General features: G+C 68.6%; 50 protein-coding genes and 1 pseudogene (2 of these 51 cut by a window edge). 20 read left to right on the forward strand and 31 right to left on the reverse strand.

Annotation, left to right across the window (positions count from 1 at the left end; all coding sequences use genetic code 11):
* The 9 genes from HLH36_RS04210 to gloB all read right to left on the reverse strand — a co-directional run.
* On the reverse strand, nt 1–148 hold the 5' end (the start) of the coding sequence (locus tag HLH36_RS04210) for an acyl-CoA thioesterase (RefSeq protein ID WP_182985204.1). It extends 239 nt beyond the left edge of the window; 148 of the gene's 387 nt are visible here — the first part of the coding sequence; it begins with the start codon at nt 146–148; the stop codon falls past the left edge of the window.
* 49 nt (nt 149–197) lie between these two features.
* The gene (locus HLH36_RS04215; protein ID WP_182985376.1) at nt 198–1,712 is read right to left on the reverse strand and encodes a succinate CoA transferase; all 1,515 of its coding nucleotides are present in this window, start codon (nt 1,710–1,712) and stop codon (nt 198–200) included.
* 50 nt (nt 1,713–1,762) lie between these two features.
* A complete protein-coding gene (locus HLH36_RS04220) occupies nt 1,763–2,953 on the reverse strand; it encodes a thiolase family protein (RefSeq protein ID WP_182985205.1) in 1,191 nt (396 codons plus the stop codon).
* A gap of 33 nt (nt 2,954–2,986) precedes the next feature.
* Nucleotides 2,987–3,922: an electron transfer flavoprotein subunit alpha/FixB family protein gene (locus HLH36_RS04225; protein WP_182985206.1), complete on the reverse strand. Its 936-nt coding sequence runs from the start codon at nt 3,920–3,922 to the stop codon at nt 2,987–2,989.
* A 38-nt stretch (nt 3,923–3,960) separates the two neighbouring features.
* The gene (locus HLH36_RS04230; protein ID WP_182985207.1) at nt 3,961–4,710 is read right to left on the reverse strand and encodes an electron transfer flavoprotein subunit beta/FixA family protein; all 750 of its coding nucleotides are present in this window, start codon (nt 4,708–4,710) and stop codon (nt 3,961–3,963) included.
* Between the two features lie 39 nt (nt 4,711–4,749).
* On the reverse strand, nt 4,750–6,519 hold the full coding sequence (locus HLH36_RS04235; RefSeq protein WP_182985208.1) for an acyl-CoA dehydrogenase C-terminal domain-containing protein: 1,770 nt from the start codon (nt 6,517–6,519) through the stop codon (nt 4,750–4,752).
* Between the two features lie 48 nt (nt 6,520–6,567).
* Complete coding sequence (locus tag HLH36_RS04240; protein ID WP_338030388.1) at nt 6,568–8,835, reverse strand: 3-hydroxyacyl-CoA dehydrogenase/enoyl-CoA hydratase family protein; 2,268 nt, start codon at nt 8,833–8,835, stop codon at nt 6,568–6,570.
* Between the two features lie 9 nt (nt 8,836–8,844).
* On the reverse strand, nt 8,845–10,461 hold the full coding sequence (locus HLH36_RS04245; protein WP_182985210.1) for a 4Fe-4S dicluster domain-containing protein: 1,617 nt from the start codon (nt 10,459–10,461) through the stop codon (nt 8,845–8,847).
* A gap of 606 nt (nt 10,462–11,067) precedes the next feature.
* Nucleotides 11,068–11,796 carry a hydroxyacylglutathione hydrolase gene (gene gloB, locus HLH36_RS04250; protein ID WP_182985211.1) on the reverse strand — a complete coding sequence of 243 codons (729 nt, stop codon included), beginning with the start codon at nt 11,794–11,796 and terminating at the stop codon, nt 11,068–11,070.
* 72 nt (nt 11,797–11,868) lie between these two features.
* Between gloB and HLH36_RS04255 the strand changes: the two genes are divergently transcribed.
* The 3 genes from HLH36_RS04255 to HLH36_RS04265 all read left to right on the forward strand — a co-directional run bounded on the left by HLH36_RS04255 (nt 11,869) and on the right by HLH36_RS04265 (nt 14,336).
* Nucleotides 11,869–12,594, forward strand: coding sequence for a methyltransferase domain-containing protein (locus HLH36_RS04255; RefSeq protein WP_182985212.1), 726 nt, complete (start codon nt 11,869–11,871; stop codon nt 12,592–12,594).
* An 84-nt stretch (nt 12,595–12,678) separates the two neighbouring features.
* Nucleotides 12,679–13,356 (forward strand): phosphatidylserine decarboxylase, encoded by a 678-nt coding sequence (locus HLH36_RS04260; protein WP_246376415.1) that lies wholly within the window; start codon nt 12,679–12,681, stop codon nt 13,354–13,356.
* 5 nt (nt 13,357–13,361) lie between these two features.
* A complete protein-coding gene (locus HLH36_RS04265; RefSeq protein WP_246376416.1) occupies nt 13,362–14,336 on the forward strand; it encodes a CDP-alcohol phosphatidyltransferase family protein in 975 nt (324 codons plus the stop codon).
* Here HLH36_RS04265 and HLH36_RS04270 read toward each other — a convergent pair.
* From HLH36_RS04270 to HLH36_RS04310, 9 genes and pseudogenes are all read right to left on the reverse strand, one after another.
* Nucleotides 14,228–14,668: pseudogene (locus tag HLH36_RS04270) on the reverse strand (NADH-quinone oxidoreductase subunit B family protein); the annotation flags it as partial. The gene HLH36_RS04265 and the pseudogene HLH36_RS04270 sit on opposite strands and share 109 nt — an antisense overlap.
* An 11-nt stretch (nt 14,669–14,679) precedes the next feature.
* Nucleotides 14,680–16,188 (reverse strand): NADH-quinone oxidoreductase subunit D-related protein, encoded by a 1,509-nt coding sequence (locus HLH36_RS04275; protein ID WP_182985377.1) that lies wholly within the window; start codon nt 16,186–16,188, stop codon nt 14,680–14,682.
* Nucleotides 16,185–17,351: a hypothetical protein gene (locus HLH36_RS04280; RefSeq protein ID WP_338030389.1), complete on the reverse strand. Its 1,167-nt coding sequence runs from the start codon at nt 17,349–17,351 to the stop codon at nt 16,185–16,187. Before HLH36_RS04280 ends, HLH36_RS04275 begins: the two co-directional genes overlap by 4 nt.
* On the reverse strand, nt 17,348–17,902 hold the full coding sequence (locus HLH36_RS04285; RefSeq protein WP_182985214.1) for a hypothetical protein: 555 nt from the start codon (nt 17,900–17,902) through the stop codon (nt 17,348–17,350). The genes HLH36_RS04280 and HLH36_RS04285 overlap by 4 nt, the downstream gene beginning before the upstream one ends.
* Complete coding sequence (locus tag HLH36_RS04290) at nt 17,902–18,840, reverse strand: hypothetical protein (protein WP_182985215.1); 939 nt, start codon at nt 18,838–18,840, stop codon at nt 17,902–17,904. Before HLH36_RS04290 ends, HLH36_RS04285 begins: the two co-directional genes overlap by 1 nt.
* Nucleotides 18,841–18,854: 14 nt before the next feature.
* Nucleotides 18,855–20,624, reverse strand: a complete 1,770-nt coding sequence (locus HLH36_RS04295; RefSeq protein ID WP_182985216.1) for a hypothetical protein — start codon at nt 20,622–20,624, stop codon at nt 18,855–18,857.
* Nucleotides 20,625–20,694: 70 nt separating this feature from the next.
* Nucleotides 20,695–21,549, reverse strand: coding sequence for an aldo/keto reductase (locus HLH36_RS04300; protein ID WP_182985217.1), 855 nt, complete (start codon nt 21,547–21,549; stop codon nt 20,695–20,697).
* A 103-nt stretch (nt 21,550–21,652) separates the two neighbouring features.
* Nucleotides 21,653–22,102 (reverse strand): DNA polymerase III subunit chi, encoded by a 450-nt coding sequence (locus HLH36_RS04305; protein WP_182985218.1) that lies wholly within the window; start codon nt 22,100–22,102, stop codon nt 21,653–21,655.
* Nucleotides 22,103–22,121: 19 nt separating this feature from the next.
* The gene (locus HLH36_RS04310) at nt 22,122–23,591 is read right to left on the reverse strand and encodes a leucyl aminopeptidase (protein WP_182985219.1); all 1,470 of its coding nucleotides are present in this window, start codon (nt 23,589–23,591) and stop codon (nt 22,122–22,124) included.
* A gap of 172 nt (nt 23,592–23,763) precedes the next feature.
* On the opposite strand from HLH36_RS04310, the gene cysQ reads away from it, so the two are divergent.
* The 9 genes from cysQ (at nt 23,764) to rsmA (ending at nt 34,900) form a co-directional block, all read left to right on the forward strand.
* On the forward strand, nt 23,764–24,564 hold the full coding sequence (gene cysQ, locus HLH36_RS04315) for a 3'(2'),5'-bisphosphate nucleotidase CysQ (RefSeq protein ID WP_182985220.1): 801 nt from the start codon (nt 23,764–23,766) through the stop codon (nt 24,562–24,564).
* A 51-nt stretch (nt 24,565–24,615) separates the two neighbouring features.
* Entirely contained in the window at nt 24,616–25,587 is a 972-nt protein-coding gene (locus HLH36_RS04320; RefSeq protein ID WP_182985221.1) for an L-threonylcarbamoyladenylate synthase, read from the forward strand.
* Between the two features lie 49 nt (nt 25,588–25,636).
* Entirely contained in the window at nt 25,637–26,182 is a 546-nt protein-coding gene (locus HLH36_RS04325) for a hypothetical protein (protein WP_182985222.1), read from the forward strand.
* Between the two features lie 140 nt (nt 26,183–26,322).
* Nucleotides 26,323–27,771, forward strand: coding sequence for an FAD-binding oxidoreductase (locus HLH36_RS04330; RefSeq protein ID WP_182985223.1), 1,449 nt, complete (start codon nt 26,323–26,325; stop codon nt 27,769–27,771).
* Between the two features lie 279 nt (nt 27,772–28,050).
* Nucleotides 28,051–29,199, forward strand: coding sequence for an LPS export ABC transporter permease LptF (gene lptF, locus HLH36_RS04335; protein ID WP_246376417.1), 1,149 nt, complete (start codon nt 28,051–28,053; stop codon nt 29,197–29,199).
* Nucleotides 29,196–30,305, forward strand: coding sequence for an LPS export ABC transporter permease LptG (gene lptG, locus HLH36_RS04340; RefSeq protein ID WP_182985225.1), 1,110 nt, complete (start codon nt 29,196–29,198; stop codon nt 30,303–30,305). The genes lptF and lptG overlap by 4 nt, the downstream gene beginning before the upstream one ends.
* Nucleotides 30,302–32,653 (forward strand): LPS-assembly protein LptD, encoded by a 2,352-nt coding sequence (locus HLH36_RS04345; RefSeq protein WP_182985226.1) that lies wholly within the window; start codon nt 30,302–30,304, stop codon nt 32,651–32,653. The genes lptG and HLH36_RS04345 overlap by 4 nt, the downstream gene beginning before the upstream one ends.
* Nucleotides 32,654–32,681: 28 nt before the next feature.
* Nucleotides 32,682–34,043 carry a peptidylprolyl isomerase gene (locus HLH36_RS04350; protein ID WP_246376418.1) on the forward strand — a complete coding sequence of 454 codons (1,362 nt, stop codon included), beginning with the start codon at nt 32,682–32,684 and terminating at the stop codon, nt 34,041–34,043.
* Nucleotides 34,044–34,063: 20 nt separating this feature from the next.
* Nucleotides 34,064–34,900: a 16S rRNA (adenine(1518)-N(6)/adenine(1519)-N(6))-dimethyltransferase RsmA gene (gene rsmA, locus HLH36_RS04355; RefSeq protein ID WP_182985378.1), complete on the forward strand. Its 837-nt coding sequence runs from the start codon at nt 34,064–34,066 to the stop codon at nt 34,898–34,900.
* Between the two features lie 17 nt (nt 34,901–34,917).
* Here rsmA and HLH36_RS04360 read toward each other — a convergent pair whose 3' ends face one another.
* The 8 genes from HLH36_RS04360 to HLH36_RS04395 all read right to left on the reverse strand — a co-directional run bounded on the left by HLH36_RS04360 (nt 34,918) and on the right by HLH36_RS04395 (nt 42,859).
* On the reverse strand, nt 34,918–36,177 hold the full coding sequence (locus tag HLH36_RS04360; protein WP_182985379.1) for an SAM-dependent methyltransferase: 1,260 nt from the start codon (nt 36,175–36,177) through the stop codon (nt 34,918–34,920).
* Nucleotides 36,178–36,339: 162 nt separating this feature from the next.
* Nucleotides 36,340–36,906 carry a 50S ribosomal protein L9 gene (gene rplI / locus HLH36_RS04365; protein ID WP_182964374.1) on the reverse strand — a complete coding sequence of 189 codons (567 nt, stop codon included), beginning with the start codon at nt 36,904–36,906 and terminating at the stop codon, nt 36,340–36,342.
* Nucleotides 36,907–36,918: 12 nt separating this feature from the next.
* A complete protein-coding gene (gene rpsR, locus HLH36_RS04370; protein WP_114726487.1) occupies nt 36,919–37,194 on the reverse strand; it encodes a 30S ribosomal protein S18 in 276 nt (91 codons plus the stop codon).
* A 6-nt stretch (nt 37,195–37,200) separates the two neighbouring features.
* Nucleotides 37,201–37,671, reverse strand: coding sequence for a 30S ribosomal protein S6 (gene rpsF, locus HLH36_RS04375; RefSeq protein ID WP_182964373.1), 471 nt, complete (start codon nt 37,669–37,671; stop codon nt 37,201–37,203).
* 153 nt (nt 37,672–37,824) lie between these two features.
* Nucleotides 37,825–38,391, reverse strand: a complete 567-nt coding sequence (locus tag HLH36_RS04380) for a GNAT family N-acetyltransferase (protein ID WP_182985228.1) — start codon at nt 38,389–38,391, stop codon at nt 37,825–37,827.
* A 20-nt stretch (nt 38,392–38,411) separates the two neighbouring features.
* A complete protein-coding gene (gene rpoD, locus HLH36_RS04385; protein ID WP_182985229.1) occupies nt 38,412–40,349 on the reverse strand; it encodes an RNA polymerase sigma factor RpoD in 1,938 nt (645 codons plus the stop codon).
* A 217-nt stretch (nt 40,350–40,566) separates the two neighbouring features.
* Complete coding sequence (gene dnaG, locus HLH36_RS04390; RefSeq protein ID WP_182985230.1) at nt 40,567–42,399, reverse strand: DNA primase; 1,833 nt, start codon at nt 42,397–42,399, stop codon at nt 40,567–40,569.
* Nucleotides 42,400–42,403: 4 nt separating this feature from the next.
* Entirely contained in the window at nt 42,404–42,859 is a 456-nt protein-coding gene (locus tag HLH36_RS04395; protein ID WP_182985231.1) for a GatB/YqeY domain-containing protein, read from the reverse strand.
* A 159-nt stretch (nt 42,860–43,018) separates the two neighbouring features.
* Here HLH36_RS04395 and carA point away from each other — a divergent pair, with 159 nt between their 5' ends.
* The 4 genes from carA (at nt 43,019) to HLH36_RS04415 (ending at nt 49,524) form a co-directional block, all read left to right on the forward strand.
* Nucleotides 43,019–44,443: a glutamine-hydrolyzing carbamoyl-phosphate synthase small subunit gene (carA, locus tag HLH36_RS04400; RefSeq protein WP_182985232.1), complete on the forward strand. Its 1,425-nt coding sequence runs from the start codon at nt 43,019–43,021 to the stop codon at nt 44,441–44,443.
* A 13-nt stretch (nt 44,444–44,456) separates the two neighbouring features.
* Nucleotides 44,457–47,711 carry a carbamoyl-phosphate synthase large subunit gene (gene carB / locus HLH36_RS04405; protein WP_182985233.1) on the forward strand — a complete coding sequence of 1,085 codons (3,255 nt, stop codon included), beginning with the start codon at nt 44,457–44,459 and terminating at the stop codon, nt 47,709–47,711.
* Between the two features lie 132 nt (nt 47,712–47,843).
* Complete coding sequence (gene greA, locus HLH36_RS04410) at nt 47,844–48,317, forward strand: transcription elongation factor GreA (RefSeq protein WP_182947311.1); 474 nt, start codon at nt 47,844–47,846, stop codon at nt 48,315–48,317.
* A 10-nt stretch (nt 48,318–48,327) separates the two neighbouring features.
* Nucleotides 48,328–49,524, forward strand: a complete 1,197-nt coding sequence (locus tag HLH36_RS04415) for a threonine ammonia-lyase (protein WP_182985234.1) — start codon at nt 48,328–48,330, stop codon at nt 49,522–49,524.
* A 51-nt stretch (nt 49,525–49,575) separates the two neighbouring features.
* Here HLH36_RS04415 and HLH36_RS04420 read toward each other — a convergent pair whose 3' ends face one another.
* The 3 genes from HLH36_RS04420 to msrB all read right to left on the reverse strand — a co-directional run bounded on the left by HLH36_RS04420 (nt 49,576) and on the right by msrB (nt 50,971).
* Entirely contained in the window at nt 49,576–49,788 is a 213-nt protein-coding gene (locus HLH36_RS04420) for a dodecin (RefSeq protein WP_182978111.1), read from the reverse strand.
* A gap of 61 nt (nt 49,789–49,849) precedes the next feature.
* A complete protein-coding gene (upp, locus tag HLH36_RS04425; RefSeq protein ID WP_182964362.1) occupies nt 49,850–50,506 on the reverse strand; it encodes a uracil phosphoribosyltransferase in 657 nt (218 codons plus the stop codon).
* Between the two features lie 51 nt (nt 50,507–50,557).
* Entirely contained in the window at nt 50,558–50,971 is a 414-nt protein-coding gene (gene msrB / locus HLH36_RS04430; protein ID WP_182985235.1) for a peptide-methionine (R)-S-oxide reductase MsrB, read from the reverse strand.
* 116 nt (nt 50,972–51,087) lie between these two features.
* On the opposite strand from msrB, the gene gpmI reads away from it, so the two are divergent.
* From gpmI to HLH36_RS04450, 4 genes are all read left to right on the forward strand, one after another.
* The gene (gpmI, locus tag HLH36_RS04435; protein ID WP_182985236.1) at nt 51,088–52,638 is read left to right on the forward strand and encodes a 2,3-bisphosphoglycerate-independent phosphoglycerate mutase; all 1,551 of its coding nucleotides are present in this window, start codon (nt 51,088–51,090) and stop codon (nt 52,636–52,638) included.
* A gap of 205 nt (nt 52,639–52,843) precedes the next feature.
* Nucleotides 52,844–54,169: a murein hydrolase activator EnvC family protein gene (locus HLH36_RS04440; protein ID WP_182985237.1), complete on the forward strand. Its 1,326-nt coding sequence runs from the start codon at nt 52,844–52,846 to the stop codon at nt 54,167–54,169.
* Between the two features lie 300 nt (nt 54,170–54,469).
* Nucleotides 54,470–55,894 (forward strand): S41 family peptidase, encoded by a 1,425-nt coding sequence (locus HLH36_RS04445; protein WP_182985238.1) that lies wholly within the window; start codon nt 54,470–54,472, stop codon nt 55,892–55,894.
* Nucleotides 55,887–56,393, forward strand: coding sequence for an RNA pyrophosphohydrolase (locus HLH36_RS04450; RefSeq protein WP_182985239.1), 507 nt, complete (start codon nt 55,887–55,889; stop codon nt 56,391–56,393). The genes HLH36_RS04445 and HLH36_RS04450 overlap by 8 nt, the downstream gene beginning before the upstream one ends.
* A gap of 165 nt (nt 56,394–56,558) precedes the next feature.
* Here HLH36_RS04450 and HLH36_RS04455 read toward each other — a convergent pair whose 3' ends face one another.
* Together HLH36_RS04455 and HLH36_RS04460 are read right to left on the reverse strand one after the other, a co-directional pair.
* Nucleotides 56,559–56,978 carry an NUDIX hydrolase gene (locus HLH36_RS04455; RefSeq protein ID WP_182985240.1) on the reverse strand — a complete coding sequence of 140 codons (420 nt, stop codon included), beginning with the start codon at nt 56,976–56,978 and terminating at the stop codon, nt 56,559–56,561.
* Nucleotides 56,975–57,370, reverse strand: the end of a protein-coding gene (locus tag HLH36_RS04460) for a DHA2 family efflux MFS transporter permease subunit (protein ID WP_275943763.1). Its footprint extends 1,215 nt past the window's final position; the window shows 396 of its 1,611 coding nt (coding positions 1,216–1,611); its start codon lies off the right edge, out of view; the stop codon is at nt 56,975–56,977. The genes HLH36_RS04455 and HLH36_RS04460 overlap by 4 nt, the downstream gene beginning before the upstream one ends.

The raw sequence follows: 57,370 nt of genomic DNA on the forward strand, positions 1-57,370 counted from the left end.
CCGTCAGCGCGGCGGTCGTGCTGGCGGCAAGGTCCATCTGGGACATCAGCCAGCCACCGAAAATATCACCCGCGGGGTTCGTGTCGTTGGGCATCGCCACGACCCGGATTGTCAGATCCCCGCCATCTACCGCCCGTTCGTTATTCATATCCACCTCTCTTGCATCGACCGCCGGGCGCGGGCCGGATCCTGAACCGTCAGGCACGCATCGATCCGGTGTCGATAAAGCGCTGGTGCCAGGCCAGGGATTCCCGCAGCAGATGCGGCGTCTCGCCACCGAAGACGCCGTTCTCGGCGCGGCTCAGATAGTCCTTCAGCATTGGCCGGTATTCGGGATGGGCACACCGGTCGATGATCAGCCGCGCACGCTCGCGCGCCGACAATCCCCGCAGATCGGCCAGGCCCTGCTCGGTCACCAACACCTGCACGTCCTGATTGACGTGATCGACATGCGCCATCATCGGCACGATGGCAGAAATGCTGCCGCCCTTTGCCGTCGACGGCGCCATGAAGATCGAGACATGGGCGCTGCGCGCGAAATCCCCCGATCCGCCAATACCATTCTGCACGCGCGACCCCATCACGCGCGTGGAATTCACATTGCCGTAGATATCGGCCTCGATCATCGTGTTCATGGCAATGCAGCCCAGGCGCCGGACAATCTCCGGATTGTTGCTGACTTCCTGTTGCCTCAGCACGATCTTTCGACGAAACGACGCCATTTCACGATTCAGCAGGGCGGATGCCTCGGCGCTGACCGAAAAGGCCGCACCCGAAGCCGCCCGCATCTTGCCCGAATGGAGCATCGCCAGCATGCCGTCCTGAATCACCTCGGTAAATGCGACCAGATCGTCGAACGGACCATCCGCCAAACCCGCCATCACCGCATTGGCGACATTCCCGACCCCGGATTGAAGCGGAGGAAGAGACGGCGGCAGGCGCCCGCGCGCTACCTCGTGACGGAAGAATTCCATCAGATGGCCCGAGATCGCCCGCGCCGTATCGTCTGTTCCACGAAAGGCGGCGTTCAGATCGGGCTCGTTCGTCAGGACGATCGCCGCGACCCTGCTCGGATCGACATGCAGCACGGGCTCGCCAATCCGGTCTTCAGGACGGCGTAAGGGCAGTTCGCGGCGGTCGGCGGGCAGGGTATCGCCCGCCCAGATGTCATGCAATCCTTCGATGGCGGGATTATGCCATTCATTGACCTCGATGATGACCTTGTCGGCCAGGTCGAGCCACGTCTTGTTATTGCCGATCGACAGGGTCGGGACAATCGCGCCATCCTCCCGGATCGCCGCCGCCTCCACCACCGCCACGTCGATCTTGCCGAAGAAACCCGCCCGCACCCAGGGCGCCAGCCGGCTCAGATGGGTATCGACATAGGCCGTCTCCCCGGCATTGATCCGGCCCCGCATGTCGGGATCACCATTATAGGGAATACGGAAACTCACACCGTTCGCCCGCGCCAGCCCGCCATCGAGTTCCGGACTGGTCGAGGCCCCGGTAAACAGGCGTACGGCAAAGGGCATGCCAGCCCGCCGTGCCTCCTCCATCCGCCGCGCCAGTGCCCTGGGTACGGCCTTTGGCGTGCCGGACGGCGTAAAGCCGCCCGTGGCCAGCGTCATGCCATGATGGATATAACCCGCGGCGTCCTCGGCGCTGCATATCTTGCGCCGCATGCCGGCATGTCGAACACGATCCTCGCCCATATCGGTCATTCTTTCCGTTCTTCTTGCTTTCTTTCGGGGTGAGTGGCGGATCAGGCTGCGATCTCGACGGCAATCGCGGTGGCTTCTCCTCCTCCGATGCACAACGCCGCGACACCGCGCCGCGCACCACGCGCGCGCAGGGCATGGAGCAGGGTGACGATGATGCGCGCGCCCGTCGCGCCGATCGGATGGCCCAGCGCGCAGGCCCCGCCATGCACGTTCAACCGATCGGCCGGGATGTCCAGGTCACGCTGCGCCGACATGGCAACCACGGCGAATGCCTCGTTGATTTCGAACAGATCGACATCGCCGACCGACCAGCCAGCCCGATCCAGAACTTTGCGAATGGCCGGAACGGGCGCCGTGGTGAACCAGGCCGGTTCCTGCGCGTGGGTCGCGCAGGCCCGGATTTCGGCCAGAATCGGCAATCCCGCCTCCAGGGCGTATGATCGGCGCGCAAGCACCATCGCCGCCGCGCCATCGGCGATCGCCGACGAACTGGCGGCCGTGATCGTGCCATCCCGGCGAAAGGCCGCCTTCAAGGTGGGAATCTTCTCGGGCGAGACTTTCGGCGGATTCTCGTCGGTGGTGACGCGCACCTCTCCCTTGCGGGTCGCCAGCGTCACGGGCTCAATCTCCTGCGTGAACGCACCGTCCTTGATGGCCGCCTGCGCGCGCGTCAGGGTATGCCCGGCATAGAGGTCCTGATCCGCACGGCTGAACCCGTATGCTTCCGCGGTGGCCTCGCCGAAATCACCCATCGACCGGCCGCCTTCATAGGCGTCCTCCAGACCGTCCCGCAGCATATGGTCCACAACCGTTTCGTGTCCCATGCGGTAGCCCGTGCGCGCCCTCGGCAGCAGATACGGCGCGTTCGACATGGATTCCATTCCGCCCGCCACGGCAATCGTCGTCGATCCGGCCAGCAGCGCATCGCGCGCCATGAACACCGACATCATGCCCGAGCCGCAGACCTTGTTGACCGTCGCGGCCGTCGTACCCTGCGGCAGGCCGGCGCCCAGTGCCGCCTGCCGGGCCGGATTCTGCCCGATCCCAGCCCCCAAAACGCAGCCCATTGTCACCATGTCGATCCTGTCGGGCGCCAGGCCGGAACGGCCCAGCGCACCGCGTATGGCAGCCGCTCCCAGCATCGGCGCAGTAACGGCGGACAGATCGCCCAGGAACCGCCCCAGTGGCGTCCGCGCGGCCGCAACGATCACGGCAGGATCTTCATGTATCATGATGTCTTTTCCTTGTCGGGCTGGCACGAGCGGTCAGCCAAGCGCCTTTTCCAGTTCGGGAACGATCTCGAACAGATCGCCGACGATGCCGTAATCGGCCACCTGGAAGATCGGCGCATCTTCATCCTTGTTGATCGCAACGATAATCTTGGAATCCTTCATGCCGGCGAGGTGCTGGATGGCCCCGGAGATGCCGAGCGCGATATAAAGATCGGGCGCCACGACCTTACCAGTCTGCCCCACCTGCAGGTCATTGGGGGCGTACCCGGCATCGACCGCCGCGCGCGACGCGCCGATGGCGGCATGCAGCCGTTCCGCAAGAGGGCCGATAATCTCCTGGAATTTCTCGGCCGACCCCAGCGCCCGCCCCCCGGAAACGACGATCCGCGCCGATGCCAGATCCGGCCGGTCGCTGCTGCTCAGCGTCTCGCCCTCGAACCGTGCGAGCCACACCCCCTGAGGGGGCACTACCTCCTCGATCGGCACGGCAACCGCGATCGTCCCGGCGGCGGCGAAAGCGGACGTCCGGATCGTCAGCAGCTTTTTTTCGTCCGTGCTCTGCACCACGGCGATCGCGTTTCCGGCATAGATCGGCCGCTCGAACGTGTCCGGCGAGACGACCCGCACCACGTCGGAAATCTGCATGACGTCGAGCAGCGCCGCCACGCGCGGCAGCACATCCTTACCGCCTGAGGTCGCCGGCGCGGCAATCACCCGATAATCCGCGGCCAGCGACAGGATAAGCGCGGCGAGCGGCTCGGCCAGCCCATGCGCGAATGCCGCGTCGTCCACCAGGATCACCCGCCCCGTCCCATGGAGTTTCGCGACCTGTTCGGCTACCGGCCTGGCCTGGTGGCCGGCAACCAGGACATGCACCGCATCGTCGAGCGCGCACAGCGCGGTCAGGGCGCGGGCTGTGGCATCGGACAGCACGCGGTTATCATGGTCCGCGACAAGAAGTGTCGTCATGCTGATCTCCAGAATCTGGCGATTTTAAAAGAGAAAAGTCAGACAAGGCCCGCCGCGCGCAGGTCGCTGACCAGTTCGGATGCCGTCGCCACCCTGATGCCCGGCTTGCGCCCGGCGGGCGGCCGCACCGCCACGATCTTCAGACGCCGGCCGATATCGATGCCGTAATCGGCAGGCACGCAGACCGTCAGCGACTTCTTGCGGGCCTTCATGATATTGGGCAGCGCGCAATGCCGGGGCTCGTTCAGGCGCAGATCCGTGGTGACGACCGCCGGCAGCGGCAGCGACAGCGTCTGCAGCCCGGCATCGATTTCGCGTGTGACCAGCAGCCTATTTTCCGCGAACCGGACGGCGGAGGCGAACGTCGCCTGAGGCCAGCCCAGCAATGCCGCCAGCATCTGGCCGGTCTGGTTGCAATCATCGTCGATCGCCTGCTTGCCCAGGATGACCAGGTCCGGCACTTCCTCCCTGGCGACTGCACATAGCAGCTTGGCCACCGCAAGCGGCTCGACCGTCTCGTCGGTCTGGATCAGCATGGCCCGGTCGGCACCCATCGCCAGCGCCTGGCGCAGCGTATCCTGTGCCTTGGCCGGCCCGATGGAGACGACCACGACCTCCTCGGCCGCTCCCGCCTCCTTCAGACGCAGCGCCTCCTCCACCGCGATCTCGCAGAACGGATTGATCGACATCCGCATGCCGGCCACATCGATACCGGTCTCGTCCGTCCGGACCCGGGGCCGGGCATTGGAATCGAGAACCATCTTTACTGGAACAAGGATCTTCTTCATGGATTCTTTCCCTCCCAGGGACATATCCGGGGCCGCGCGTCAGAAATCCCCGGCAGCCAGCGCCATGACGGGCGCGCTCCCCGCGTCGATCTGCCGCGCCAACGCGCCCGCCTGCGGCAGGATACGGCCGGCAAAGAACCGGCCGAGCGCGATCTTGCGCCGCGCATGCGCGTCGGCGCCCTCCCCCTTCTTCAACACGACCAGGGTCATGCGCAGCCAAAGCCAGCCGAAGCTGACCAGCGCGAACAGGCGCAGGTAATCGGTGGCCGCCGCATTCCGCTCGTCCGATCCGGCGAGGTCGCCGTCGACAAGGCGCGCCGTAACCTGTTCCAGATGCGCCAGCGCCTCGCGCAGGGCCGCACATTGCGCGGCGGCTTCGGCACTCCCGTCCGCCTGTTCCAGCGTCTCCCTGATCAGCCCGAGAAACGTCCGGACAGGCCGGCCACCGTCCAACGGCAGTTTCCGCAGCACCAGATCCTGCGCCTGGATGCCGTTCGTCCCTTCGTAGATCATCGCGATCCGCGCATCGCGGACGAACTGCTCCTGCCCCCATTCGCGGATATAGCCATGGCCACCCAGCACCTGCTGTCCCAGCACGGCGGCCTCGAACCCGAAATCGGTCAAGGCGGCCTTGATGACCGGCGTCAGCAGCGCCACCAGTCCGCCGGACACGCGCCGGATGTCCGGATCGGGATGAAATTTCTCCTTGTCCATCTCCAGCGCCGTAAACAGGCTCAAGGCACGCCCGGCCTCGATGAAGGACAGCATTGACAGGAGCATCCGCCGGACGTCCGGGTGGGCGATGATCGGCGCGGTGCCGGCAATATCCGTCGCCCGTCCCTGCAACCGTTCGCGCGCATAGGTCGCGGCGGTCTGGTAGGACGCATCGGCCACGCCCAGCCCCTGCATGCCCACGAACAGGCGCTCGGCATTCATCATGGTGAACATCGCCGCCAGACCGCGATGCTCCTCTCCCACCAGCCAGCCCTGGCAGCCGTCATAATTCATGACGCAGGTGGGCTGGGCATGGATGCCCATCTTGTGTTCCAGCGCCCCGACCGAAATGGCATTGCGCGCACCCGGCGTCCCGTCACGATCGACCAGATATTTCGGACACAGGAACAGGCTGATGCCCCTGGTTCCCGCCGGCGCATCCGGCAGCCGCGCCAGCACCAGGTGAATGACGTTTTCCGCCATGTCGTGATCGCCGGAGGAAATGAAGATCTTCGATCCGGTGACCGTGTACGAACCGTCGCCACGCGGCACGGCCGTTGCCTTCAACAAGCCCAGATCGGACCCGGCACCGCCTTCGGTCAGCGCCATCGCACCGGTCCAGGTGCCGGCAATCATCTTCGGCAGGTAAAGCGCCTTCAGCGCCTCGTCGCCATGGGCCTCGATCGCTTCGTAGGCGCCGCGCGTCAGGCCGGGAAAGAGCCCGAACGACAGGTTGGAGGCCGACAGCATCTCGTCCACCAGGATCTGCACCGTGCGCGGCAGCCCCTGCCCGCCATGATCGGGCGAAGCCGACAGTCCGCCCCACCCGGCATCGCAAAACGCCGCATAGGCCTCCGCGAAGCCTTTCGGGGTCCGCACCACGCCGCCTTCCAGACGGCAGCCCTCGGCATCGCCGCTCATGTTCAGCGGCTGGAGAATCTCGGTGCAGAAACGTCCGGCTTCCTCCAGCACGTTCTCGACCACATCGGTATCGATCTCCGCATAGGCGGGGATTTCGGCAAAGACCTGTCCGGCGCCGAGGACATCCTTCAGCACGAACATCATGTCCTCGACCGGAGCCTTGTAGGATGGCATGTCCTGTTCTTCCTTGTTGTGCGGTGTGCTTGTGCGGTGTGCCGCGCGTCAGTTCCGCAGGGGTTTGCCGGTAGCGATCATCTGGCGCATGCGCGCGCGGGTCGGTTCGGTAAGGGCGAGATCGAGAAAGCATTCCGTCACACGCGCGGTCAGGTCCGAGGCGCTGACCGGCCGCCCGTCGCCGGACAGAATCCCGGCCAGCGCACGCGCGATCACGCGGTCATGCGGGGCGAGGAAGGACGTCAGATCATCAACCACCCCGTCCAGCACGGCCCGAGGCGGCAGATGCAGATCGGGGGCCGCGGGCGGACGGAATCCGGGCCGCAATGCAAGCGCCACGGCGCGCGCATCTGCGATCAACCGGTCCGCATTCATCACGATGCGATCATCCGGCCGCAGCAACCGGGCCTCCTGCGCAGGAAAGGCGCCCGGCCAGGTCACCCCCCGCACTACGGCCCGAAGCGTCGCCGAGGCCGCCTCGCCCGCCTCCAGTCCGGCGGCCTGGTGACGCGCCAGCCATGCCGCGACCCCGCCCCACCCCGGCACCAGGCCGACCTGCGCCTCGACCAGCCCGATCCGCGCCTCGGCATGGGCGACGACCCGGTGGGCATGCAGCAGGAATTCACATCCGCCGCCCACGGCCAGCGCGCCGACCGCACCAACAACAGGAAACGGCGCACAGGCCAGGGCATCGAACGCCCGCTGCCCGGCAAGCAGGAAAGCCTCCAGCCCCGCTCGGTCATTGCCTTCCGACAAGGCCAGCATGGTCTTCAGATCCGCGCCCGCACTGAAGACCGGCCCGTCATTCCCCGCGACCAGCGCATCGAAATAACGCGGCACGACGGCCGCGACCTGTTGCACGGCATCGATCAGCGGCGGCGTGAAGACGTTCAGCTTGGTATGGAAAGCAAACAGCCCCACGCCATCATCCAGATCCCACAGCGACGCCGCCTCGCTCGACCAGACCGGCTGCCGGGTCAGACGCAGCGCCGGCAGCGCGATGACGCCTTCGGCCGGCTCCAGCCGCGCATGAACCGCGCCCGACTCCCGTGGCGCCAGAACTTCGCGCGCCCCATCCGCAACACGATAGAACCCACCGGCGGAGGCCGCCTGCAAAAGAGCGGGTACTGGCTGCCCGTCCTCGGCCAGCCGGCCGGCCAGCCATTCCGCCCCGATCCGGTCGATCAGTTCGAACGGCCCGTAGGTCCAGCCATAGCCAAGCCGCATGGCCTCATCCACCTGATCGGGCCGATCCGCGATCTCTGGCACCAATGAAGCCGCATAAGCCAGGGTCCGTGACATCACCGCCCAGGCATAACGCGCCGCGAGATCGGTCCCCGCCATGAGCCGGCGCGGCTCCCCCTCCAGCACCGGCGCCGGGCGTGGGTCGCGATACTCCCCACCGGAGAGGTCCAGCACCTCCCGCCCCCCGCGTCCGGCGGCCATCCGGTAGAAGCCGCCGCCACCCTTGCGTCCCGTCAGCCCCCGCTCCAGCATCGCGGTGACACGCGCAGGCTCCGCGTCATAGGCCTGAATGGCGTCCTCAGTCGGCAGATTGGCCTGGAGCGAACGGATCAGGCCCGGCATCAGATCGATGCCGATCAGGTCGTACAAGCCGAATATGCCCGTGCGCGGCAGCCCGAACGGCTTGCCCATCGCCGCGTCGGCGGTCTCCACATCGATACCCAGCCGTAAGGCCTCGCCCAGCCCCGCCGCCAACCAGAAACAGCCGATACGATTGGCAATGAAACCCGGCGTGTCGTTGCACGCCACGATGCTCTTGCCGAGCGCGACATCGATGAAGCGGCTCAATCGTGCCACCGTACCGGGATCGGTGCGCGGCCCGCTCACCAGTTCCAGCAGCCTCATCTGACGGGGCGGATTGAAGAAATGGGCAATCAGCACGTCACGGGCCAGCGCCGGATTCATGCCCTCCACCAGTTCGCGCAGCGGGATCGTCGACGTATTGGACGACAGGACGGAACCCGGCTTCCTGAAGCGCGCGATCTCCGCGAACAGGGCACGCTTGATCTCCAGACGCTCGGCCACCGCCTCAACGATCCAGTCCGCATCGGCAAGCAGCGCCATGTCGGTGCGCGTGCTGCCGGTCCGCACCCGGTCCGCGAAGCCCGGCAGCATGAAGCCCCCGACCTTGACCTGCCGCTCCACCGCACGGGAAGCGACCTCCGCATCCAGGTCCAGCAGCACGACTTCCGCGCCGGCATTGGCCATATGCGCCGCAATCCCGGCCCCCATCGTGCCAGCGCCAATGACCGCGCATTTACGTAATTCCATTTCTTTTTCTAAATTTTTCATATATCTGCCTTACATATTCGCGTAATTGGGGCCACCGCCGCCCTCGGGCGGCGTCCAGGTGATGTTCTGGGCCGGATCCTTGATGTCGCAGGTCTTGCAATGCACGCAGTTCTGCGCGTTGATCACGAAGGAAGGCGTCCCGTCCGATGCAACGGCAACCTCATAGACGCCGGCCGGACAATAAAGCCGGGCCGGCTCGCCAAAGCGGGGCAAGTTCTCGCGGACCGGAAGCAACGGATCGGCCAGGCGCAGATGGCAGGGCTGGTTTTCTTCGTGATTCACACCCGATAGATACACCGAGGACAATCGGTCGAACGTCAGCACTCCGTCCGGATTCGGATAGGCGATCGGCGTAACCTCGGCGAGGGGACGCAGGCTGGCATGGTCGGCCTTGCGATGGCGCAGCGTCCCCATGACCGACATCCCCGCAAGCGCATGGGCCCACATGTCCAGTCCGCCGAGGACAAGCCCCGCCAGACCGAAGCGCGACCAGAGCGGCTTGACGTTGCGGACGGGATAGAGATCGCGGCCGATCGGCGACGTACGCCAGCCACTCTCATAGGATCGCGGCTCGATCAGGTCAGGGGCCGCGACAATCGCGTCGGCCGCCTGCATGCCGGAGAGGATGGCATTGTGCGATCCCTTGATGCGGGCAACATTCATGAAGCCCGCCGCGCAGCCGATCAGCGCCCCACCCGGAAAGGTCACACGGGGCACCGCCTGCCAACCGCCTTCGGTCAGGGCACGTGCGCCATAGGCGACCCGGCGCCCGCCGGCCAGCAGATCGCGCATGGACGGATGCGTCTTGAAACGCTGGAACTCGTCGAACGGCGACAGCGTCGGGTTGGCATAGTCCAGATGGACGACAAAGCCCACCGTCACCAGGCTATCCGCGCCGTGATAGACGAAGGAACCGCCGCCAGTATGCCGGTCCAGCGGCCAGCCCACAGTGTGCCGGATCAGGCCAGGATGGCATTTCCCCGGCGCCACCTCCCACACTTCCTTGATCCCGATGCCATATTTCTGGAACCCGGCGTCACGATCCAGCCCATGGCGGGCAATGACCTGCTTGCTCAGCGAGCCACGCGCACCTTCGGCAAACAGGGTATAGCGTGACCGAAGTTCCATGCCCGGCGTGAATGATGCGCCAGGCTTGCCATCCCTGCCGATTCCCATGTCACCGGTGGCAATCCCCTCGACGCGGCCGGTATCGTCGTAAAGGATCTCGACCGCCGGGAAGCCGGTATAGATCTCGACGCCAAGCTCTTCCGCCCGAGCCGCCAGATAGCGCGTCACCTCTCCCAGCGACCCGACGAAACATCCCCTGTTGCTCATGCGCGCGGGAAACAGGATTTCCGGCACGGAAAAAGCCCGACTCCGCGTCAGGAAGGCAAATCGATCCTCTGACACCTCTTGCCGAAGCGGGCGATCGCCATCGTCCCGCCAATCCGGCAGCAGGGCGTCCAGACCGACAGGGTCCATGACCACGCCGGAGAGGATATGGGCGCCGGTTTCAGCACCTTTCTCCACCACGATGACCTGGAGCCCCGGTACCCGTTGCCTGAGTCGGATCGCCGCGGCCAGACCCGCGGGACCTGCCCCAACGATCACGACGTCGCATGTCACGACCTCTCGATCCTCACGATGCCCCAGCACCTGTATCCCCTTGCCCAATGTGGGTCCGAAACAGGACGAACCGGAAAACACCGCACGCCCGGGTTAACCAGGCGGCTGAGCCGATTCGTCCGCCTGCATCCGCCACCGAAACTACCAAACACTTGTTGGGCAATGTGTAGATACCGGTTTCATGCTTTGTCGAGGTCCAAAATAGGCAAGGACGATCACAGATGTATGATGCGGTGCGCGGAACGAACGGCAGAGCGTCTGAGACGCCTGTTTGGAAATACGCCTGCGCCAGAACAGATCAATTCAGATATTCTTATTTATTTCACATAAGATTTTCAATTCATTACGACCACGGAGAGACTTGCGAAAGATGCGATGGAAAGGCTTCTCAATCGCTCCCCGCGCGGTCGAACCGCTCATGCGCGGAACGCGGGGGGCCGCAGCGCGCCATCCGAGGCCGGTCGAACGCACGCCCCTCAGCGGCGAGCGCGCGCCCGGCCGGGCAACACATCACGCAAGATCGGCTGATGTAGGCAGCCATGCCCGACATCGGAAACCGGCCGAGGCGCGTCGGGATCGCCACCAACGCGCGTCCGCACCCAGCCTTCAACGAAAACCATCCTTCTCCCGCCGCAGCCGCGCGAAGGCCGCCGCGTCGGGCGCACGCAGGAACGGATTGGTGCGCTTTTCCAGCCCCAGCCGCACCGGCACGGTGGGCCGCCCTTCGGCCCGCATTCTCTCGATCTCGGCCGCGCGTTCGCGCAACGCCCCATTGTCGGGATCGACCGCCAGCGCGAAGCGCGCGTTGGACTGCGTATATTCATGCCCGCAGCAGACCAGCGTCGCATCCGGCAGGGCGGCGATCCGGCGCAGGGACTGGAACATCTCCTCCGCCGAGCCTTCGAACAGCCGCCCGCAACCCAGGCTGAACAGCGTGTCGCCACAGAACAGCGCCGGGGTCAGCGGAAAATAATAGGCAATATGCCCGCGCGTATGGCCCGGCGTCTCCATCACGGTGCCGATGGCCCCGCCCAGCGTCACGCCGTCGCCGTCATTCACCGCCTGGTCCAGCATCGGCAGCCGGTAGGCATCGGCCGCCGCCCCGGTCACAATCGCACCGTAGCGCTTGCGCAGGGCATCGGTCGCCGCCACATGATCGGCATGATGATGCGTCAGGAAAATCTGGTCCAGCCGGCCGCCGGCCTGCTCCACCGCCGCGACCAGGGGGGCCTCCTCGGCCGGATCGACCAGCGCCGTGGCGCCGCTTTCCTCGTCACGCAGCAGCCAGGCGTAATTGTCGGCCAGGATCGGCACCGGGTGGATGGCAAGCACCATGATCTCTCTCCGTCTCGTACGCGGCTCCAGGGCGGTCCGGCATTCTCCAACAGTTTGTGCTAATCTGGCCTGATGCAAGACGATATCTGCACCGCAGCCAGATTCTATGCCGGCCGCGCGGGCGAGAACACCGCCCGGCTGCTGCGGCATCGCCTGCATGCATTCTGGCCCCACACCGGCAACGACCGGATATTGGGGCTGGGCTACACGCTGCCCTTCCTCCAGCTCTGGACCCGGCCGGACGGCGCGCCCTGCATCTCGGCGCGGATGGACACGCCCGTCACCCGCGACGCCCCCCCCTTCACGCCGGAGGGCATGCGCGACTGCCTGGTGGCCGAAGACCGCCTGCCCTTCCCCGACCTGTCCTTCGACCGGGTGCTGCTGGTCCACGCGCTGGAAATCACCCAGCGACCCGACGCACTCGTCCGCTCGGTATGGAAGGTCATGAAGGATCATGGCCGCCTGCTGCTGGTCGTGCCCAACCGCGCCGGCTGGTGGGCGCATTCCGACGGCACGCCCTTCGGCCAGGGCGAGCCCTTTTCCGCCCGCCAGATCGCGCGACGCCTGTCGCAGGCCTTCCTGCGCGCCGAACGGCATGACGGCGCACTGTTCATGCCTCCGCCCGGGGCCGGGCACCGGCGCCCCGGCGCGCTGGCCGAAACTGCCGGCCACATGCTGCTGCCGCAACTGGGCGGCGTCTTCGTCATCGAAGCGGTCAAGGACGTCTATTCCGGCGTCCCGGCCCTGAGCGCGCCGGCCCTGATCCGCGCGCCCCGACGGATCTACGAACCCGGCTGACCGCCCCCCCGATCCATGCCACACTGGCGTCGCACCGGCGCCACGCTTGACCCATTCCCCCGCAAACCCCATGAAGCTCGGTCCATGTCCCTGATCCAGTCCATCAAGCTCGTCCTCGCGCGACCGCATCCGGCCGCCCGTCCCTTCCTCCTGGCGTCGGGTGCCACCGCGCTGGCAGCCCGGCTGCTGCCCTGGCGCCCGGCCCGCTGGCTCAGCCACGCGGCGGGGCTGTTCTTCGGCTTCTGCCTCTATTTCTTCCGCGATCCGGAGCGCGTGCCGCCGGCCGACCCGCATCTGGCGGTAGCCCCCGCCGATGGCCGCGTGGTGTCGGTGGAAAAGGTCTCCCCCCCCGCGTCGCTCGACATGGGCGACGCGCCGGTCTGGCGCATCGCCACCTTCCTGTCGGTGCTGGACGTGCATGTGAACCGCATGCCCGCCGCCGGAACCGTGACGCGCGTAGCCTACCATCCCGGCCAGTTCCTCAACGCCAGCCTGGACAAGGCGTCCGACCTCAACGAACGCAATGCCCTGCGCCTGACGCTGGAAGACGGGCGCAACCTGGCGGTGGTGCAGATCGCGGGCCTGATCGCCCGGCGCATCCTGTGCGATGCCGAGGAAGGCATGACCTATGAGGCCGGCGAGCGCTTCGGCCTGATCCGCTTCGGCTCGCGCACCGACCTGTACCTGCCGCCGGGCGTGGAACCGCTGGTCTCGACCGGCCAGACCATGATCGGCGGCGAAACGGTCATGGCGCGTCTCTGACCCCGATGGCCCTGCCCGACACGCCCCCCTCCTCCGCCCCGGCCACGCCGCGGCGGCGGCGCCGGCTGATTCGCAGACGACGGCCCCGCGTTCGCGGCCCGTCCTTCAACCGGCTGATCCCCAACATCATGACGATGCTGGGCCTGTGCGCGGGGCTGACGGGCATGCGCTTCGCGCTCGACGGACGGTTCGGCGACGCGGCGGTGGCCCTGCTGATCGCCGCCTGCATCGACGGGCTGGACGGGCGCATCGCCCGCCTGCTGCGCGGCACCAGCCGCTTCGGCGCGGAATTCGACAGCCTGTCCGATTTCCTGTGCTTCGGCGTGGCGCCCGGCTTCGTGCTGTATCTGTGGGCACTGCGCGATGCCGGGCGCTACGGCTACCTGCCCTGCATCATGTTCACGGTCTGCATGGCGCTGCGCCTGGCGCGCTTCAACGCCAGCCTGGACGATACCGAAAAGCCCAAATACGCCAGCAATTTCTTCACCGGCGTCCCGGCCCCCGCCGGGGCGGGACTGGCGATGTTTCCCCTGTTCCTGGGGCTGGAGGCCCACAAGCTGGGCTGGAACCAGGTCTATGAGCTGACCCGCCTGCCGCTCCTGCCGGCGCTGACGCTCAGCGGCACCGCGTTCCTGCTGGTCTCCACGCTGCCCGTCTGGTCGTTCAAGAATTTCAAGGTCCCGTCGGCCTATGTGCTGCCGCTGATGCTGGGCACCGGCGCCTATGCCGCCGTCCTGGTCGCCGACCCGTGGGGCGCGCTGGCTGCCGCAGGCGTGATCTATATCGCCCTGCTGCCCCTCAGCCGCCGCAGCTTCCACCGCCTGAAGCAGGAGGCCCTGGCCCTTCAGGCCGAGGAAGACAATCCGGAGGCCCCCAGCAACGCCGCCAGCCCGGCGACGATGGAAGCCGGCGAAGGCGGACAGCCGGGGATCGACGCATCCAGCGGCGCCCGGCCCTCCAACCCGCCCAGAACGGCATAATTCTCCCCGAACGGGCCGCCATCGATCGCGCAGGCCCCAACCGCCACCAGCGCCCGCGGATCGGGCATGGCATGCCATGCCGCCTCCAGCACCGGGGCCATGGCGCGGGTCAGCGGCCCGGTCACCAGCAGCACATCGGCCAGGCGCGGCGTCGTCACGAAACGCAGGCCCGTCGCCGGCAGCGCATAGGCCGCCCCGTCCAGCGCCGAGACCTCCATCGCGCATCCCTCGCACCCGCCTGTATCCACGTGAAACACCGCCATCGGCCCCACGGCCGGCAGGCGGATGGCAGGCCGGACTCCCCGCGCCAGAATCGCACGCAGCAGCGCCAAGAATCGCCTCCCTACAGGTCCGCGCCCGCGGCCGAGAGGCCGAACGAGCGCACGATCATCCCCACATCCTCGGCCTGCGCCCCGGCCAGCACATGCTCCAGCGCACAGGCCTGGGCCAGCGCGGGGTCGCACGCATGCGCCGCCGCAACACGGCCATCGACCATACGAACCCAATACCACACCGCGCCGCGCGGCCCCTCGGCAAAGCCGACACCCTCACCGACAGCCTGCTGCCTCCACCCGGCATCCGGCATGCTGCCGGCCGCCGCCCGCAGCAACCGCGCGACGCCGCCCAGCTCCGTCAGCCGCAGGTCGATGCGCGCCGCCACATCGCCACCGCGCCGCACGCCGCTATCCAGCCATTCGCGCCGATAGCCCGGCACCAGCCGCCGCAGATCCTCCTCGCGCGCCGACGCCCGGCCCACGACGCCCCCCACGCCCAGCGCCCGCGCCGCCGACTGGTCCAGCACGCCCACGCCGGCAATGCGCGCCTCCAGCCCCGGCCACCCCCGACAACGCACCAGCGCGGCCCGGCCGGCCTCCAGCAGGTCCGCCACCCGGCCGCCGATGGCAACGGCCACGTCATCCATCGCCGGATCGCCCGCCCCTCCGGGGCAAACCCGATCCATCAGCAGCCGATGGCCACCGATCCGGCCGCACTGCTCCAGGATCGCCTCGCGCAGCCGCTCGCATTCCGCCGCCAGGGTCGCCCCTCCGGCCGCCCGCGCCACGCGCGACAGATCATGCAGATGCGTCGCCGCCCGCTCGATTTCCGCCAGCAGCACGCGCGTACGCACGGTGGCGGCATCGGCAGTCTGCCCCGTCGCCGCCTCGATCGCCCGGCACAGCGCCGATTGATGGGCGACCGACGCCCCGGCGACGGCCCGCCCGGCCAACCGCACCGCACCATCGGCATCCAGCCCCGCCAGCCGGGCCACCACCCCACGATGCGCATAGCCCAGCCGCCATTCCGCCTGTCCGACCACGCCCCCGCCATCCACCGCCAGACGCAGATGGGCCGGCGCATGGTGCCCGCCATCGGCCGGCCCGCTGCCCAGGATCATGCATTCGCCCGGCACCGGCCGAAAATCCGGCGGGTCGGGCGGCCAGGCAGCCGGCCCCGGACGCGCACTCAGCGGCCAGGTCGCGGTCCACAGCCCATGGTCCAGCCATGGACGCACATCCCGCGCCTCCATCGCCGAAAACCCCCACAGATCCTGCACGCAACGCTCGAACGGTGCCGCCGCCGGACGCGCCGGGGACAGGCCCAGATAGCGCCCGCCATAGGGTTCGACGCTCGCCACCAGCGGGCGCTCGCCCCCCTCCAGGAACAGGGCATGCACATCCCGCCCATTGGCCCACAGGGTCACGAACGGCAGCGGGTCATGCCGCAGCGCCTCGGCCAGATCGTGCCAGCCTTCCTCCTCCAGCCGGAAGCGCCAGCCGCCGGCTTCAGCCTCCCCGCGCCGGATCAGCGCGGCGGCCGTACGCGGGGCCGGATAGGGCTCGGCGCGGATCATCGCCACCCTCGCAGCACCAGCACCGCCAGGCCGCCCAGCAGCACGGCGGTCACGCCCCGTCCTAGCCAGCCCATCCGGACCGCGCCACCGACGGGCAGCGGACTGCCGACCACCACCCCGACCGCCACCGGCAGCACCAGCATCGGTGCGGCATCGCACAGCGCAACCAGCGTCAGCACCAGCCCCCCGAACGGCAGAAACGGCGAATGGACCAAGGGCGCAAGGCTCCCATCCCACGGCCCATGCCGGTCGGGCCCCGCCTGCCGCGCCAGCGGCCCCATCAGCGCGACCGACAGCAGCAGCGCCACCAACCCCGCCAGACCGGCACCATCACCCGCTCCGGCCGCTACCGCCGCCAGGCCGATCATCAACCCGACCGACAGCCGGCCCCGCCGCTCCGGGGGCGCCACGCGGATGGAAAGCGCCATCAGCCACAGCGTCACCAGCCCCAGCGCCATCACCCCCATCCGGTCCTGGCCCTGCGCCAGATGACGCAGCACCGGGATCGCGGTCATGACCGGCGCCAGGGCCATGGGCGCCACCGCATCCCCGGCCGCCAGCACGACCGGGGCGGCAGGCCCCAGCCCCGCGACAGTCCCCAGCCCGACCGTCAGCAACAGCCCCCCCAGCCCCTCCAGCCGTCCCGCCGCGTCGGACGCCGCCAGCAGCGCGGCACCGGGCACGGCCAGCAGGATGCCGGACAGGCTGAGGCGAAAAAGATCCCACCCCGCCCGTGCCGCGCCACGCGTCACGGCGGTCGCCAGCGCCACCAGCATCGCCACCCCGCCAACCGCGACCGCGCCCGACAGCGGATCGGCGCAGGCGGTGGCAACGGCCGCGCCACCGGCCAGCCCATGCATCAGCACGCCCGCCCCCCGCCGTCCCGGCGCCATGTCGGCCGACAGACAGGCCAGGAACAGCGCCAGCAGCGGCAGCGGCAGCAGAAGTCCCAACGCGCCGGGCGGCGCGGCAAAGGGCGTCCCCGGCCAGACGCTCCGCAACGCCACCGCCAGGGCAGCCAGCCCCAGCCCGACCGCCGACAGCCCCACCCCCGCCGCGCGCGCCGAGGCCGGCGAGCAGGCCGCCAGCACCCCCATCGACAGGAACGGCCAGCACAGCGCCAGCGGCATCAGCACCGGCAGCGAAACAGGCGGAATGCTCACGTCAACTCCCGCCCCCAGGCGATCCGGCGCAGGCAGACAAAGGCCACCACCAGCAGCGCCGCCTGCAATGCCACAGCCCCCGCCAGCACCGCGCCCCGCCCGGCCAGGCCGGCGAGCAGCATCAATCCGTTCAGGGCCGCCGCCAGCCCCGCGCACTGCCCCACCACCGAACGGCGGACCGCGGCAGCCAGCACACCGCACAGAATGGCCACCAGCGCCGCAATCAGGTCCGGCCGCGTCACGACGTCGATCAGGCCGCGCGGCACCGCCAGAACCGCCAGGATCGTCAGCATCAGGCCACCGCCCACTCCTGATATCCGCTCCGCCGGCACCGGCGGCCGATCCTCCAGCCGCGCCAGCCCCCAGACCAGCGGCGCCGTCCCCGCCACCACGAACAGGGCCGCCAGACAGGGACGCACCGGTGCCTCGACATCCAGCGCCGCCGCCAGCAATGTCAGCACCACCAGCCCGGCCTGCCAGGGCAACGCCCAGCGCAGGCCCGACAGCACGACCGAGGCGGCAATCAGCAGGCCGGGAAGCGGCGACCCCATCACGCGACCTCCTGATCCGCGAACAGCACCACGACCGCCAGCGCCGCGAACAGCAGCGCCAGCACCAGCCGGCCGCGCACCGCGCGCGCCGAGCCCATCACGACCACCCGCGCGGCGACGATGCCGGCACAGATCCCCCCCGTCCGCGCCAGCCACGCCACGACGGCGCCGGGCAGCGACGCGGCCGCCGGCAACTGCGCCCCGGCCTCCGGCATCGCCAGCCCACCCGGCCAGGCCAGATCCCCCGCCAGCGTAACCCAGGCGATCAGCCCCAGATCCCGCGCCAGTTCCATGGCAGCACGGCCGCGTCCGCCCAGATCGACCATCATGTCCGCCGCGCGCGCCTCATCGCCGGGGCCGATATCCGGCCCGGCCAGCAGCAGGGCGACGGCCAGCAACATCGCCGACACCCGCCCGCCCCCCGGATCGGGGTCGCGCAGCCGCCCCAGCAGGGCATCGATCCCCCCATGCCCGGTCGCCATGACCGCCGCCGCCACCGCCAGCGGAAAGACCGCCTGCATCGCCGCCAGGGCGCCCACACCTCCGGCCGACGCCAATCCGGCCCGTGCGCCGCCCGGCGCCAACGCCGCCAGCAATGGCAGCAGGCGCGCCAGGACCAGCAGCCCCGAGACCGTCAGCAGGTCCGAAAGCCCGCCTCCCGGCAGACCGAGCACGAAGGACGGCACCAGCGCACAGGCGGCCAGCGCGGTTGCCAGCGCCATCGCCGGCGCAATCTCGGCCACGCCGGCAGCGCGCACCCCATGCCGGCGCGCGCAGGACCGGATCAGCCGCCAGCGCGTCAGCACCGGGACACGCTCGGCACCGCCCGCCCAGGCCATGCCGGCCGCCAGCAGCCCCCGTGCCAGCGGCGCACAGGCGACCATCAGCACCAGATGCACCGCCAGCAGCACGCATCCCACGATCCCTGCCGACATCATCGCCCACGACACCATCACGAATGGCCCCACATCCGGACCAGCGCCGCCACGGCCAGCCACAGCAGCACCAGCCCCATGGCATGGCGCGACGCCCAGGCCACGCCCCCCTCCGTCACCGCCAGCATGCGGCGACCCGCATTCCGTACCCGGCGCGCCATCCGCCATGCGAGGCGCCGCAAAGGTACCCCTCCCCCCAGGCCCCACGCCAGCGCACCGGCAAACTGCGCCGGCCCGGCCTGCGCCGCCGGCTCGCCGAACGGCATCCAGGGCGGCGAAGGGGGAGCCCCCTCGGTCCAGGCCGCCACCGGGCGCGACGCCACCGTGCCGGCCAGACGCGACAATGCCAGCACCCCGGCTCCCGCCAGCCCCAACAGCGCCACAATGCCGATCGGATACAGCACCCCGCCGCCACCCGGCGCCGCCAGAGCCAGCCAGTCCGGCCGCGCACCCGACGGAATCGTCCCGCGCAGGCCGGCAATGTCCCACCCCGCGCCGCGCGTCAGCCACAGCCAGATTCCGGGCACGAGCACCATGACCGCACTCCCCCCCAGGCACGCGGCCGGTGCCGCCAGCCTTCCCGTCGCGGGGTCGGTCGCCCCGGCAGCACGCGGCGTGCGCGGCCGGCCCAGGACCAGGCAGGATAACAGGCGCACCGCCGCCAGGATCAACAGCCCGCATACCAGCCCGACCCCGGCCAGCGATGCCAGCAGCGGCATCGCGCCGGCCAATCCTTCGGCACGCGGCAGCGCCAGCAACGACTGTACCAGCAGCCACGCCACCGCAAACCCGCCCGACGGCGGCAGGGCGCACACCCCGGCCAGCGCCAGGGCCAGCATGCCCGACGTCCTCGGCATCAGGGCCGCCAGCCCCCCGGCGCGCATCAGCCCCAGCGAACCCGCCGCCTCGGCAATCCGCGCCAAGGTCAGGATCGCGGCCAGAAACGCCAACCCGACCCCACCCATCAGCAGCATCAGGGCACGGAACGCCCCCAGCGCCAGCAAGGGCAGGTCATCCGCCCGCCCGGTCACCACCAGCCCGACCAGCAGCAGCGCCAGGCCACCCCAGCCCCCCAGCATGCCGGCCATCACACGGCCCGCATCGCGCGCGCCCAGGGCGCGTCCACACGCCACCAGCGCCAACATCAACCCCACAGCGACCAGCGCGCCTCCCCAGAAGGCGCCGACCGCTCCCCCAGGCCAGTCAACCAGCATGCGCACGGCAAGGCAGAGCCCGGCCACCATTCCCGCCAGATGCGCGACCCCGACAGGCGCGCCATGCCGCGCGCCAGACAGCGGCCGCAGCGACAGCCCCATCAGCGCCGCGGCCGCCACCAGTGCCGGAACCGGCAGCACGATCAGCCGCCAGCCGCCCGACCCCGCCAGCAGGGCGGTCGCCACCGCCACCCCGACACTCCCCCAGCCCACCACGGCACGCGGCACGGCACCCCGGCTCCGCAGAAGCGGCAACAAGGCCGCAGCGCCGATCGCAAACAGAAGGGGATTGCCGGTGCCCACCGTCAGCGCCGCGCCGGCCAGCACCGGCGTCCGCTCGCCCGAGGCCAGGCCGGCCACCGACAGGATCAGCACGAACGGCAAGGACAGCGCATCGACGCGCAACAGGGCCATCGCCCCCGCTTCCGGAACCGTCGCCGGGCCCGGAGGCAGGACGGCCATCGCCAGTGCCAGCACAAGGGCCAGCCCCCACCCCGCGCGGGCCGCCTGCGGCACCGCGAACCGGGGCATCAGGCCGTCCAGCAGCAGCACCGACAACACAAGCACAAGCATGAGAAACAGCGGCAGGATGGCCCCATCCCCGAATCACGGGTCCGATCGAACCGCCATCAAACCACGCCGCTCAGATCATGGCGAGGGGGACCTTGCGTCGCGGCGGCGGGATCGACCGGTCGATCGCCGCCAGATCCTCCGATGTCAGCACCAGCTCGGCGGCCGCCACGTTCTCGCGCTGGTGCTGCGGGCTGCCCGCCTTGGGAATTGCCAGCATGCCCGGCTGCCGCAGCACCCAGGCCAGCGCCACCTGGGCGGGCGTCGCCGGCCCCAGGCTGGTCTCGTGCCGACCCGCGATCCGCTTCAGTACCGGCTGGTGCAGCAGGTCCCCGCCCTGTCCCAGCGGGGAATAGGCCATGGTCACGATCGACCGGCGCCGGTCCGCCTCCAGCAGATCGAATTCCACCCCGCGATAATCCAGGCTGTAGAGGATCTGGTTGGCCGCACAGGGATCGGGCGAGGCGACGCGCGCCAGCTCATCCAGATCCCCGACATCGAAATTCGATACGCCCCAAGCACCGATCAGCCCTTCCCGCTTCAGCCGCTCGAAGGCCCCGATCGTCTCGCCCAGCGGCACGGCCCCCCGCCAGTGCAACAGGTACAGATCGATCCGATCGGTGCCCAGCCGCCGAAGCGACGCCCGGCAACTGGTCGCCACCCCGGCGCGCGAGGCATTGGACGGCAGCACCTTCGTGACAAGAAAGACCTCATCCCGCCGGCCGGCGATCGCCTCGCCCACCAGCCGCTCCGACCGCCCGCCCCCGTACGTCTCGGCGGTATCGACCACCCGCAACCCCAGATCCAGGCCCAGCCGCAGGCTGGCGATCTCCTGCATCCGGCGCTCGGCACTGTCGCCCAGCGCCCAGGTCCCCATGCCCAGCGCCGGCACGCGCACACCCCCCGGAAACATGACGGAATTGACCATGCCGCGCGGTCCTCCTCACAGATTCTGTGCTGCCATGCGCGAAAGCCACCCTCAAAGTCCGACCGCGCGTCGGATCGCCACCGGCGCGCATCTGCGGTCAGGCTCAGCGCGCCCCTCGGGTCCATCCTTTCGCCTGCTGCCGCCAGTAGGCAAGCGTGTGTCCGGCCTCGCGGGCACTGGTCCACCGCCGGCGGGCCGCTTCCACGGCTTCCGGGTCGCCCCCATCGAACAGGTCGAACACCCGCTCGAACGCGGCCGCGTCCGGACAGTTCACCCCGTCGATCAGGAACAGGTAGGTCGCCCCGTTCGGCACATCGTCCCCAGCCGTCAGCCAGATGGGCTGCAACGGCCCGTGCCCCATCGCGGCACTGCCATGCGGCAGCCAGACCGGATCGGTAGCACGCCACAGGGCCTCGTCCATCGCCTTGACCCGCTGCGCGTCGCCACAGCGCAGCACGGCGCGCCGCCCGGCCTCCAGCGTCCGGCCCAGCAGGGCCGGCAGCGCCTGGTCGACGCTGGTCCGCGTCAGGTGATAGAAGCCGATTTCCGCCATGGCGCGCCGCGATCCCGCCTCAGCCCTCGTGGTTTTCCCGCACGAAGCGTTCCAGCAGACGCACGCCGAAGCCCGTGGCCCCCTTGGGCGTGCAATGCACGGTCTTCCGGGCCCAGGCGGTGCCGGCAATGTCCAGATGCGCCCACGGCACCTGATTGACGAAATGTTCCAGGAACTTGGCCGCCGTGATCGACCCGCCCGGCCGCCCGCCGACATTCTTGAAATCCGCGATGTCCGAGCGCAGCGCGTCGCGATAGGCATCGGACAGCGGCATGCGCCACAGAAGCTCGCCCGTCTCCTCGCCCGCCGCGGCCAGCCGCCCGGCCAGCGCGTCATCGTTCGAGAACAGGCCGGCATATTCATGCCCCAGCCCGACGACGATCGCGCCCGTCAGCGTAGCCAGATCGACCATCAGGCGCGGCTTGAACCGCTCCTGCACGTACCACAGCACGTCGGCCAGCACGAGCCGCCCCTCGGCATCGGTATTGATCACCTCGACCGTCTGGCCGGAATAGGTCCGCACCACATCGCCCGGCCGCTGGGCATTGCCGGCCAGCATGTTCTCCACCAGCCCGACCGCGCCCACGACATTGACCCGCGCCTTGCGGCCGGCCAGCGCCGCCATCAGCCCTACCACGGCGGCCGCGCCGGCCATGTCGGTCTTCATCTCCTCCATGCCCGCCGCCGGCTTGATCGAGATCCCGCCGGAATCGAAGGTCACGCCCTTTCCGATAAAGGCCAGCGGCGCGGAATCATCGCCGGCGCCGTTCCAGCGCATCAGCACCGTGCGCGGCGGGGCATCGCTGGCCTGCGCCACCCCCAGCAGCGCGCCGAAGCCCAACTCGGCCATCGCATCCCGATCCAGGATCTCGACCGCTACCCCCAGTTCGCGCAGCGCCTCGATCCGGGTCGCGAATTCGGGCGGACGCAGGACGTTCGCCGGCTCGCTGACCAGGTCGCGCGCCAGATAGACACCCCGCGCCACGGCGGACAGGTCCGCCCACGCCGCCTCCGCCTGGGCGGCGGCCGGGGTCAGGATCGTGATCTCCGCCAGCCGCCAGCGCGCATCCTCGGGCAGGCGGGTATGGTAGCTGTCGAAGCGAAAGGCGGCGAGCGTCGCACCCTGGGCGACATGGGCCACCAGCGCGGGCAGCACGCCATCGGCTGCGATCCGCGCCGCAGCGGCCAGCTTGCCCAGCGCCGTGACGGCGGCGCCGGCCGCGTTCTCGACGGTGCGGGCCCCGATCTCGGCCAGCTTGCCCAGCCCGACCAGCAGAATACGGTCGAATCCGCCGCCGGGAGCCAGCAACATGCAGGTCCGGCCGGCACCGAACGTGAACGACGCGGCCCCGACCGCGCGCTCCAGCGCGCCGCCGGTCGCCCGATCGGCAGCAAGATAGGTGGCCGGACGTGGCCCGTCCTCGGGCACCAGAATGGCCAGGACGCCATCGGCGGGAAGGACGGCATCGGAAAAACCGGTCTGCAACATGGCGCTGATACTCCGCAACGATCGGTCGGTCAGGGTCGCGCCCCGGACCCTGGAACAGGTACGGCAGCATGCCGCATGCGGGCGCATCTGTCCAAAGCCGGCCCGCCGAACCCCCGAAGATTCGAGAAAGGCGCATGACGCGCGGCCGCGAGTAAGCTAATTCCATGAACCCATGAATCGTTCCTCCCTGCTCCATCCCGGCGACGATGCGTTGCTGGCCCTGGCGACCCGCCTGGCCTCCGAGGCCGCCGAACTGATCCGCGCGATCCGTGCGCGCGGGTTCGAAACCGTGACGAAATCCGATTCGTCCCCGGTGACCGAGGCCGATCATGCCGCCGAGGCCCATATCCTGGCCGGGCTGCGCGCCGCCGCGCCCGAAATTCCCGTGATCGCCGAGGAAGAAGCCGCCGCCGGCGTGCGCGTCGAGGCCGGTCACATGTTCTGGCTGGTCGACCCGCTGGACGGCACGCGCGAATTCGCGGCGGGCCGGGACGATTTCACCGTCAATATCGGCCTGGTCCGTGACGGAAGCGCCGTTCTGGGGGCGGTCGCCCTGCCGGCCTATCACCAGCTTTATGCCGGCCATGTCGCCACCGGCGCGCACCGTATCGACGCGGCCGGCACGCATGCCATCCACGTCCGCCTCGTTCCGCCGGAGGGGCTGACGGTGCTGGCCTCGCGCCATTATGCCGACGACCCGCGCCTGGCGTCGTTCCTGGGCGGCCGGCAGATCGCCCATCTGGGCAATATCGGCTCCGCCGCGAAATTCATCCGCGTGGCCGAAGGCGCGGCCGACCTCTACCCCCGCCTGGGCACGACGATGGAATGGGATACCGCCGCCCCGCAGGTCATTGTCGAGGCCGCCGGCGGCAGCGTCACCACGATGGATGGCGAACCCCTGCGCTACGGCAAGCCCGACTGGCGCAACCCGCACTTCATCTGCGCCGGAAAGCGGGAGCAATCAGGCGCGTGACGCGTTATGATCAACGACATGATCGGCCACGAACGGACGGGTAGAGGGGAGATGACGGAACGCCTGGAAGCAAACGACGCGGGCATCGCCCGCGCGGCCGAGCTGCTGCGGGCAGGCGGCCTGGTGGCGTTCGGGACGGAAACCGTCTACGGGCTTGGTGCCGACGCGACCAATGATACCGCCGTGGCCCGCATCTTCGCCGCCAAGGAGCGCCCGCGCTTCAACCCGCTGATCAGCCATTTCCCCGATGCCGAGGCCGCCTTCACCGAGGCCGTGCCCGACGAGCTCGCCCGGCGCCTGGCCGAGCGGTTCTGGCCCGGCCCGCTGACGCTGGTCCTGCCGCGCCAGCCGGGCGGCACGATCTCGGACCTCGCCGCCGCCGGCCTGCCCTCGGTGGCGGTCCGCGTGCCGCGCGGCGCGGTCACGGCGGCCCTGCTGCGCGCCACCGGCCGCCCGGTCGCGGCCCCGTCGGCCAATCTGTCCGGCAAGGTCAGCCCGTCGGACGCCTATCACGTCATGCGCGGCCTGAACGGCCGCATCGACGCGGTGCTGGATTCCGGCCCGTGCCAGGTCGGGGTGGAAAGCACGGTCCTCGACCTGACGGGCACCGCGCCCATGCTGCTGCGCCCCGGCGGCGTCACGATCGAGGCTCTCGCCGAGATCTGCGGCCCGATCTCCCATCCCGACGATTATGCCGACACCCTGCCGGTCTCGCCCGGCCGGATGGAATCGCACTACGCCCCCTCCCTGCCGGTCCGTCTGGACGCGCAGGAGGTCGGCACCGACGAGGCCCTGCTGGCCTTCGGGCCGGAACTGCCGGGGGCCGGGCTGGTCTGGAATCTCAGCCCCTCCGGCACGGTGGACGAAGCCGCGGCCCGCCTGTTCGCCGGGCTGCGCTTCCTCGACAGCGAGGGCGCGCGGCGCGGCCTGACCCGCATCGCCGCCATGCCGATCCCCCGCGCCGGGCTGGGGCTGGCCATCCGCGACCGCCTGCGCCGCGCGGCCTCCCCCCGTCCCGCATGATGCCGCATCCCGCCACAACCGCCTGCCCCGAACATCGTGATCCGCCGCCATGAGCGACAAACTCGATCCCAAGGAACTGAAGATCCTGGCGGATATCCTGGCCCTGGTCCTGGAGGACCATCCGGGACAGTCCGCCAATGCGCTGGACGCCATCCGCAACCGTGCCCGCCGCAACGGCATGACCGGCGGGGCCCTGAAGAACCTGTTCACGGCCATCGCGCCGAACCCGCCGCAGCGCCCCCCGCCCCGCCCCCGCGCCTCCCGCGCCGCATCCGGCGCCGCCGCCACCGAGGAAATGCAGGCCGCGCGCACGCGGATCATGCAGTTGACCGAAAGCATCAACCGGCTCGACCTCGACCTGCGCAGCGCACGCGCCCGCAATGAGGAATTGCGGTCGCAGCTCTACCTGACCCAGCAGGCCCGCGCCGAAACGCAGGCCGCCCTGTCCGTGATGCGGGCGCGCCCCACGCCGCGCCGCCGCTCGGTCGTCGCCCTGGCCGTCGCCGTCGGCGCCCTGGCGGGCGCAATCGGCATGGGCATGGTGCGCGCCATGGACGTGCCTTCCGTCCCGCTCCGAACGACGGCCCTCAACTGACGGAACCAGCGGCCCCAAGGCCGGACCCCAAGGCCGGACCTGGGGCCGGACCTGGGGCCGGACATTGCCTTGCCGGTCGTTCTGTCCCAAGACAGTCGCCGTCCCCCGCGCCGATCATCCATCGCCACCGGAAACCCGCCATGACCGCCACCCCCTCCCCCGCTTCCCCGACCGCCGACCTGCTGGCCCGTCTGGCGGACCTGCTGGGACCGTCGGGCATCCTCACCGAGACCTCGGACGTCGCGCCATACTGCACCGACTGGCGCTCGCTCTATCACGGACGCGCGGCGGCGGTCCTGCGCCCGGCCAGCACCGCCGAACTGGCCCAGGCCGTCTCGCTGTGCGCCGCGGCCGGGGTCGCGATGGTGCCGCAGGGCGGCAATACCAGCATGGTCGGCGGCGCCACGCCCGACGAAAGCGGGCGGGACATCGTGGTGTGCCTGTCGCGGATGAACCGCGTGCGGCGGATCGACCCGCTGGACCACACGATGGACATCGAAGCCGGCGTCACGCTGAAGGCGGCGCAGGATGCGGCGCGCGAAGCCGGCCTGATGCTGCCGCTCTCGATCTCGTCCGAAGGCTCGGCCCAGATCGGCGGCGTGCTGGCCACCAATGCCGGCGGCAACAATACCGTGCGCTACGGCAATGCGCGGGAACTGGTGCTGGGGCTGGAGGTCGTGCTGCCCGACGGCAGCGTCTTCAACGGGCTGCGCCGGCTGCGCAAGGACAATACGGGCTATGCGCTGCGCCAGCTCTTCGTGGGGTCCGAGGGTACGCTGGGCTTCATCACCTCGGCCATCCTGCAATTGCAGCCCCAGCCGCGCGCGGTCGAGGCCGCGCTGTGCGCGGTCGCCGGCGCCGGCGCGGCGCTGGCGCTGTTCAGCGCCTTCCGCGCCCAGGACCCGGCGCTGATCCAGGCCTTCGAATATATGTCGGGCGCCGGGATGGACCTGGTCACGCGGCTGGTACCCGGCACCAGCCTGCCGCTGGCCGAACCCGCCCCGGCCTATGTGCTGGTGGAACTGGCGACCCCGCGCCGCAATGCCGGCCTGCGCACGGTGCTGGAAGACGTCCTGGCCGGCATGTTCGAGGCCGGCACGGTCAGCGACGCCGTGATCGCCGAAAGCGAGGGCCAGCGCCTGGCGCTGTGGAAACTGCGCGAAGAGCATGCCGAGGCCCAGCGCCGCGCCGGCGCCAGCGTCAAGAACGACGTCTCGGTCCCCGTCTCGCGCGTGCCGGAACTGATCGACCGCGCCAGCGCCGCCTGCGCGGCCCTGATCCCGGGCATCCGCCCGGTGCCGTTCGGCCATATCGGCGACGGCAACATCCATTTCAACCTAGTGCAGCCCGAGGGCATGGACCCGGCCGCATTCCTGGCGCAGGATCACCGGATCATGGATACGGTCGCCGCCATCGTGCGCGACCTGGACGGCTCCTTCTCGGCCGAACATGGGGTCGGACGCCTGAAGCCCTACATGATGCCCGACTGGCGCGGAGGCGCCGAACTGGCCACCATGCGCCGGATCAAGGACGCAATCGATCCGCACGGGCTGATGAATCCCGGCACGCTGTTTCCCCCCGCGGGCTAGCGTACCGTCGGCGCGTCCCGCGCGGAGGCGGCCCATGGACCTCCTGCCGGCTCCCCGGTTCTCCACCGGCATCCTCGCTCGCCCCAATAAAACCATCGGGATGGGATCTGCTTCAGCCGGCCGGCACATGATGACCGTCGGGAACCGGCGGGACGACCAGCCGTAACGGTCGCACCACCCCTGGATACAGGGCTTTTCACCACATCCTCCGGGGAGCTACACAGGCCTATGTCGTTCGCCCGATCCGCAATCAGACGTCCCTCAAGGACGCACCTGCCGATGCTCGACCGCTACGTGCTGCGGCAGCTCCTCATGGCGCTGGCGGCAACCACGGGCGGCCTGGCGGCCCTGATCTGGCTTACCCAGTCCCTGCGCTTCGTCTCCCTGGTGGTCGAACGCGGCCTCTCCCTGCGGGTCTTCATCGGACTGACCAGCCTGCTCGTACCCTCCTTCGTCGCCATCATCCTGCCGATCACGACCTTCGTCGTGGTGCAGTTCATCTATCAGCGCCTGGCCAGCGATCGCGAACTGACGGTCATGCGCGCGGCCGGCCTGTCGCCCTTTCATGTGGCGCGGCCCGGCCTGCTGTGCGCCGGCGCGTCGGTGCTGCTCTGCCTGCTCCTGAATGTGTGGATCGTCCCGCAGGCCTTTCACGCGTTCAAGCAGTACGAATTCCAGATCCGCAACCGCATCGCGGCCTTCATGCTGCAGGACGGCGTCTTCACGCCCCTGTCGGACACCATGACCGTCTATGTCCGCTCCCGCGATCATGACGGCACGCTCCACGGCATCATGGTCGAGGACGACCGCCAGCCCGACAACCCCTCGACCATCCTGGCCGAGCGCGGTACCATGCTGGTCATCAACGACCAGCCCCGCGTGGTCCTCTTCGACGGCTCGCGGCAGGAAATCGACCGCCGGACCGGCCGGTTGAACGTGCTGACCTTCGCGCGCAACACCATCGACCTGACCACCCCCCGGGGCGAGCAGACCCGCTATCGCGACGCCAGCGAGATGGCACTGCACGAATTGCTGCATCCCGACCCGCACCAGGTCTCGGACCGCGATCGCGGCAAGTTCGCGGTCGAAGCCTGGCGGCGCCTGACCTCGCCCTTCACCGCCTTTTCCTTCGCGATGATCGGGCTGGTCAGCGTGCTGGGCGGCACCTTCTCGCGGCACGGCAACATCCTGCGTCCATTCACCGCGATCATGAGCGTGGTATGCCTGCTGGCCCTCAGCCTGATGGTGCAGAACCTGGCCGGCCGCAATCCGGGGCTGATGCCCCTGATGTGGGTCGAGGCCATCCTGCCGGGCGCCGGATGCGCCCTCGCGCTCTTCCTGCCCGAATGGCGCCAGCGGCAACAGGCGATGGCAATGGCGCCGTCGCTTCCCGCCTCCGTCCCGTCCGGCCAGGCCCCCCGCCCATGACCGTCTCGGTCACCCTCTCCTTCTACATCGCGCGGCAGTTCACGCTGGCGGTCCTGGCGATGATCCTGTCGCTGACCGGGCTGGTCTCGCTGTTCGATTTCATCGACCTGCTGCGGCGGGTCGCAACGCGTCCCAACGTGCCCACCCGCCTGGTCAGCGAGATCGCGCTCCTGCACATCCCCTATTTCATGATCGAAATCCTGCCCTTCGGCGTGCTGCTGGGCGGGCTGGTCTGCTTCTGGCGTCTCACCCGCTCGTCCGAGCTGATCGTGGCGCGGGCCGCCGGCATTTCGGCATGGCAGTTCCTGACAGGCCCGCTGGCCTGCGCCCTGCTGATCGGCGCGCTGGCCACCGGGGCGCTGTCGCCCCTGTCGTCGCTCATGTACCGGCGGGCGGAAACGCTGGATCATGTCTATCTGCGCAGCGGCGGCCCGCTGAATCTCGCCGACGGCGCATTGTGGATTCGTCAGGCCGACAACGCCCTGGCCCCCCATGGGGTGGCGATCCTGCATGCCCGTGGCGTGCATCTGCAGGACGGCGTGCTGCGGATCAGCGGCATCAGCCTGTTCCGGCTGGACGATTCCGACCGTATGATCGTCCGCGTGGAGGCCCCCAGCGGGCATCTGGGCCACAGGGAATGGGTGCTTGACGACACCCGCACCATCCAGCCCGACCGCCTGCCCGTCCAGGTAGGACGCTTCACCCTGCCGACCGACCTCACGCTCGCACGTGTTCAGGAAAGCTTCGCCTCGCCCGATACGCTGTCGGTCTGGGCATTGCCGGGCTTCATCTCGCTTCTCGAGCGTTCGGGCTTCTCGTCCATCCGGCACCGGCTGCATTTCCAGTCGCTGCTCACGTTGCCGATCCTGGCAGGCACCATGGCGCTGGTCGCGGCCGGGTTTTCGATGCGCCCGACCCGGCGCGGCGGCGTGGCGCGCATGATCGGCGGCGGGGTGGCGGCGGGCTTCGCGCTGTTCACGGTCTCCAAGGTGGCGGCACAATTCGGGGAATCCGGCGCCATGCCCCCGATTCTGGCCGCCTGGGCTCCCACCGGGGCCGGTCTCTGCCTTGCAGTTTCTCTTCTGCTTCATTTAGAAGATGGATGATGCCCGTTCTCCTGCCTCGTCGCCCATTCCGCCCCGTAGGGGGCCAATCCGCGCAGGCACGCGGCACGCTGCTGGCTGCCACCATGCTTGGCGGCACGCTGCTGGGGGCCACGATCCAGATCCACCATGCCCATGCGCAGGTCCACCCGCTGCACGTCGACACCGGCACACCGCTGTCCCAGAACGCCCCGGTGACGTTCCAGGCCGACAAGGTGTCGTACGACAACGCGCAGGGCACCGTCACCTGGTCGGGCAACGTCCAGATCTGGCAGAACGACCATGTGCTGCGGGCCGATACGGTCACCTATGACCGCAATACCGGCGTCGCGGCGGCGCGGGGCAATGTCGCGATCGTCGAGGCGGACGGCACCGTGCTGTTCAGCGACTATGCCGAACTCAGCAACGGCATGCGCGACGGCATCATGACGCGCCTGCACGCGCTGATGGCCGACAACGCCAAGCTTGCCGCCAACGGCATGCGCCGGACCGGCGGGCGCGTCAACGACATGACCCGCGCCGTCTATACCGCCTGCGAGATCTGCGCCAAACATCCCACCCGCCCGCCATTCTGGCAGTTGCGGGCCTATGATGCGATCGACGATACCGAGCACAAGCGCATCGAATTCCGTGATGCCTATCTCGACATGTTCGGGATTCCGGTCATGTACCTGCCGATCTTCTCGATGTCGGACCCCTCGGTCCGGCGGCAGAGCGGCTTCCTCACCCCCGGCATCACGCCACACGACCGCTATCTGGGCGCCTACGCCACCATTCCCTATTACTGGGTGATCGACGGCCAGTCCGACCTGACCGTCCAGGGCCTGTTCTCCACCCGTACCGGCCCGCAGCTCAGCAGCCAGTACCGCAACATCTTCAACTGGGGCACGCTGAACATCCTGGCCGGCCTGGCCTACGACACCCACCGCCAGGGCGCGTATATCAACACCTTCGGCAACACCGTCGGCTCGGCCAACGAGCACGGGGTGCAGGGCTACATCTTCGCCCAGGGCAAGGCCTCGCTCTCGCGGGAATGGCGAACGGGGATGAACATCAACCTCGCCACCTCCGCCAACTACATGCGCGACTACCGGGTAACCGGCTACGGGCAGGAAATGCTGACGTCGAACGTCTTCCTCGAAGGGTTCGGCACCGGTTCCTATTCGCGCCTCGACGCCCAGGCCTATCAGGGTCTGAACCAGGGCGTCATCCGCAACAACGACCTGCCCTGGGTTCTGCCGCACTATAATTTCAGCTATTTCGGCCAGCCCGACGCCTGGGGCGGCCGCCTGGCGCTGGATACCAACGATTTCTACGTCTACCGCAATAACGGCGTGTCGGACCAGCGCGCCCAGCTCTCGGCCAACTGGGACCGACCGTTCCACAACCGGCTGGGCCAGCTCTGGACGCTGACCCTGCATCTGGAATCGGCCATCCATCGCGCCACCAGCCTGAACCAGCAACCGCTCTATGCCCCGACGACGGCCCGCGGCGCGGTGGTCACCGGCCAGGTCCTGCCGACCGTGGCGCTGAAGATGAACTGGCCGTTCCTGCGCACGTTCCAGCATGGCGGCGGCACCCAGATCCTGGAGCCCATCGCCCAGATCATCGCGGCCCCCAATACGGGCAACAGCGCGACCCGAAACATGCCCAACGAGGACAGCCTGTCCTACGAGTTCACCGACTCGACCCTGTTCTCCCTGAACCGCTATCCGGGAACCGACAGGCTGGACGGCGGCCTGCGCGGCAATTTCGGCGTCCATGCCAACTGGACATGGGACGGACATGAAATCGACACGCTGGTCGGCGAAAGCGTCCAGGAACATATCGACCACAACCGCATCCCCTATTCGGGGCTGAACCATCACCTGTCCGATGTGGTGGCCCGGGCGCGCATCGCCCCCAACCGGTTTGTCGACTTCACCGGCCGCACCCGCATCGACCCCTATGCCGGACGCATCGATTTCGGCGACGCGCTGTTCTCCACCGGGGTCCAGCATTTCCGCGTCACGGGCGGCTATGTCTACGAGCCGGTGACGCCCTATTATTACTACGCCACCAACCTCCAGACCGGCAGTCCGACCTCCGCCTACTTCGTCCGCACCAACGAACTGACGCTCGGCGCCACGACGAACTGGAGCGGCTACAGCCTTTCCGGCTTCGTCCGGCGCAGCCTGTCCCGCCAGGAGTTCGTCAGCATGGGCGGCAATGCCGGCTACCAGAATGACTGCTTCGCCTTCAATATCATGTATATCAAGCAATATACGTCCATCGGCGGCGAACAGCGCAATTCGACCATCATGTTCACCCTGACCTTCAAGACCATCGGGGCCTTTGGTATCCATGGCTGACCCGACGACGCGCGAGAGACCGAACAGAATGCGACGCCGCCTTTCCCCGACCGGATTTCCATCGACCCTCCTGGCCCGTATCGCGGCCGCGGGGCTGGCCGCCTGGACGGCAGGCGCGATCGTGCCGGCGGATGCCGCGCATGCGCTGGCACCGAAACCGGCCGCCGAGGCCTCGGACGGCTCGATCCCCCAGGATTCGATCGTCGCCGTCATCAACGGCACGGTGCTGACGCGGCGTGACGTGGACAATCGCGGCCGCCTGTTCGCCCTGTCCGCCGGCCTGAACCTGACCGACGACCTGATGGCCCGCCTGCGCCCGCAGATCGTCCGCCAGTTGATCGACGAGCGCCTGCGCCAGCAGGAAATGCTCTCGCGCCACATCAACGTGCCGCCCGAGCAGATCGCCGCCTCGATCGCCGATATCGAGCGCCGCAACAACATGCCCCACAATGCCCTGCGCGACCATCTGGCCGCCGACGGCATTTCCCTGACCACCATGATCGACCAGATCCGGGTGCAGTTGGGCTGGACCCAGGTCCTGCGCGAGGAAATGGGTTCGCGCGGCCGCACCACCGCCGCCGAGATCGCCCAGCGCGAGGAAGCGCTGCGTCACGAAGACGGCAAGTCGCAATATCTGATGAGCGAGATCTTCATCCCGGTCGATGACGCCCGTCATTCCGAGGACGAGCTCAAATTCACCCAGACGATCATCCAGGAACTGCGCAACGGCGCGCCCTTCCCCATCGTCGCCGCCCAGTTCTCGCAGAGCCAGACGGCGCTGGAAGGCGGCATGATGGGCTGGGTGCAGGAAGACAGCCTGGACCCGGAAGTGGTCGCCGTCGCACGCGCCATGCCGGAAGGCGCCATCTCGAACCCGATCCGCGTCGCCGGCGGCTATGTCATCGCCACGCTGAACGGCCGCCGAGTCATCGGCCACCAGATGGGCACCCTGCTGACGCTGCGTCAGGCCTACCTGCCCTTTACCACGCCGCTCAATCCCCAGGCCCCGTCGGAGCAGCAGCGCGCGATGCTGCAGCAGGCCCAGCAGCTTGCCGCCAGCGCACATTCCTGCGCCGATCTCGAGGCGGCGAACCACCGGTACGGCGACAAGCGCCCCGCCAACCCCGGCGAGCTGCAACTGGAGCGCATCAATCCGCAGATGCAGCAGATCCTGGCCAACCTGCCCCCCGGCCAGGCCAGCCATCCCCTGGTCTCGGGCGACGGCATCGCCGTGCTGATGGTCTGCGCGCGCCAGCAGAAGAATTTCGCCCAGCAGACCCCCAGCGAAATCGCGGACCAGTTGATGAACGAGCGGGTGGAACAGACATCGCGGCAGTTGAACCGCGACCTGCGCCGCCGCGCGGTCATCGACATCCGGTCGAAAGGGTGACCAGCACCGACGACCCGGCCATGCCCGTCCCCGATCCGGCCCGGGAGCCGCTGCGCGACGTCATCGCCCGCCACGGGCTGGACGCCCGCAAGGCGCTGGGCCAGCACTTCCTGCTCGATCCCGGCATTACCGCGCGGATCGCCGCCCTGGCCGGCGACCTGACCGGCCGGCACGTGGTCGAGGTCGGCCCCGGCCCCGGCGGCCTGACCCGCTCCCTGCTGGCCACTCCGGCCGCAAGCGTGACGGCGGTGGAAATCGATCGTCGGGCCGTCGCCGTCATCGAGGAACTGGCCGCCCATTTCCCCGGCCGGTTACGGCTGGTGGAAGCCGACGCGACGACCCGCGACTTGACGGAACTCTGCCCCGCACCGCGCCAGATCATCGCCAACCTGCCCTATAATGTCGGCACCCCGCTTTTGATCGGCTGGCTGCGCCAGGCCGCATCGTGGGAACGGCTGACCCTGATGTTCCAGATGGAAGTGGCCGAGCGGATCTGCGCCGCCCCCGACACCAGCCATTATGGCCGCCTGGCGGTACTGGCCCAATGGACCAGCACCGCCAGCATGGTCATGCGCATCCCCCCCGGCGCCTTCTCCCCACCACCCAAGGTTCATTCGGCCGTCGTCAGCCTGACCCCGCACGACATCCAGCCCGAGCCCGCCCTGTTCCGGGCCATGGAACAGGTCACGGCCGCAGCCTTCGGCCAGCGGCGCAAGATGCTGCGCGGCTCCCTGCGCGGGATCGGCGGCGAAACCCTGCTGGACAAGGCCGGCATCAGCGGCGAACGGCGGGCGGAAACCCTGTCGATCGCCGAATTCGACCGGCTGGCACGCTGCCACGCCACCCGCACCGCCTGACGAGCCGGAACGGGCCCCTACCCCGATGTCCGAGCCTTGCGGGCACGCCCCCGGCGGCCCGGCGGGGCGGCAGCTTCCCGCTCGGCCTCGACCATGTAATCGCGGGTCAACGGCACCGCATCGATCGCGCGGGTAATCTGCAACTGGAAATTCAGATGGCCTTGGACGCGGAACGACAGCTCCGCCCCGGCCAGATAGAATTCGAACATCCGGCAGAACCGTTCGTCATACAGCGCGGCCACGCGGTCGCGGTTGGCGGCGAAACGCTCCCGCCAGTGGGCGATGGTCTGCGCGTAATGCAGGCGCAGGATTTCGCAATCCGTCACCCATAGCCCCGCCGTCTCGATCGCGGCAAAGGTCTCGCTCAGCGCCGGCGAATAGCCGCCGGGAAAGATGTAGCGGTCGATCCACGGATTGGTCGATCCCGGCCCGTCATTGCGCCCGATGGAATGCAGCAGCATCACCCCGTCCGGCGCCAGGATCGTCCGCACCAGGTCGAAAAACTGTCGGTAATGACCAACCCCGACATGCTCGAACATGCCGACCGACACGATGCGGTCGAAGCGTCGCGTCACGTCCCGATAATCCACCAGTTCGAACCGGACCCGGTCCGCCAGCCCTTCTTCCATGGCCCGGCGGCGCGACACGGCAAGCTGCTCTTCCGACAGGGTAATGCCCGTGACCCGCGCGCCATACTCCCGCGCCAGCGTCAGCGCCATGCCGCCCCAGCCACTGCCGATATCCAGCACCTCCAGGTCCGGCCGGTCCAGGCGCAGCTTGGCTGCGATATGCCGCTTCTTGGCCACCTGCGCTTCTTCCAGCGTCTCGTCCCCCCGCGGGAAATAGGCGCAGGAATATTGCCTGTCGCTATCCAGGAACAGGTCGTACAACGCCCCGTTCAGGTCGTAATGATGCGCGACGTTCCGCCGCGACCGCCATGCCGGGTTGAACTGGGTCCAGGTCCGCTTGCCATAGCGAATCACCGCCGCCACGGCTTCGCCGATATGGCCGGCGTTCATGCTGTTGGTCATCAGCAGATCCAGCAGGTCGTACAGCGTGCAGCCCACCGGCTCGACCAGCCCGTCCATATAGGCTTCGCCAAAGGCCAGTCCGGGATTGGCGATCAGCCGCCGCTCCACCGAAGGCGCGAGAATCCGCATGGCCGCGACCGGACCTGGCGTCCCGACATAGGTCCGCCGCGACCCGTCCGAAAAGACGATATCCAGCCGTCCCTGCGTGATGAAGCTGCGAAAGATCCGGTCGATCACGGGCGTCATCATTCAGCTCCCTTCCGTCCGCCGGACAGAATGGAGTCTGCGGCGCCATTCGTAAAGAACGGGCGAAGATGCTTTCGGTGCCTTTTCAACGACAAAAGGCCCGGAAGAGCGAACTCTTCCGGGCCTTTCGCAGCTCTGGCGCGTCTGCGCCGCGCAGGTCGATCAGGCTTCGGCCGGGGCCTCTTCCGTCTCTTCGATCAGCGCTTCCTCGACGAAACCGGCAGGCTCGTCTTCGACGCCGATGGCCTCGCCGCGTGCCTGGCGCTCGGCTTCCTCTTCCGAACGCGCCACGTTGACCGTGACGGGGATCGAGACTTCCGGGTGCAGCGCCACGCGCACGGTGTACAGGCCCAACTGCTTGATCGGGTGCTCCAGGACCACCTGGGTGCGCGCGATCGTCAGCCCGGCAGCCGTGGTGGCGTCAGCCACGTCACGGGTCGTGACCGAGCCATACAGGCTGCCGCTGTCGCCGGCCTGACGGATCAGGATGACGGACAGGCCATGCATGCGCTCGGACAGGCGCTCGGCCTCCTCGCGACGCTTCAGGTTCAGCGCCTCCAGCTGCACGCGCTCGCGCTCGAAGCGCTCGCGGTTCATGCCGTTGGCACGGATCGCCTTGCCCTGGGGCAGAAGGAAGTTACGGGCATAACCCGGCTTCACCTTCACGATCTCGCCCATCTGCCCCAGATTCTCGACGCGCTGGAGCAGGATCAGTTCTACTGCGGACATGATCTGCCTCCCTCAACCGACGATGTAGGGCAGCAGGGCCAGGAAGCGGGCCCGCTTGATCGCCTGGGCCAGCTCGCGCTGCTTCTTCGCCGAAACGGCGGTAATGCGGCTCGGCACGATCTTGCCGCGCTCGGACAGGAAGCGGCTGAGCAGACGCACGTCCTTGTAGTCGATCTTCGGCGCGTTGGGGCCGGAGAACGGGCAGGACTTGCGACGGCGATAGAACGGCCGACGGGCGCCCACAGCCGTGCGACGGGCGGCGGGATTGATTTCGGTGGTGTCGGACATGGATTCTTACTCCGCTTCGCCGTCGGTATCGCGCGGCTCGTCATTGCGGGCGCGGAATTCCTCGCGGTCGTCATAGCTGCGACGGGGACCGCCGCGGCCGCTCTCGAACCGGCCGGCCGGCTTCGGACCACGGAAACCGCGCTCGCGCTCGTCGCCCTTGCGGGACAGGATCACGGACGGCGCCTCGTCGATCTCTTCGACGCGCAGGGTCAGGACGCGCATCACGTCCTCGTTGAGGCTCAGCTGGCGCTCGATCTCCTTGATCGTCTCCGGCTTCGCATCCAGACCCAGGAGCATGTAGTGCCCCTTGCGGTTCTTCTTGATGCGATAAGCCAGGCTGCGCAGGCCCCAATATTCGCGCTTCTTGACGGCGCCGCCGTCAGTCTCCAGCAGGGTGGCGATTCCGTCGGCGACGGCTTCGACCTGCTGCTGCGACACGTCATTCCGTGCGATGAACACGGTCTCATATAACGGCATGGGAACTCCCTTCGGATAAGGTCAACCCGGCCGCCTCGGACACGGTCCGCACGGCGCCCCTCCCGGGGGGCATGGGTATAGCCGGGGCGATGCCGCGCCCGAGCAGGGAAGGAGGGGTGTGAAGCACAAACCCCACCCGATCACAAGGAAAAACTACACACGCAGCCAGGACGGCACGCTCATCCCCAGCCGGTCGGGAATATCCCACACCTCGCGTACCGTGCGTACCTGGCGGAATCCGGCCTGCAGATAGGTCTCCAGCGCCCTGGGATGATCGGCCGAGCAGGTATTCACCCGCACGCTCTGGGGCCGCGACGCCCAGGCCGCATCCAGGGCGGCGCGCAGGAAAATCCGCCCGATCCCCAGCCCGATCTGCCCCGGCATCAGGCCGAAATAGGCCAGGTTGACCTCGTCGGGCACCTGCCGATCCAGCTCGAAGAACCCGCAGATCTCCTCGCCCCGCCACAGGACATGCACCTCGACGCGCGGATCGCGCAGCAGGGCGGTCAGCTCCCGCTCGGGCATGACCCGGCGCATCCACCAGCAATAATCCTGCCCCACACCGTCATAGAGAAGCCGGTAGAAGCCGAAGTCCGGCGCCGGCTGACGCACGATCCGATACGCATCCGGCAACACGGGCGCGCCGCCCGCAGGCGGCGCGTCCATGCACAGGAACGTCACGTCGACGACGATCCGGGTCGTCGACCCGGACCCGTTCATCGCATTCACGACACCCGGCCTCAGTTATCGTCGAGGAACGAGCGCAGCTTGCGGCTGCGGCTGGGGTGCTTGAGCTTGCGCAGCGCCTTGGCCTCGATCTGGCGGATACGCTCGCGCGTCACGTTGAACTGCTGGCCGACCTCTTCCAGCGTATGGTCGGTGTTCATGCCGATGCCGAAGCGCATGCGCAGCACGCGCTCCTCGCGCGGCGTCAGCGAGGACAGCACCCGCGTCGTGGCCTCGCGCAGGTTGGTCTGGATCGCGGCATCCAGCGGAATGACGGCCGTCTTGTCCTCGATGAAGTCGCCCAGATGGCTGTCTTCCTCGTCGCCGATCGGCGTTTCCAGCGAGATCGGTTCCTTGGCGATCTTCAGGACCTTGCGCACCTTCTCCAGCGGCATGCCCAGCTTTTCCGCCAGTTCCTCGGGCGCCGGCTCGCGGCCGATCTCATGCAGCATCTGGCGCGAGGTCCGGACCAGCTTGTTGATCGTCTCGATCATATGCACCGGGATACGGATGGTCCGCGCCTGGTCGGCGATCGAGCGCGTGATCGCCTGCCGGATCCACCAGGTGGCATAGGTCGAGAATTTATAGCCGCGACGGTACTCGAACTTATCCACAGCCTTCATCAGGCCGATATTGCCCTCCTGGATCAGGTCCAGGAACTGCAACCCGCGATTGGTGTATTTCTTGGCGATCGAGATCACCAGGCGCAGGTTCGCCTCGATCATCTCCTTCTTCGCCCGGGCCGAGTCCCGCTCACCGCGCGAGATGGTGGCATAGACGCGGCGGAACTCGCCCACCGGCAGGCCGGTTTCCTGCGACAGCGCGGCCACCTGGCCGCGCAGTTCCAGCACGGTCACGGTGTGCTTGGCGACGAAGTTCTTCCAGCTCTTGCCCGGCAGGGCGGACACCATGTCCATCCAGCCCGGGTCCAGCTCGCTGCCGCGATATTTGATCAGGAAGTCCTCGCGCGAGACCTTGGTGCTCTCGGCCAGGCGCAGCATCCGCCCTTCCAGCCCGTTCAGCCGCTGGAAGATCTCCTTCATGTGCTGCACCAGATACTCGATCCGGGTATTGTGCAGATGCACCTGCTGCACCTTGCCGACCAGCTCCTCGCGCAGCTTCTCGTACGATTTCTCGGACTTGTCCGACATCTCGGCGCCCGAGGTCAGGGCCTCCAGCCGCTTGGACTGCAGTTTCTGCAGCCGCGAATAGAGTTCCTCGATCTCCTCGAACTGCGCCAGGATCTCCGGCTTCAGCTTCTCTTCCAGCGCCGAGAGGGACAGGCCGGCACTGTCGCCTTCCTCCCCTTCCTCATTCTCGGCCGGCGCCTCGAAGGCGCCGTCTTCCTGCGACGGCTCGACGCCCTCTTCCTCGGCGCCGCCCGACTGCATGGCCTCCAGGTCCACGATGTCGCGCAGCAGCATTTCGCCGGCCTTCAGCCGCTCATGCCACGAGATGATGGCGCTGAAAGTCAGCGGACTTTCGCACAGCCCGCCGATCATCTCGTCGCGGCCGGCCTCGATCCGCTTGGCGATGGCAATTTCGCCCTCGCGCGACAGCAGTTCGACCGAACCCATCTCGCGCAGGTACATCCGCACCGGATCGTCGGTACGGCCCAGGCTCTCAGTGTCGACGTTGCCGCTGCCGGATTCCTCCTCGGCCTCGGCTTCCTCGGCCTTTTCCTCGCGGTTCGCCTCGCTGTCGTCGTTATCCTCGTTCTCGACGACCTGGATGCCCATTTCCGACAGCACCGCCATCACGTCCTCGATCTGTTCCGAGGACATCTGGTCCTGCGGCAGGACGGCGTTCAGTTCGTCGAAGGTGATATACCCCCGCTCCTTCCCGCGGGCGATCAGCCTCTTGACAGCTCCGGATTGCGTATCCAGCAGAGTGGTGTCGTTATCCTGGTCGCCAGCAGTCGCTTCCGAACCCGCGGCTGTCTTTGTAGCCATCGCCTGCCCTATCCCTAAGCGCTAACCCGCCGCCACGCTTTCGCCGCGCCACGGCATCGCCGGCCCTGCCCCCTATCCGGTCCCACCATAGCGCGTGGGATGCAAACCTCCGGATACGAAACGGCCATTCTATCGCATCTGACAAATTACAAGTGGTGTGCAGGTGGTCGATTCACCCGCCAAAGTCAAGGCCCGGCATGTTTCAGGCCATGCAACGTCATCCATCGTCGGAGGACATTTCCCCCCGCCGCAGGGTCTCCCAGGCCAGCAGCCGGGGGCGCAGACTGGCCCACGCCCGCTCGTCCAGCGTGCCGGCACACATCCGTTCGGTATCCATCCGCAGATCCTCGCCGAACTGGCGGACATTCATCAGCGCATAGAAATGCCACCATTCCTGCGCCACATCGACCGCCATCAGGTCGTCCGGCGCGGTCAGCGCCATCGGCAGCGGCCGGGCCGACAGCACGGCGGTCCGTTCCTCCGTCAGACCGGCCTCGTCCAGCCACGCCCCCAACGCCCCGGCATCCATCACCCCCCCTTCCGAGGCCGCATCCATCAGCCCCGCCCGGACCCGGCCCAGCGCCGGCGGCAGGTCCAGCCGGCAATAGGCATCCTCGACCTCAGGCAGCAGCGCGGGATGACGCAGCAGGATCGCGGTCAGAATCCGCATGCGCTCCTCCGTCGCCGCCAGGGCATCGAACGGCGCCGCAGCCACCGACGCGACGGAGGGCCGGACCGCCCCCTCACGTCGCGCTCCGCCACCCGGCCGGCGCCGAAAGGTCTCGAAGAACCGGTCGATCAGGGTCGAACGATATTCCGCGGCCAGCCCCTTGTCGGCAATCATCGCCGCCGCGTCGGTCAGCCGCCGGCGCAACGCCGCCCGCTGCTCGGGCCCCGGATCGCGCACCCCCTGGGTCAGCAATTCGAACAGGACCGCACTCAGCGGCCGTGCGCCTTCCACCAGGGAAGCAACCGCCCCGGTGCCCCGCGCGCGCAGCAGGCTGTCGGGGTCCTCCCCCTCGGGCAAGGCGCAAAACCGGACCGTCCGCTCGATCGACAGCAGCGGCAGCGCCGTCTCGGCCGCCTTCACCGCCGCGCGCTGCCCGGCCGCGTCCCCGTCGAAACACAGGATCGGCGCCGGCGCCAGACGCCACAACGCCTCCATCTGCTCGGACGTCAGCGCGGTACCCAACGGGGCCACCGCACCCGGAAACCCGGCCTGGTGCAGGGCAATGACGTCCATATACCCCTCGACCACCAGCAACTCGACCGGCGGCGCCCCACGCGGCCGCGCCATCCGCAGGGCACTGCGCGCACGATCCATGCCGAACAGCACCCGCCGCTTGGAGAACAGCTCGGTTTCCGGCCCGTTGAGATATTTCGGCTGCCCATCCCCCAGGATGCGCCCGCCGAACGACACCAGCATCCCCTTGCGGTCCCGGATCGGAAAGGTGACGCGGTTGAAGAACAGCTCGCCCTTCGGCCGCCCCTCCTCGTCCACCCGCATCAGCCCGGCCCTGACCAGCAGGTCCTGCGTCACCCCCTTCGGGCGCAGTTCCTCCAGCAGACCACCCCTGCCATCGCCCGACCAGCCCAGCCCGAACCCGGCAATCGTCTCGTCGGACAGGCCGCGCCCGCGCAGATAGGCCAGCCCGCCCCGCCCTTCCGGCGCATGCAGCCGCCGCACCCAGGCGGCCTGGACCAGTTCCAGCACTTCCGCCAGATCGCGGATACGCTGCTCGCTCTCGCGCTGCTGGGGGCTGGCACGCGGTACCTCCAGCCCCGCCTCGGCCGCCAGCTCGGCAACCACTTCGGGAAAGCCCCGCCCCTCGCTCTGCATCACGAACGTGATCACATCGCCATGCGCGCCACATCCGAAACAATGGAAATGGTCGTCATAGACATAGAAGGACGGCGTCTTTTCACCATGGAAGGGGCAGCACGCCTTCCAGTTCCGCCCCGAACGGATCAGCCGGGTCCGCCGCCCGATCACGGCGGCGATCGGCGTGCGGGCCCGAAGCTCTTCCAGAAAGGCGGGGTCGAGCGCCACCGCGTCAGGCAGACAGCAGCGACTTGACCATGCCACTGGCCTGGCCGGCATCCAGCGCCGCGCCGAAGCGCGCCTTCAGCGCCGCCATCACCTTGCCCATATCCTTCATCGACGCGGCCCCGAGTTCGGCAATCGCCTCACGCGCGGCGGCCTCCAGCGTCGCCGCATCCAGCTCGGCGGGCAGATAGGCGCGGATGATCGCGATCTCGGCCTCTTCCTTCTCGGCCAGCTCGGGCCGGCCACCCTGATGATACATCGTGGCCGACTCGGTCCGCGACTTGATCATCCCCCGCAGCATCGACACGATCTCGTCTTCCGACACCTCCGCCCCACGCGCGCGGGCGACGATATCGACGTCCTTCAGCTTCGCATTGACCATGCGCAGGGTCGCGACCTGCCCGCTCTGCCCGGCCTTCATCGCCGCCTTGAGGTCTTCCATGAAACGTGCGCGCAGGCTCATGATCCCGTACTCCTGATATGAAGCGCCCCGTCGCGCAGGGCGCCTCCGGTCAATATCCGGAAGTTTTTTCCCACCCAACGAAAAACGATCAGGGTGGGAATTTTCTTCCCAGCCTCGCGGGAGGCTGGTAGGAGATAACCCCGGAAGGAAGAATTCTCCATGCCGTCATCGATCGACCACATCATCGAACGTCTGGGCGGGGCCGACAATGCCGCCCGCCTGACCGGCGTCGGGACCGAGGCCATCCGCAAATGGCGTCAGGCCGGCGCGGTCCCGCCCAAGCACTGGACGGTGATCCTGCGCCATACCGGCCTCAGCCTTTCCGACCTGCAACCCGATAGCGTGCCCCCCGACAAAGCGTACGATGGACCGGAGACCCAGATGACCGAGCGCCAGGTTCCCGCCTCGCCCCCCGCCGCCATTCCCACGGGCGCCACCGCCGCCCTGGTGCTGGCCGACGGCACCATCCTGTGGGGGCGCGGCTTCGGCGCCCATACGCCGGCCACCGGCGCCGCCATCGGCGAACTGTGCTTCTCCACCGGCATGACCGGCTATCAGGAAACGCTGACCGACCCGTCCTTCGCCGGCCAGATCATCACCTTCACCTTCCCGCATATCGGCAATGTCGGCACCAACGCAGCCGATGACGAAGCCGCCCGCGTCGCGGCCCGCGGCCTGGTCGTGAAGCAGGACCTGACCGAACCCGCCAACTGGCGCGCCACGCAGGACCTCGACGGCTGGCTGAAGGCGCGCAACGTGCCTGGCATCTGCGGCGTCGATACCCGCGCCATCACGCTGCGCATCCGCGATGGCGGCCCGCAGACCGCCATCCTGGCCTACCCGGCCGACGGCGCCTTCGACCTCGACGCGCTCCGCGCGCAGGCCGCCGCCTGGCCCGGCCTGGAAGGCATGGACCTGGCGCGCGACGTCACCTGCGCCAAGGCCTATGGCTGGGACGAAGGCGTGTGGACCTGGCCCGGCGACACCCTCCCGCTGCCCCTGAAGCGCCGCCGCGTCGTCGCCGTCGATTACGGCGCCAAGCGCAACATCCTGCGCTGCCTGGCCAATGCGGGCTGCGACGTCACGGTCGTGCCCGCCACCGCCACGGCGGAAGAGATCCTGGCCCTCGACCCCGCCGGCGTGTTCCTCTCGAACGGCCCCGGCGACCCGGCCGCAACCGCCGAATACGCGGTGCCCGCGATCCGCGGCGTGCTGGAGGCCGGCAAGCCCGTCTTCGGCATCTGCCTCGGGCACCAGTTGCTGGCCCAGGCGCTGGGTGCCCGCACCTACAAGCTGGCGCGCGGCCATCGCGGCGCCAACCAGCCGGTCAAGGACCTCGGCACCGGCAAGGTCGAGATCACCAGCCAGAATCACGGCTTCGCGGTGGACGAATCCAGCCTGCCCGAAGACGTCCGCGTCACGCACAGCAGCCTGTTCGACGGCTCGAACGAAGGCATCGCCTCCACGCGCTACGCCGCCTTTTCGGTCCAGTACCACCCCGAGGCCAGCCCCGGCCCGTCGGACAGCCATTACCTGTTCGACCGCTTCGTCGCCCTGATCGACCGCACCAATCAGCCCGCCTGAAAGTCGCGCCCCCATGCCCAAACGGACAGACATACGCTCGATCCTGATCATCGGCGCCGGCCCGATCGTCATCGGCCAGGCCTGTGAATTCGACTATTCCGGCGCCCAGGCCTGCAAGGCCCTGCGCGAGGAAGGCTATCGGGTCATCCTGGTCAACTCCAACCCGGCCACGATCATGACCGATCCCGGCTTGGCGGACGCCACCTATATCGAACCGATCACCCCCGAATTCGTCGAACGCATCATCCTGCGCGAGAAGCCCGACGCGGTGCTGCCCACCATGGGCGGCCAGACGGCGCTCAACACCGCGATGGCGCTCGACAAGTCGGGCTTCCTCAAGAAGCACGGCGTGGAACTGATCGGCGCGGACGCCGAGGTGATCGACCGCGCCGAAGACCGGCAGAAATTCCGCGAGGCGATGGATGCGATCGGTATCGAAAGCCCCCGCAGCACCATCGCCCACACGCTCGACGAAGCCCGCGCGGCGCTGGAGGATGTCGGCCTGCCGGCGGTCATCCGTCCCTCCTTCACCATGGGCGGCTCGGGCGGCGGCATCGCCTATAACCGCGAGGAATTCGACCAGATCGTCGCCTCGGGCCTCGACGCCTCCCCCACCACCGAAGTCCTGATCGAGGAATCGGTACTAGGCTGGAAGGAGTTCGAGATGGAAGTCGTCCGCGACCGCGCGGACAATTGCATCATCGTCTGCTCGATCGAGAATATCGACCCGATGGGCGTGCATACCGGCGACTCCATCACCGTCGCCCCGGCGCTGACCCTGACGGACAAGGAATACCAGCGCATGCGCGACGCATCGCTGGCCTGCCTGCGGGCCATCGGTGTCGAGACCGGCGGTTCGAACGTCCAGTTCGGCGTCAACCCGGCCGACGGGCGCATGGTGGTCATCGAGATGAACCCCCGCGTCTCGCGCTCCTCCGCCCTGGCATCGAAGGCCACCGGCTTCCCGATCGCCAAGATCGCGGCCAAGCTCGCGGTCGGCTACACGCTGGACGAACTGGCCAACGACATCACCGGCTCCACCCCCGCCTCGTTCGAGCCGACCATCGATTACGTCGTGGTCAAGATCCCGCGCTTCACCTTCGAGAAATTCCCGGGCACCCCGGCCCTGCTCTCCACCAGCATGAAATCGGTGGGCGAGGCGATGGCCATCGGCCGTTCCTTCCCCGAGGCCCTGCAAAAGGGCCTGCGCTCGATGGAAACCGGCCTGGCCGGGCTGGACCCGGTGGAAGCCCCCGGCGACGGCGGTCCCGACGCCTTCCGCGCCGCGCTGTCGCAGCCCCGGCCGGAACGGATTCTCATGGCCGCCCAGGCCCTGCGCGCCGGGCTGAGCATCGAGGACATCCACGCCGCCTGCAAGTTCGAGCCCTGGTTCCTGCGCGAACTGGCCAGGATCGTGGCGGCCGAACACGGCGTGATCCGCGACGGCCTGCCGCGCGACGCCCAGGACATGCGCCGGCTCAAGGCGATGGGCTTCTCCGACGTCCAGCTCGGCCGCCTCTCCGGCACCGCGGCGGCCGAGATCGCGGCCCTGCGCACCCGCCTGGCGGTCACGCCGGTCTACAAGCGCATCGACACCTGCGCCGGCGAATTCGCCTCCAGCACGCCCTACATGTACTCGACCTATGAAGGCGGGTTCGGCACGCCGGAATGCGAAAGCCGCCCCACCGACCGGCAGAAGGTCGTGATCCTCGGCGGCGGCCCCAACCGCATCGGCCAGGGCATCGAATTCGACTATTGCTGCGTCCACGCCGCCTATGCGCTGCGCGAGGCCGGGTTCGAGACCATCATGGTCAACTGCAACCCCGAAACCGTGTCGACCGACTACGACACCTCGGACCGGCTGTATTTCGAGCCCCTGACCGCCGAGGACGTGATCGCCCTGATCCGCCGCGAGCAGGAAAGCGGCACCGTGCTGGGCTGCATCGTGCAGTATGGCGGCCAGACGCCGCTGAAACTGTCCCACGCCCTGGAAGCCGCCGGCATTCCGCTCCTGGGCACGCCCGCCGACGCGATCGACCGCGCCGAGGACCGCGAGCGGTTCCAGGCCATGCTGCACCGGCTGGGCCTGCGCCAGCCCGCCAACGGCATCGCCCGCACTCCGGCCGAGGCCGAGGACGTGGCCGAGCGCATCGGCTACCCGGTGGTCATCCGCCCGTCCTACGTGCTGGGCGGCCGCGCGATGGAAATCGTCCATGACCGCGCCAGCCTGCAACGCTACATGCGCGTGGCCCTGCAACTGGCCGGCCAGGACATCGCCTCCGGCCCGGTGCTGATCGACCGCTACCTCAACGACGCGATCGAGGCCGACGTGGACTGCATCGCCGACGGGCAGGACGTCTACGTCGCCGGCGTCATGGAGCATATCGAGGAAGCCGGCATCCATTCCGGCGACAGCGCCTGCTCGCTCCCGCCCTATACGCTCTCCCCGGCCATCGTCACCGAACTGAAGGCCCAGACCGAGGCGATGGCCCGCGAACTGGGCATCGTCGGGCTGATGAACGTCCAGTACGCGATCAAGGACCAGGAGATCTTCGTCCTGGAGGTCAACCCCCGCGCCTCGCGCACCGTGCCCTTCGTCGCCAAGGCGACGGGCGTGCCGGTGGCCAAGATCGGCGCGCGGGTCATGGCCGGCGCCAGGCTGGCGGAATTCCGCCTGGACGACCGCGCGGTGGCCCCGCATGTCGCGGTCAAGGAAGCCGTCTTCCCTTTCAACCGTTTCCCGAACGTGGACACGATCCTGGGTCCCGAGATGCGCTCGACCGGCGAGGTGATGGGCCTGGACGCCTCGTTCGAGCGCGCCTTCGCCAAGTCGCAGCTCGCCGCCGGCGTGCGGCTGCCCCTGTCGGGCGCGGTCTTCCTGTCGGTGCGCCGCAGCGACAAGCCGACGGTGCCGGCGCTGGCCCGCCGCCTGGTCGACATGGGCTTCACCATCCTGGCCACCCGCGGCACCGCGCAGCACCTGCGCGAGGCCGGCATCGCCGTCCAGGTGGTGAACAAGGTGCTGGAAGGGCGGCCGAACTGCGTGGACGCCATCCGCTCGGGCGAGGTGCAGATGATCATCAACACCGCCCATGGCGCGCAGTCGGTCGCGGACAGTTTCGACATCCGCCGTTCGGCCCTGATCTCGGGCATTCCCCACTTCACCACGATCGCCGGCGCACGGGCCGCCACGCACGCGATCGCGGCGATGCGGGAAGGACCGCTTGAAGTCGCGCCTCTTCAATCCTACTTTAACGGATCGTTCTGAGCGTACCATACCGACGCCGGGAACAGGGCAGCCTCCGCTGGCCCCGTTTCCGGCGCTGTCGGTCTTGTGGGATGCTCTTGTCGCAATTTGCCATGTCGGCCATCGGGCCGACCTTCACGCTGGGGACGCGCCTTGCAGAAATTTCCGATGACAGGCAAGGGCCTGCAACGGCTGGAAGATGAACTTCGCAAACTCAAGAGTGAAGAACGCCCGGCCGTGATCCGCGCGATCGCCGAGGCCCGCAGCCACGGCGACCTGTCGGAAAACGCCGAATATCATGCCGCACGCGAACGCCAGTCCTTCATCGAGGGTCGGATTCTCGAACTGGAAGAAATCGTCTCCTCGGCCGAGGTGATCGACCCCTCCACCCTGTCGGGCGACCAGGTGAAATTCGGCGCCCAGGTCAGCCTGGTGGACGAGGAAACCGACAAGGAAGCCACCTACCAGATCGTCGGCGTGCACGAGGCCGACATCAAGCAGGGCCTGCTGTCCATTTCCTCCCCGCTCGCCAAGTCGCTGATCGGCAAGAAGATCGGCGATTCGGTCTCGGTCCCCGCCCCCGGCGGCGACCGCACATACGAAATCCTGGCCGTCACCTACGGCTGAGGCTCCGCCGATGATCACGCTCGACGACCTCCGGGCCGCCGCCGCCCGGATCGAGGGGCGCGTCCTGCGCACGCCCACGGTCCCTTCGCACGCCTTGTCGAAGGCGACCGGCGCGGAGATCGTGCTGAAGCTGGACAATCTCCAGGCCGTGGGATCGTTCAAGGAGCGTGGCGCCGCCAACAAGCTGGCATTGCTGACGCCGGAGGAACGCAGCCGGGGCGTCATCACCGTCTCGGCCGGCAACCACGCGCAGGGCGTCGCCCGCCACGCCTCGCTGCTGGGAATCGACGCGGTCATCGTCATGCCGCGCTTCACCCCGGCCGCCAAGGTCACGCGCACCGCCGCCTGGGGGGCGCGCGTGGTGCTGGCAGGCAATAATTTCGCCGAAGCCACCGCCCATGCCGACGCGCTCTGCGCGGCGGAAGGGCGCGTCTTCGTCCACCCGTATGACGACCCGGCGGTCATGGCCGGCCAGGGCACCTTCGCGCTCGAACTGTTCGAGGATGCGGGGCCGCTGGATATCTTCGTCGGTCCCATCGGCGGCGGCGGCCTGCTCTCGGGCTGCGCCGTGGCCGCTTCCGCCCTGCGGCCCGAAATGGACATTATCGGCGTGCAGGTCGAGGCCTATTCCTCCCTGTCCGCCTTCCCCGGCGACGAGCTGATGCCGCCGGGCGGGGCCACGATCGCCGAGGGCATCGCGGTGCTGCAAATCGGCCGCCAGCCGCTGTCGGTCATCCGCGACCATGTCTCGCGCGTGCTGGTCGTGCCCGAGCGCGCGGTCGAAGACGCGATCACCCTGATGGCCGAAGGGGCCAAGCAGGTCAGCGAGGGCGCGGGCGCCGCCGCATTGGCGGCGGTGCTGACCTACCCCGAGCTGTTCCGCGGCAGGCGGGTCGCACTCCCCGTCACCGGCGGCAATATCGACAGCCGCATCCTGGCCAACACGCTGCTGCGCACGCTCCTGCGCGACGGGCGGCTGCTGTGCCTCAAGATGGATATCCCCGACCGGCCCGGCGTGCTGGCCGACATCTCCCGCACGATCGGCGACGCCGGCGGCAACATCATCGAGGTCTCGCACCAGCGCCTGTTCACCGCCGCCAGCGTCCAGGCGGCCGAGCTGGAAGTGATGATCGAGGCCCGCGACCCCCTCCACGCCCAGCAGATCATGGAAGAGCTGGCCAAGACCTACATCGTCCGCCGCGTCTGAGAGGCTGCTTTAAAAGCGCCTTTTAAAGCAGCCTCTGACGGTTGAGCACCCCTACGTCTCGTCGATGGTGAACCCGACCTTCAGCGTCACCTGGTAATGGCCGACCTGCCCGTTGACGACATGGCCGCGCGTATTCACCACCTCGAACCAGCGGATGGCATGCACACTGTCCGATGCACGCGACAGCGCGCTTGCGATCGCGGCCTCGATCGTATCGGGTGACGACCCCACCAGTTCGACCACCTTGTAGACATGTCCGGACATGATGTTCCTCCCTGTCCTGATGGAGGAACAACGATGCCCGCCTGTCGGGGTTCCGGCCGGATTACCTGGTGCCGAACAGCCGGTCCCCGGCATCGCCCAGGCCGGGCCGGATATAGCCATGGTCGTCCAGTTCGCGGTCGATCGCACAGGTGACGATCTTCACGTCCGGATGCGCCGCCGACAGAAACGCCACCCCTTCGGGCGCCGCCAGCAGGCAGACAAAGACCAGTTGCCGCACGCCCGCCGCCTTCAGCCGGTCGATCGCGGCGGACGCACTGTGCCCGGTCGCCAGCATCGGGTCGACGACGATGCAGAACCGCGCATCGATATCCTCGGGCAGCTTCATGTAATATTCGACCGGCTCCAGCGATTCCGGGTCGCGGAACAGGCCGATATGCCCCACCCGGGCCGCCGGCAGCAGGTCGAGCATGCCGTCCAGGATGCCGTTGCCGGCCCGCAGGATCGACACCAGGCAGAGCTTCTTGCCGGACAGCAGCCGCCCTTCCATGTGCTCCAGCGGCGTCTCGATCTCCACCGTCTCCAGCGGCAGTTCACGCGTCGCTTCATAGGCCATCAGCAGGCTGATCTCGCGCGTCAGGCGGCGGAAACCGGCGGTGGACGTGCTCGCCTGGCGCAGCCGGGTCAGCTTGTGCTGGACCAGCGGATGATCCAGCACCACCACGGGCGGGGACGGGGGGGTTATCGCATTCTCGCTCATAGTGCCCTTCTACGGCAGATCGTGGCGGAATCGAAAGGGCTACCCGCCCACTCAGGCGGCATCGGGCACAAAATTCAGCGCAAGCCCGTTGATGCAGTAGCGCAGCCCCGTCGGCCTCGGCCCGTCGGGAAAGAGATGCCCCAGATGCCCCTTGCAGGAGGCACAATGGATCTCGGTCCTGACCATTCCGTGACTGACATCGGTTCGGCTTTCCACCGCGTCGGGCAGCACGTCATAATAGGACGGCCAGCCGCTGCCGCTGTCATATTTGGTCTCCGAGCGGAACAGGGGCGTCCCGCAGGCCGCGCAACGATACAGCCCTGCCCGCTTTTCATGGTTCAGGGGGCTCGATCCCGGGCGCTCCGTTCCGTGGTCGCGCATCACCCGGATCTGCTCCGGCGTCAGCGGGCCGCAGCCGCTACCGCAGGCCGGTCCCTCCGTCGGGTCCGCTTCATTCGCTGTCATCACGCTTCCTCCATCCGGGGGGCGCCGACATCACCGGGGCCGGCCCCATTCCGGGCCATTCGCAATCCCGGCAATTGGTGCCATCATGGACGACAAAATAACGGGAGAGAATACCCATGGCCGACCAGACCCAGCTTCACCCCCGCCGTCCTGTCATGCTCGTCATCCTCGACGGGTTCGGCTGGCGCGAGGACATGGCCGACAACGCCGTGCGCGCGGCCTATACCCCCACCTTCGACCGCCTGTGGCAGGAGGGGCCCCGCGCCTTCCTCAAGACATGTGGCGAGGATGTCGGCCTTCCGGAAGGGCAGATGGGCAATTCCGAGGTCGGCCATCTCAATATCGGCGCCGGCCGCGTCGTCATGCAGGAACTGCCGCGCATCTTCGCCGCCATCCGTGACGGTAGCCTGGCAGCCAACCCGGCCCTGGCCGACCTGATCGCGGCCGTGAAGAAGACCGGCGGCACCTGCCACCTCATGGGCCTGGTCTCCGCCGGCGGCGTCCACTCCCACCAGGACCACGCCGTGGCCCTGGCGAAGATCCTCGCCGATAACGGCGTGCCGGTCGCCTTCCACATCTTTACCGACGGGCGCGACACCCCGCCCCATTCCGGCCGCGACTATGTCGCCCGCCTGATCGCCGACCTGCCGCCCACTGTCGCCATCGCCACCCTCTCGGGCCGCTATTTCGCCATGGACCGCGACCGCCGCTGGGACCGGGTGGAAAAAGCGTACGACGCCATCGTCTCGGCCCAGGGGCCCCACGGCGACGACCCGCTGGCGGTGCTCGAGGCTGCCTACAAGGCCGGCACCACCGACGAATTCCTGCCGCCAACCGTCCTCGGCGGCTATAAGGGCATGAAGGACGGCGACGCCGTCCTGTCCTTCAATTTCCGCGCCGACCGCATCCGCCAGCTTCTCGACGCGGTGCTGGAGAAGGACTTCCAGGGCTTCCCCCGCTCGCGCGTGGTCCATGTCTCCGCCGCCGTCGGCATGACCCGCTACAGCGACCGCCTGGCGGAGCTGATCGGCGTGCTGTTCCCGCCGCAATCGCTGGACGACCTGCTGGGCGACGTGGTCTCGAAGGCCGGCCTGCGCCAGCTCCGCATGGCCGAAACCGAGAAATACCCCCACGTCACCTATTTCCTCAACGGCGGCAAGGAAGGGGAACTGCCGGGCGAGGACCGGATCATGGTCCCCTCCCCCAAGGTCGCGACCTATGACCTCCAGCCGGAAATGTCCGCGCCCGAACTGACCGAAAAGGCCGTCCAGGCCATCAACAGCGGCACCTACGACCTCATCATCCTCAATTACGCAAACCCCGACATGGTCGGGCATACCGGAATCTTCAGCGCGGCGGTCAAGGCGATCGAGGCCGTGGACCGGGGGCTGAAGCAACTGGTCGAGGCCATCCACCGCCAGCGCGGCGCCATCCTGGTCACCGCCGATCACGGCAATGCGGAAACCATGTTCGACCCGGAAACCGGCGGCCCGCACACGGCCCACACGCTCAACGTGGTTCCGGTGGTACTGTCCGGCGTGCGCGAAGTGGAACTGCATGACGGCCGCCTGGCCGACCTCGCCCCCACCCTGCTGGCCCTGCTGGGCCTGCCGAAGCCGGAAGCGATGACGGGCAATTCGCTGATGGTCCCCAAACACGGCTTCTGAAATGTCTGCCCGTAAACGCGCGCTGGCGGCGATCCGACGCGCGTTTCCTGCGCTCCGATGCTCACGGCCCATATGGCCGCTCCGCTTCGGTGCTCGGAACCGCACGCCGGGCGTGGCCCCCTGGGCCGCTCTCGCCCACCAGCCCATGTTTCCGGACAGACATTCCCCACCAGCCCGCCAAAGCTCGGTGGCGGCGGTGGGGCTCATGGGCCTGCTCGCCGGGCTGGTCCCCGGCCCGTCCCACGCAGCCTCGTCCCACCCAACCCAGAACAGCCCGCATCACCAGGCCTCCCGGCATTCCAGCCAGGGCGCGGCCGCCGATAACGCAGCCGCCGCCGCGCGCCGCGCGGTGGCGCAGGCCCGCGCCGCCCAGCAGGCCCTGATCGCCCGCCAGCAGCTTCAGGCCCGCGACCTGGCGGCCCGCACCGCCGCCCGCGACGCCGCCCGCGCCCAGGCGCGCCAGGACGCCGCCCGGGCCGCCGCCCTGTCGGACGCGACGGTCGACGCCACCGCCCAGTTGCAGCAGACCGAACGGCAGACCGCCGAACTCGGCGATCGCGTCGCCGCCCTGCGCGCCGAACAGGACCGGCTCCGCACGGAGCTCGCGCGCGATTCGGCCTCCGTCACCCCAATGCTGCCGCTGGCGGCGCGGCTGGCGCGCTATCCGGCCGACACGCTGCTGGCCGCCCCGGTCCCGCCCGACCGCGCCATCGCCGGGTTGCTGGTCATCCAGGGCCTGTCCGCGCAGCTCGAACAACGGGCCGGCGCCATCCGCGCCCGCCGTGCCGTCCTGGCCGGGCTGGACGCCGACCTGGCGCGCGAGAGCGCGCGGCTGTCGGACCTCCAGCAGCAGCAGGCAGCCCAGCGCGACAGCGTCGCCCGGGCCGCCGAGGCTGCCCGCCAGGCCCAGCAGCGCTCGAACAGCGCCGCCACCCAGGCCGCCCGCCAGGTCGAGGACGCGACCCGCAGGGCCAGCAGCCTGCAAGACGCCGTCAACCGGATCGAGGCGCTGGAAAAAGCCGCCGAGGACCAGTTGGAACAGGCGGCCCAGGCCGCCGCCCGAGCCCACCGCGCCGACGAGGCCGCAGCGGCGCGCGCCCGAGCTGCCGCCATTGCCCAGGGGCCGGGCCCGGGGCTGAACGCCACCCCGCCCGGCACGCCGGCCGGGCGCGGCGCCCCCGTCGCGGGCACGATCGTCACCGCCTGGGGGGCCGCGACCGAGGCCGGACCGGCCACCGGCATCACCTACGCCCCACCCTCCGGCGCCGCCGTGCGCACCCCCTGCGCGGGCCAGGTCGATTTCGCGGGCGCGTTCCGCTCCTACGGCCAGATGGTCATCCTCAATTGCGGGCGCCATTATCGGTTCGTCATGGCGGGGCTGGGGGGCCTGGCCGTCTCGACCGGCCAGGCACTGGCCCGCGGCGCCCCGGTCGGCCGCATGCCGGACTGGAGCGGCCAGGGGCCCCGGCCGACCCTGTTCGTGCAGTTGCGGCACGGCGGCGGCGCGGTCGACCCCGCCCCGTTTCTATAGTCCCCTGCCCGGAGCCGGCCTGGAAATGTGGGCTGGTGAGCGAGAGTGCCGCGTAGCGGCACGCCCGTCGTGCGGTTCCGAGCACCGAAGCGGAGCGGCCTTATGGGCCGTGAGCATCGGAGCACAGGAGGCGCGCGTCGGATCGCCACCAGCGCGCATTTACAAACAGGCTCTCGGCGGTTTCCGCCCGACACGAGTTCGGTATAAGATCGCGGCAATGACGACGGTACATGCCGTTTCCGAACGGCATGGAGCCCCACCGTCCACGACAGGGGCGGTTTCACTCAGGAGACGCATGGCATGACGTTCCGCACCGGCCTGCTGCTTGGCTGCGCCTTTCTGGCAGGCATCGCGGCGGGGCCACAGATCGCCCACCTCTCCCTGCCGGCAGGGGGCAGCCTGACATCCAACGCGCTGGCCGCCAGCCTGGCCAAGGACAGCGATTCGGATTCTCCGGCCGAGAATTTCCGCCTCCTGTCGCTGTTCGGCCACGTGCTGGAACAGGTGAAGGCGAATTACGTCGACCAGGTGTCGAACCGCGAACTCATCATCAACGCGCTGAACGGCATGCTGAGCGGCCTCGACCCGCACAGTTCCTACATGACCGAAAAACAGTACGCCGACCTGCAAACCCGCACGAAGGGCGAGTTCGGCGGGCTGGGGCTGGAAGTCCAGGCCGAAGACAGCCACATCCGCGTCGTCTCGCCGATCGACGACACGCCCGCCGCCAAGGCCGGCATCAAGCCCGGCGACTATATCGTCGCCATCGACGGCAAGAACATCGACGGCCTGCCGCTGGACGAGGCCGTGCAGCGGATGCGCGGCAAGCCCGATACCACGATCTCCCTGACCCTGATCCGTGAAAAGACGCCCAAGCCGCTCATCGTGACCATGACGCGGGCGGTCATCCATATCCAGGTGATCAAGTCGGCCCTGTACGATTCGACCGGCTATATCCGGGTATCGGAATTCAACGAGGAAACCGCGCCGGGGCTGGAAGCCGCCTACCGCAAGCTCAAGGCCGACGCCCATGGCCACCTGACCGGCCTGGTGCTGGACCTGCGCTCCGATCCGGGCGGCCTGCTGAACCAGGCCATCGCCGTCAGCTCCGATTTCATCCGCAATGGCGAAATCGTCTCGACCCGTGCCCGCCACGCGCAGGAAAGCCAGCGCTGGGACGCGCACGGCACCGACATCACCGACGGCCTGCCGATGGTGGTCCTGATCAATGGCGGTTCGGCCTCGGCCAGCGAAATCGTCGCCGGCGCCCTGCAGGACCATCAGCGCGCCGTCCTGATCGGCGAGAAATCCTTCGGCAAGGGATCGGTGCAGACCATCCTGCCCATCCCCGGCGACGGCGCGCTGCGCCTGACCACGGCACGCTACTACACGCCGTCGGGCCGCTCCATCCAGGGCCTGGGCATCGTCCCCGACGTGACGGTGCGCGAAACCCGCGAGGACCCGGGCTACAGCATCCGCGAGGCCGATCTCAGCCACATCATCAAGAACCAGGGCGGCAACACCGCCAAGCCGCCGACGCGCGTCGACCTGCCGCCGATCGTCTCGTCCATCCCCGGCGAGCCGCCGGCCAACTGGCCCGCCTTCGACCTCACGAAACCCGCAACCGACTTCCAGTTGCAGCAGGGGCTCAAGATCGTCCGCGCCATGGCAACTGGCCCGCACACGGCCGATGCCTCGCCGGCAAACCTGCCGCGTCATGACTGACTCGGCATCCCTGCCTTATCGCCGCAATGTCGGGGCGATGCTGTTCAACGACCGTGGACAGGTCCTGATCGGCCGCCGCACCGACATGCAGGGCGCGGGCGGCCCCATGGAAGACGGTGTCTGGCAATGCCCCCAGGGCGGCATCGACGCCGACGAAGACCCCGAACAGGCCGTACTGCGCGAACTGCTCGAGGAAATCGGAACCGACCGGGCCGAAATCATCGCCGCCCACCCCCGCTGGCTGACCTACGACCTGCCGGCGGCCCTGATCGGCAAGGCGCTCGGCGGCCGCTATCGCGGCCAGACCCAGAAATGGTTCGCCCTGCGCTTCACCGGCACCGATGCCGATATCCGGCTGGATGCCCACCAGCCGGCGGAATTCGATGCCTGGCAATGGGTCGAGCTGGCCACGCTGCCCGAACGCAATGTCGGCTTCAAGCGCCCCATCTACCTCACCCTGGCCGACGATTTCGCCACCTACGCGCAGCCGCGACTCTAAGAAAGGCCGTTTCAAAAGCCCCGATGGCGGCGGCCTGACGGCGGTTTCCTGCGCTCCGCGGCCGGCGGCCTACAAGGCCGCATCCGCTCCGATGCTCAAAAGCCACCGCCAGACGTGTGGCTGGCGCCAGGCTCCCACGCGCCAGCGGCGCTTTTGAAACAGCTTCTAGCGGCACAACGCCGGCAGGACATGCCGGCTCAGCAGCGGGGCCAGACGGATGGGCGGATCGTCCGCGCCCACCACGTCCAGCCACAGCATCTCCGCGATCTCCGCCGCGATGGCGGGCCTGCCATCCAGATCCCCGCAATAGATCGCCGCCCGCACGACGCATCCGGGCTCATTGGCCGCCGGCGCCTCGAAATGCCCCAGCAGCATCAACCCCTCGGCATGCAGCCGGCACCCCAGTTCCTCGTACAGCTCGCGTTGCAGGGTCTCGGTCTCGCCCTCGCCCGGCTCGGCCTTGCCGCCCGGCAGCATGAAACTGTCCGTGCCGCGCTTGCGCACCACCAGCAACGCCCCCTCCCGCACGATCGCGGCCGAGACGACGTTGATCACCCGCCCCTGCACGTCGTGGCCGGCACTCAATGTCCCGCCGACGGCCGCTTGCCGCCTCCCTTGATCGGCGACAGCAGGAAGCAGAACGGCACCACCAGAAACGCCCCTATCCCCAGGATCATGAACACCTCGTTGTAAGCCAGGATCGCGATCTGCCGCGTGAACTCCACGAACAGGCGATGCTGGGCCACGGCATTGACCGCCCCCTGCGCGATCCCATGCCCCGAAGCGACCTGCCGCGCACGCGCCAGATAATCGTTATAGGGCTGATGGAACGGCGTCATCCAATGCACCATCTGCGTCTGATGCGCCTGGCGGATTTCGGTCAGCATGGCGGTCGAGCCCGAAATCGCGATCGACCCCAGCACGTTGCGCGCCATGCTGAACAGCGCCGAGGCATCGGCATTCAGCTCGCGCGGCAG

The organism is Gluconacetobacter aggeris (assembly GCF_014174395.1).
GTDB lineage: Bacteria > Pseudomonadota > Alphaproteobacteria > Acetobacterales > Acetobacteraceae > Gluconacetobacter > Gluconacetobacter aggeris.

What these genes read in the sequence shown, in the direction of transcription:
- HLH36_RS04320 (WP_182985221.1), top strand. Translation starts at nt 24,616, where the DNA reads ATGACGGAACGCCTGGAAGCAAACGACGCGGGCATCGCCCGCGCGGCC.
- gloB (WP_182985211.1), bottom strand. Translation starts at nt 11,796, where the DNA reads ATGGTGCTTGCCATCCACCCGGTGCCGATCCTGGCCGACAATTACGCC.
- HLH36_RS04225 (WP_182985206.1), bottom strand. Translation starts at nt 3,922, where the DNA reads ATGACGACACTTCTTGTCGCGGACCATGATAACCGCGTGCTGTCCGAT.
- HLH36_RS04360 (WP_182985379.1), bottom strand. Translation starts at nt 36,177, where the DNA reads ATGACGCCCGTGATCGACCGGATCTTTCGCAGCTTCATCACGCAGGGA.
- HLH36_RS04260 (WP_246376415.1), top strand. Translation starts at nt 12,679, where the DNA reads ATGTCCCTGATCCAGTCCATCAAGCTCGTCCTCGCGCGACCGCATCCG.
- HLH36_RS04395 (WP_182985231.1), bottom strand. Translation starts at nt 42,859, where the DNA reads ATGAGCCTGCGCGCACGTTTCATGGAAGACCTCAAGGCGGCGATGAAG.
- rpoD (WP_182985229.1), bottom strand. Translation starts at nt 40,349, where the DNA reads ATGGCTACAAAGACAGCCGCGGGTTCGGAAGCGACTGCTGGCGACCAG.
- rsmA (WP_182985378.1), top strand. Translation starts at nt 34,064, where the DNA reads ATGCCCGTCCCCGATCCGGCCCGGGAGCCGCTGCGCGACGTCATCGCC.
- cysQ (WP_182985220.1), top strand. Translation starts at nt 23,764, where the DNA reads ATGAATCGTTCCTCCCTGCTCCATCCCGGCGACGATGCGTTGCTGGCC.
- rplI (WP_182964374.1), bottom strand. Translation starts at nt 36,906, where the DNA reads ATGTCCGCAGTAGAACTGATCCTGCTCCAGCGCGTCGAGAATCTGGGG.
- HLH36_RS04230 (WP_182985207.1), bottom strand. Translation starts at nt 4,710, where the DNA reads ATGAAGAAGATCCTTGTTCCAGTAAAGATGGTTCTCGATTCCAATGCC.
- HLH36_RS04345 (WP_182985226.1), top strand. Translation starts at nt 30,302, where the DNA reads ATGATGCCCGTTCTCCTGCCTCGTCGCCCATTCCGCCCCGTAGGGGGC.
- rpsF (WP_182964373.1), bottom strand. Translation starts at nt 37,671, where the DNA reads ATGCCGTTATATGAGACCGTGTTCATCGCACGGAATGACGTGTCGCAG.
- HLH36_RS04305 (WP_182985218.1), bottom strand. Translation starts at nt 22,102, where the DNA reads ATGGCGGAAATCGGCTTCTATCACCTGACGCGGACCAGCGTCGACCAG.
- HLH36_RS04215 (WP_182985376.1), bottom strand. Translation starts at nt 1,712, where the DNA reads ATGGGCGAGGATCGTGTTCGACATGCCGGCATGCGGCGCAAGATATGC.
- HLH36_RS04255 (WP_182985212.1), top strand. Translation starts at nt 11,869, where the DNA reads ATGCAAGACGATATCTGCACCGCAGCCAGATTCTATGCCGGCCGCGCG.
- HLH36_RS04295 (WP_182985216.1), bottom strand. Translation starts at nt 20,624, where the DNA reads ATGCTTGTGCTTGTGTTGTCGGTGCTGCTGCTGGACGGCCTGATGCCC.
- HLH36_RS04380 (WP_182985228.1), bottom strand. Translation starts at nt 38,391, where the DNA reads ATGAACGGGTCCGGGTCGACGACCCGGATCGTCGTCGACGTGACGTTC.
- HLH36_RS04220 (WP_182985205.1), bottom strand. Translation starts at nt 2,953, where the DNA reads ATGATACATGAAGATCCTGCCGTGATCGTTGCGGCCGCGCGGACGCCA.
- HLH36_RS04285 (WP_182985214.1), bottom strand. Translation starts at nt 17,902, where the DNA reads ATGGGGTCGCCGCTTCCCGGCCTGCTGATTGCCGCCTCGGTCGTGCTG.
- msrB (WP_182985235.1), bottom strand. Translation starts at nt 50,971, where the DNA reads ATGACAGCGAATGAAGCGGACCCGACGGAGGGACCGGCCTGCGGTAGC.
- HLH36_RS04350 (WP_246376418.1), top strand. Translation starts at nt 32,682, where the DNA reads ATGCGACGCCGCCTTTCCCCGACCGGATTTCCATCGACCCTCCTGGCC.
- carB (WP_182985233.1), top strand. Translation starts at nt 44,457, where the DNA reads ATGCCCAAACGGACAGACATACGCTCGATCCTGATCATCGGCGCCGGC.
- HLH36_RS04240 (WP_338030388.1), bottom strand. Translation starts at nt 8,835, where the DNA reads ATGAAAAATTTAGAAAAAGAAATGGAATTACGTAAATGCGCGGTCATT.
- HLH36_RS04440 (WP_182985237.1), top strand. Translation starts at nt 52,844, where the DNA reads ATGGGCCTGCTCGCCGGGCTGGTCCCCGGCCCGTCCCACGCAGCCTCG.
- HLH36_RS04415 (WP_182985234.1), top strand. Translation starts at nt 48,328, where the DNA reads ATGATCACGCTCGACGACCTCCGGGCCGCCGCCGCCCGGATCGAGGGG.
- gpmI (WP_182985236.1), top strand. Translation starts at nt 51,088, where the DNA reads ATGGCCGACCAGACCCAGCTTCACCCCCGCCGTCCTGTCATGCTCGTC.
- HLH36_RS04310 (WP_182985219.1), bottom strand. Translation starts at nt 23,591, where the DNA reads ATGTTGCAGACCGGTTTTTCCGATGCCGTCCTTCCCGCCGATGGCGTC.
- HLH36_RS04275 (WP_182985377.1), bottom strand. Translation starts at nt 16,188, where the DNA reads ATGATCCGCGCCGAGCCCTATCCGGCCCCGCGTACGGCCGCCGCGCTG.
- upp (WP_182964362.1), bottom strand. Translation starts at nt 50,506, where the DNA reads ATGAGCGAGAATGCGATAACCCCCCCGTCCCCGCCCGTGGTGGTGCTG.
- HLH36_RS04235 (WP_182985208.1), bottom strand. Translation starts at nt 6,519, where the DNA reads ATGCCATCCTACAAGGCTCCGGTCGAGGACATGATGTTCGTGCTGAAG.
- rpsR (WP_114726487.1), bottom strand. Translation starts at nt 37,194, where the DNA reads ATGTCCGACACCACCGAAATCAATCCCGCCGCCCGTCGCACGGCTGTG.
- HLH36_RS04445 (WP_182985238.1), top strand. Translation starts at nt 54,470, where the DNA reads ATGACGTTCCGCACCGGCCTGCTGCTTGGCTGCGCCTTTCTGGCAGGC.
- HLH36_RS04450 (WP_182985239.1), top strand. Translation starts at nt 55,887, where the DNA reads ATGACTGACTCGGCATCCCTGCCTTATCGCCGCAATGTCGGGGCGATG.
- lptF (WP_246376417.1), top strand. Translation starts at nt 28,051, where the DNA reads ATGCTCGACCGCTACGTGCTGCGGCAGCTCCTCATGGCGCTGGCGGCA.
- HLH36_RS04290 (WP_182985215.1), bottom strand. Translation starts at nt 18,840, where the DNA reads ATGATGTCGGCAGGGATCGTGGGATGCGTGCTGCTGGCGGTGCATCTG.
- HLH36_RS04325 (WP_182985222.1), top strand. Translation starts at nt 25,637, where the DNA reads ATGAGCGACAAACTCGATCCCAAGGAACTGAAGATCCTGGCGGATATC.
- carA (WP_182985232.1), top strand. Translation starts at nt 43,019, where the DNA reads ATGCCGTCATCGATCGACCACATCATCGAACGTCTGGGCGGGGCCGAC.
- HLH36_RS04420 (WP_182978111.1), bottom strand. Translation starts at nt 49,788, where the DNA reads ATGTCCGGACATGTCTACAAGGTGGTCGAACTGGTGGGGTCGTCACCC.
- HLH36_RS04330 (WP_182985223.1), top strand. Translation starts at nt 26,323, where the DNA reads ATGACCGCCACCCCCTCCCCCGCTTCCCCGACCGCCGACCTGCTGGCC.
- HLH36_RS04300 (WP_182985217.1), bottom strand. Translation starts at nt 21,549, where the DNA reads ATGGTCAATTCCGTCATGTTTCCGGGGGGTGTGCGCGTGCCGGCGCTG.
- HLH36_RS04265 (WP_246376416.1), top strand. Translation starts at nt 13,362, where the DNA reads ATGGCCCTGCCCGACACGCCCCCCTCCTCCGCCCCGGCCACGCCGCGG.
- lptG (WP_182985225.1), top strand. Translation starts at nt 29,196, where the DNA reads ATGACCGTCTCGGTCACCCTCTCCTTCTACATCGCGCGGCAGTTCACG.